This window comes from Pseudomonas nabeulensis, from assembly GCF_004682045.1.
Lineage (GTDB): Bacteria > Pseudomonadota > Gammaproteobacteria > Pseudomonadales > Pseudomonadaceae > Aquipseudomonas > Aquipseudomonas nabeulensis.
The window spans coordinates 1-54,865 of sequence record NZ_QUZT01000017.1 but is presented as its reverse complement, the minus strand read 5'-3'; the positions used below and the strand labels follow the sequence as shown (position 1 = coordinate 54,865).

Sequence of the window (54,865 nt, the reverse complement as noted above, 5' to 3'; positions counted from 1 at the left end):
TCGAACAAGATAAACGTCTCCAGCAGGATCTCCCGCTGCGCCGCCCTGAGCGCTTCGAACACCCTGGGAAAGTACGCCTCGCCGTTCTCCAGCAACTCGACCTGGTTGCCGCGCTGCCAGCCGTAGTCCAGGTCGCGGACCTTGGCGTCGTCCGGCGGCTGGTCGGTGGCGATATGTTCTACGGCCATGTTCATAGCTCGATCTCCACCGACAGCGGCACGTGGTCCGACAGGTGAGACCAGGGCCGGGTGGTCAGTACGCGGGGGTTGTGCACTTTCACATTGCGCACGTAGATGCGGTCCAGCGGCAGCAACGGCAAGCGCGCCGGGAAGGTACGCGGCGGCTTGCCGTAGGTTTCGATAAACACTTCCCGCAGGCCGCTCTGGCTGAGGTCGGCCTGCTTGCGCCAATCGTTGAAATCACCCGCGACCACCAACGGTGCATCGGCTGGAATCTCGCTGATGCGTTGTTCAAGCAAGCGCAATTGTTGCTGGCGATGCACCTCGCGCAGGCCCAGGTGAATGCAGATTGCATGCACTTCCTGGCCGGTGCCCGGCAAGCGCAGCACGCAATGCAGCAGGCCACGGTTTTCATGGCCGCTCTGGGAGATGTCGAGGTTGTCGTAACGCACGATCTGGAATTTCGACAGCAACGCATTGCCGTGGTCGCCGTGGGGGTACACCGCGTTACGCCCGTAGGCGAACTGCGGCCAGATGCTGTCGGCGAGGAACTCGTACTGCGGCATGTTCGGCCACTCGCTGTAACGCTGCGGGTGGCGCTCGTGGGTGCCGTGGATCTCCTGCAAAAACACCATGTCGGCGCCCACACTGCGCACCGCTTCACGCAGCTCGGGCAGGATGAAGCGCCGATTCAGGGCGGTGAAGCCCTTGTGGATATTGACCGTCAGCACCGTGAAGCGAGTGATGGCGACGCTGGGGGTGATGGGCACCCAGTCGGGAATCGCAGCCATGGTTGCTCCTGAAAAAGAGTGGGGCGAGGCCCCGTTTATGGCTGACTGTGCTGTTTGACAGAAAGTTTCCAGCGTCCTACAGACGGCACAAAGATGCCGAAACAGGGGAACGTTCGAGTTTCAAACCCGTCAGTTCCTTACAGACCCTTCTGAAGGAGCTCGGTGTTTTGCTGAATTTTAAAACTGCATTGCTGCTTGGCCTGCTGCTGGTGTGCGGCAATGGTGCCCTGCAAGCCGCGACGGCACCTGAGCCCGCGGCAAAACCCGAGCTGCTGGTAGAAGGCGGCTTGCTCGGCGCCATCAGTTCCAGCATTGACGACGTGCAGGAAAAACTCGATCTCAACCAAAATCTGATCGATGCCTGGCGTCTGCGGGCCGACCGTGCGGCGGATGAAGTCGGGCGGCTGGTGGACCAGACTTCCGAGCGTTCGCCGTGGAGCGTGGCCGGGGACTTTCTGTTGTTGTCCGGGGTGTGGATCGGCGCGTTTACCGTGCTCACCGTGCTGGGACGTTTTTTCGTGCAGCGCTTGAGCCGTCGCACATTCGTCGAGCAGCGCGAGCGCCTGCAAGGGGTACTCGGCTATGTGGTGCCGTATACGATTCCCGCGCTGATCTGCCTGCCGTTGACCCTGTATGTCAGTCACTTCCTGCCCACCTCCATTGGGCGCGCGCTGGCGCTGTGTTTCGCCTATGCCACCAGCAGTGGTATTTTTTCCACGTCGATGCTGTTGTGCGTCATCGTCATGTTTAACGTGGGCCACAAGCGAACGGCCGTGCGGATTATCCGCGATTACTGTCCCAAGCCGCTGTTCCTGATCGGCTTCCTTGCCGCCCTCAGCGATGCCCTGACCAGCCCGCAAATCGCCCGGCAGTTGGGCGGCAATATCACCAGCAGTGTCGCGGTGTTCACCGGGTTGTTCGCGGCGGTGATCTTCGGCGTGCTGGTGGTGCGCCTGCGCCGGCCAGTGGCGCACCTGATTCGCAACCGTCCACTGGCTCCGCGCCTGGCGCACCCTGCGCTGCAACAGTCACTGCGGGTGTTTTCCGGGTTGTGGTACTGGCCAATCCTGTTGATGGTGCTGGTCTCGGCGATCAACCTGATCGGCGCCGGCGATGACAATCAGAAGGCCCTGCGCTGTGCGTTGTTCACCACGATTCTGCTGATCGGCACGGTATTTCTCAGCACCGTGCTGCAACACCTGTTCAAGTCTCGCAGCCAGGTCGCCATCCAGCGCAGCAGTGCCTACAAGGAGCGCTTTCTCAGCCTGTTGCACGCGGTGTTGCGCATTGCGATGGCGATTGGGTTTATTGAGATCCTCGGGCGAATCTGGGGGGTGTCGCTGTTTGAATTTGCCCAGCGCAACTCGGTGGGCCGGGCGATCAGCGATTCCCTCAGCAGCATCGGTTTGATCCTGCTGATGACCTGGCTGTTCTGGGTCGTGCTCGACACGGCGATCCAGGAAGCGCTGAAACCACCGGTGAATAAACGCTCCAACCGCCAGCCCAGCACGCGGGTGAAAACCATCCTGCCGCTGGTGCGTAACGCGGTGAAGATCATCCTGGTGGTGATCTGCGCGATCACCACCATGGCCAACCTGGGCATCAACGTCGCGCCGTTGCTGGCCGGTGCCGGTGTGGTCGGCCTAGCCATCGGTTTCGGCTCGCAGCAGCTGGTGCAGGATGTGATCACCGGCCTGTTCATCATCATCGAAGACACCTTGTCCATCGGCGACTGGGTGGTGCTCGACTCCGGTCACGCCGGCACGGTCGAAGGCCTGACCATCCGCACCTTGCGCCTGCGGGACGGCAAAGGGTTTGTGCACTCGGTGCCGTTCGGGCAGATCAAGGCGGTCACCAACCAGTCGCGGCAGTTTGCCTATGCGTTCTTCTCAGTGCAGTTCACCTACGACACCGATGTGGACAAGGCCGTGGAGTTGATTCGCGAGGCGGGGCAGTCGATTCGCGACGACGTGTTCCTCAAGTACAACCTGCAAGGGCCGCTGGAGGTGTTTGGTGTCGACAAGATGGACCTCAACGGCGTGGTGCTCACGGCGCAGTTCCGTACCGTGTCCGGTGGGCAGTACGCGGTGAGCCGGGCATTTAACCAGCGCTTGAAAAAGCTTGTGGATAACTGTGACGAGGTGCAGTTCGCGCAGACTTACCCACAGCAGGTTTTATTGCCCAGGCGTGGGGCGCAGGTGGATGAAGAAGGGGTGAACAGTCCTGTGCTTAAGCAGTGACTGTACTGGCCTCATCGGGGGCAAGCCCCCTCCCACATCTGATAGGCGCCGTGGTCAAAATGTGGGAGGGGGCTTGCCCCCGATGGGGCCCTCAATGCCTGATCAACTTCTCCAGCACCGCCTGCTGATCAATCTTCCGCCCAATCCAACACGTTTCAATCGCGTAGTTTGTCCGTGACGGTTGCGCTACAAACCCGCAAAATGCAACGATTCTGACAAATACCTAAACAGCCATCGTTCCACACTGACCGGGCCTGCTCAATCTATGCGAATGCGCCTTATGTTACTGGGCGGCGGGAATGCCCTCGGGCAGGCGCTGATTCGCCTCGGTGCAGAGGAAGACATCGGCTTCCTCGCCCCCAAACCGCCCCAAGACGGCTGGGATGCCGCGAGCCTTACCCAATTGCTCGACGACACCCGTCCCGATGCGTTGATCAACCTCGCCTACTACTTCGACTGGTTCCAGGCCGAAGCCGTCAGCGAAACCCGCCTGGCTGCCCAGGAGTTCGCCATCGAACGCCTGGCCGAACTGTGCCAGCACCACACCATCACCTTGCTGCAACCGTCCAGCTACCGTGTGTTCGATGGCTCCCGCGCCACCGCCTACAGCGAAAAAGACGAGCCGGTGCCCCTGGGCCTGCGCGGCCAGGCGTTGTGGCGTATTGAGCAGAGCGTGCGCGCGGCCTGCCCGCAGCATGTGCTGCTGCGCTTTGGCTGGCTGTTGGATGACAGTGTCGAAGGGGCCCTCGGGCGCTTCCTGGCCCGGGCTGAAAAACCGGATGAATTGCTGATGGCGGACGACCGTCGCGGCAACCCGACACCGGTGGACGATGCGGCACGGGTGATCATCTCGGTGCTGAAACAGCTCGATTGCGCGGCGCCGCTGTGGGGCACTTACCACTACGCCGGGCAAGAGGCGACCACACCGTTGGCGCTGGGCCAGGCGATCCTCACCGAAGCACGCAACTACCATCCACTGGCTATCGAGTCCCCCACTGCCCAGGCCCACGCAGCCCGGCCGGATGCCAGCGATGAACCGCAACATGCGGTGCTGGCGTGCAAGAAGATCCTGCACACCTTCGGCATCAAGCCACGGGCATGGCGGGCGGGGTTACCGGCGTTGCTGGACAGGTTCTACCGGCATACCTGAAGAAACAGAGATCCAAATGTGGGAGAGCTTTATGTGGGAGGGGGCTTGCCCCCGATAGCAGTGGGTCAGTCACTGATTTATGACTGATACACCGCTATCGGGGGCAAGCCCCCTCCCACACAAGCCCCTCCCACAGGGTTATGCCGTTTTGCTTAGAACTTGTAGCCAATCCCCACCATGTAAACCATCGGGTCCACGTCCACATTGACCTTGGCGCGAGTGCCCTGGCCCAGTGCGTTGTTGTCCACAGTGGCCTTGGTGCTGATGTCGATGTAGCGCGCCTGGGCGTTGATCATCCACTTGTCGTTGATCATGTAGTCCGCGCCGATCTGCGCGGCCCAGCCCCAGGAGTTCTCTGCCTTGAAGTTGCTGAACCCTTCGCCCTGGGCACGGCTGCCGACGTGTTCGTCGTAGATCCAGGTGTAGTTGATACCGGCGCCCACGTACGGTTGGAACGCGGACTTGTTGTCCAGCGGGTAGTACACGACGCTCAGGGTCGGCGGCAGGTGTTTCAGGGTGCCGAGCTTACCGTTGGCAGCGCCGAGGGCAGTGCCCTTGATCTTCACGTCATGCTCGAACGGTGTGGCCGCCAGCAACTCGATACCGACGTGGTTGGTCAGCATGTAGGCGAAGTTCAAGCCCAGTTGGGTGTCGCTGCTCATGGTCGCCTTGCCGCCCAGGTTGGTGCCCGCCAGCGGGCCCTGGTCAACCTTTACGTGACCGCTGTCGGCCTTCGGGTTAACGGTGATCGCGCCCGCGCGAACCAGGATGTCGCCCGCTTCGTGGGCGTGTGCGACAGGGGCGACGAGGGCCAGCGCGAAGAGGGACGCGCCGAGCAGAGACTTGTTCATGGGAGCTCCAGAGGACGTTTAAAAGTTGTAGGTCCAATGGTAAAGATCGTTCCGTTCGGTCTTTTGACTCAGCTCAATGAAAGGGTGATCAGCGTTATTCCGGCAGTTCGTACATATAAATCTTGTCGGCATCCATCTGGTAACTGGCGTCGGCCAGTTCGCTGCTGGACGGCTTGACCTGCATCGCGCCTTCGATCCAGTACGGCTGGTACAGCTCATCGAGTTTCACCCCGACTTCGCTTTTGACATGCACGATTTGGTTCGACGGCGGCGGTGGCACATGGATGCACGCGCCGAAGTACGGCACCAGCAGAAACTCTGTGGTGCGACCGGCTTCGCTCACTTCCAGCGGCACGATGTACCCCGGCAGGCGGATATGCTGGCCATCGAGGGCCTTGACCGCCGGCGCGTGGGGCATCTCCTGCTTGGCTGCTGGCGCCGACTCCAGTGCGTCGGCCATGCCGGACAGGTTGTGCAGCGGCGTCATATTGGGCACGACCGGCATCGCATCCGGTGGAATCAGGTCCGACCATGTCAGCTCTTTGGGCTCGGCGGCCCAGACGGGCAGGGCCACCAGCAACAACAGTGCAGCGAGTGCGCGACGCATCAAAGCCTTCCTCATAAACGTATGGACAGGCCGTCGGCCAGGGATTGTCGATAGGCGCGCCACGCGGGCACGCTGCCCATCAACAGCGCGGCGGCGAGGATACCGGCGAGCAGCGTCCATTCATATTCGCTGGGCCACGACATTGGCAAGTCCAGGCCATAGTTGGCCTGCAAATACCCACGGGACGCGGCGATGCACACGTAGAGCAAGCCCACGCCCGCCACCACGCCAGACAGCGCCAGGGCGAAGGCTTCGAAGATCAGCAGCGTCGCGATATGCCACGGGCGCGCGCCCACCGAACGCAAAATCGCCATCTCACGGCGGCGCTCGTTGAGGCTGGTGAGGATCGCCGTGAGCATGCCGATCAAACCGGTCAGCACCACGAACAGTGAGATCACGAACAGCGCTTTTTCGGCGGTGCCCATCATGCTCCACAGTTCTTGCAGGGCCACGCCGGGCAGGATCGCCAGCATCGGCTCGCCGCGGAATTCGTTGATCTCCCGTTGCAGGGCGAAGGTGGAAATCTTGTTGTTCAGGCCGAGCATAAACGCGGTGATGGCCTGCGGGGTGAGGTCCATATTGCGCGCTTGATCGGCGCTGATACGGCCTTTGCCCTGGGCGGGCACACCGTTGTGCCAGTCGATATGGATCGCTTCCATGCCGCCAAGGCTGATGTGCAGCGTGCGGTCCACCGGCGTACCGGTGCGCTTGAGGATGCCGACCACGGTGAACGGCTTGTCATCGTGCTTGACCAGGCTGACCACCGCCACGCCATGGGCCAGCACCAATTTGTCGCCGAGCTTGTAGTGCAGTGCGTCGGCGACTTCGGCGCCAAGCACCACTTCGAACGGGTCGGTGGCGAAGGCGCGGCCGCTGGCCAGTTCGAGGTTTTGCTTGCGGCCGTATTGGTAGTGCTCGAAGTAGGATTCGTTGGTGCCCATCACGCGGTAGCCGCGATGGGAGTCGCCGAGGGAAATCGGGATCGCCCATTTCACCTGAGGGTTGGCGGCAAAGTGCTCGTAGCTGTCCCAGCGGATATTGTTGGTGGCGTTGCCGATGCGGAACACCGAGTACAGCAGCAGGTTCACCGAGCCCGAGCGGGCGCCGACGATCAGGTCGGTGCCGCTGATGGTGCTGGCAAAACTGTTGCGCGCTTCGACGCGCACCCGTTCAACCGCCAACAACAGGCAGACCGAGAGGGCGATGGCGAACGCGGTAAGGATCGCCGTAAAGCGGCGGTTAGCCAGGCTGGCCATGGCTAGACGGAACAGATACATCTCAAACCTCTGCGGGCGTGGCGGCGCGATTGAGTTCGGCCAGCGACAGGTTGCGATCGAACAACGGTGCCAGGCTCTGGTCATGGCTGACGAACAACAGGCTGGCGCCCGCTTCGCGGCATTCGGCGAACAGCAACTGAATAAAGGCTTCGCGCGCGTCGTAGTCCAGGGCCGAGGTGGGTTCGTCGGCGATCACCAGTTCCGGTTGGCCGATCAGTGCGCGGGCGGCGGCCACCCGTTGTTGCTGGCCGATCGATAGCGAATCGGCGCGGCGCTCCAGCAGGGTCTTGTCTTTCAATCCCAGGTGCGCGAGCAAGGTCGCGGCGGCCTGATCGACACTGCCGTGGCGCTGTTTGGCCCGTTGCGCACGCAGCTTGGAAAAGTGGCAGGGCAATTCGACGTTTTCGCGCACCGACAAAAACGGCAGCAGGTTGAACTGCTGAAAGATATAGCCGGTGTGGTCCACGCGAAACCGGTCACGGGCACCGGCCGAGAGTTCGGTCAGTTCCTGGCCGAGCAGGCGGATGCTGCCCTGGCTGGGCTTCTGCACGCCGCCCAGCAACCCCAGCAACGTGGTTTTGCCACTGCCGCTCGGGCCCTTGAGGAACAGGGTTTCCCCCGCGTCCAGGCGGAACGCGGGGATGTCCAGCAACTGCGGGTGACCGGGCCAGTTGAAGGCCAGGTCAGACAGTTCGATCAGTGCTTGGGTCATGGGAACTCAGAATTTCAGGGTGGCGGCGGTGGCCGTCGCGTCAACGCCTTGCTGGCCGCTCGGGCCGATCAGTTGTACCTGAATTTTCTGGGTGGCGGGGAAGGTCTTGAACACTTGGGTCAGGTCGAGGTTGCTCAACGCAGCGGGTGTGGCGCAGGTGAACTGGTAGTGGGCGTGGATTTCGCTGTGGTCGTGGTGATGTTCGCCTTTGGCGTCGTGATCGTGGTCATCATCGTCGTCGTGATCGGCTTCGGGCTTGTCACCGAACAGCGGGCTCTTGAGTTCCTGACTGCTGACCACGCAACCGGCGGCCTTGGGCAGGTTGAACAGCGCGGTCGGGTTTTCCAACAGCTTGCGCGCGGCAGCGACTTTGGCTTTATCCGCGTCGGTAGTGGCTGTGTGCTCGAAACCCACCAGGTTCATCGCCGGGCTGTCCAGCTCAAGCTCCAGGGTCTGGCCGTCGAGGACTGCATTTAGGCGGCCGACGCCATGTTCGTGGGCGCCGAGGCTGCCGTGTTCATGGTCGTGATCGTCATGGGCATGGGCAACCGCCAGTGGCAGCAGGGCAAACGGCAAAGCAAGCAACAGACGGCGCATGGGACGGCTCCAGAAAATGAAAGTTTTGTTATGTGATCTTATAACAATAGTGCGCGGAGTTTGACCGCCCGCTTGGCGTTGCGCAAGCCGCATGGGAGCATGCCCGTCAGAAAAACTGCTGGAGGAAGGACGATGTTGCGAATTCGTGGAACCGTCGGTGACCTGCCGGTGGACTTGACCCTGGAGCTGGACGACGGTGATTGGGCACGGCTGGGCGCGCAATTGCAGGCGACCCCGGCGGCTGTCGCACCCGCTGCGGCGCCGGTCAAGCCGGATGAAAACCTGTGGCAGAGCGCCCAGGACCTGTTGCGCCAAGCCGGTCAGCTCAGCGGTCTGGAGTTACTCGATCAGTTGGAAGGCCTGGCCGGCGATGCGTCGGCGGGCAAGCGCCTGTTGGTGCGCCTGCGCCACAGCGCCAAGGTGAAAGTGGCCAGCGGCGGGGATACGCCGATCTACACCTGGGTTGGCACCGTGTAGGAGCGGGCTTGCTGTGGCGAGGGAGCTTGCTCCCGCTGGACTGCGCAGCAGTCCCAATGATTTGGGGGCGCTTCGCACCCCAGCGCAAGCAAGCTTGCTCGCCACAGTGAAAAGCGTCAGTACAGCGCAGCAAACAACTTGCGGCGGTACACAGTGACCAGCGGGTGGTCATTGCCCAGCAGTTCGAACACTTGCAGCAACGTCTTGTGGGGCAAGCCTTCACTGTAGCTGCGGTTGCGGATAAACAATTTGAGCAAGCCTTCCAGCGCCGCGTCGTACTGCTGGCGCGCCAGTTGCTGGATGCTCAGTTGGTAGGCGGCTTCATCATCCTGCGGATTTTGCGCCAGGCGGCTTTTCAGGTCGGCGACGTCCGGCAGGTCGGCAGCCTGGCGCAAAAAGGTGATCTGCGCCTTGGCGCCGGCGAGGGCGGCCTTGTGGTCGTCGCTTTTCACGGCGTCCAGCACCGCCTGGGCTTCGCCCAATTCACCGCGTTCAGCCAGGCAGCGGGCATACAGGATCAGCGCCGCAGCGTTGGTGTTGTCCTCGCCCAGCAAGGCCACCAGCACCGCTTCGGCATCGCTGATGCGGCCGTCGGCAAACAATGCCTGAGCCTGCTCCAGCGGATCGGCCGCCGCCGGCGGTGGCATCTGTACATGCGGCTCCAGCATCGCCCGCACCGCCGACTCCGGCTGCGCCCCGGCAAACCCGTCCACCGGCTGGCCGTCCTTGAACAGCACCACCGTCGGCAGGCTGCGAATGCCAAAGCGCGCGACAATATCCTGCTCCGCTTCGCAATCGACCTTGGCCAACAGCAACTCGCCCTGATAACTCTCGGCAATCTGCGCCAGTAACGGCATCAACGCCTTGCACGGCGCACACCACTCGGCCCAGAAATCCACCAGCACGGGCTTGTGGAAGGAGTTCTCGATCACGGCCTGGTCGAACGTGGCGGTGGTGGCATCGAAGATGTACGGCGTGGGCTCACTCATGGGGCGTCTCGAAGAAAGCGGGAATGGGGGGAACTATAAGGGCTGGCGCTGACGACCGAAAGCAGCATGGAAATTGTAGTGAGCGGGCTTGCCCCGCGCTGGGAGGCGAAGCCGCCCCAAATCCATACAGCTCGGTCTAACTGCAACACCGCGGTGCCTGCGTTTAGGGCGGCTTCGCCACCCAGCGCGGGGCAAGCCCGCTCACTACAAAGCGGGGAATGATCTTCGCGAATGGTACAGACTCACCTTGCGAAACTCCCAAGGCTCCGCAAGATCCGGCAACGTCAACGCATCCAGGATCTCCAGCCGCTGATAATCCGCATGCTGAAAATCCCGCACCCGCGAATCGGCCACCAACGCTTCATGGCCACGGGTGAGGAATTGGTCCAATAACGGCAAGTTGGCGCGGTCGTAGAGCACGTCGGCCACGAGGATCAGGTCGAAACGGTCGGCTTCGGCAAAGAAATCTGCCGAATAACCCAGCTGCACGCCGTTAAGCGCGGCATTCGCCCGGCACGATGCCAGCGCCAGTGGGTCGAGATCACACGCCACCACTTCCAGTGCCCCGGCCTTGACGGCGGCAATCCCGGCCACGCCGGAGCCGGCGCCGAAATCCAGTACGCGTTTGCCCGCGACCCATTCAGGGTTCGCCGCCAGATAGCGCGCCAACGCCAGGCCGCTGGCCCAGCAAAAGCTCCAGTAGGGCGGTTCATGCAGGATGCGCCGGGTTTCTTCGGGGCTGAATTCGCGGTCCATGTTGTCCGCATCCAGTAGCCACAACGACAACTCGGTGCCCGGCAATTGGCAGGGCAGCAGTTGGGCATCACCAATCAGCTCACTCAACGCCGCTTGCAGGGCCAGCGGTGGCGTCATGGCGCCTTGACGAATTGCAGGGGGCCGGTGGATTGGGTGATTGCCTGGGTGATCGTCACGGCCGGCAGGTGCAGGATCAACTGGCCGGACTGGCTGGCGCGGCCACGCAACTCAACCCGCGCACCGGCCGGGAAGGCCTCGGGGTTGAAGCGCAGGCGGAAGGCCAACGGCTTGCCGTTACCGGTCAGTACGCTGCTGGCAAGCAGCTGTTGCGGGCGTGAACGGTCGTCGATCACCAGCAGCGCCAGCTCGACTTCGGCCGCCGCAGGCACGCCGTTGAGGGTGCCGCTGATTTCACGTTGATACGCCGGCAAGGGGCCGAGGTCTTCGATCCCAGGGACTTTTTTCTCCTGGGCGGGTGTCGGTTGAGGCGCGGCAGGCTTGGGGGCTTCGCTGCTGCAGGCGACCAGAGCACTGAACAGGGCAAGCAAAACAAGTGGTCGTAACTGCATGTACGGCTCCAGAAAGGGCACAATCCGTGACTTTAAAACAAAGAAACATAATAGCTCGCCTATATACCGTAAAGGCTATGGCTTGTCTTGCCACGGGGATGCGCTACCATGGCCCTCCCTTTTTTTGTTGCCTGCCACCATGCACTGTCCCTTCTGCGGTGCCAACGACACCAAGGTCATTGACTCGCGTCTGGTCGCCGAGGGCGATCAAGTGCGTCGCCGGCGCGAATGCCTGGCCTGCGGTGAACGTTTCACCACCTTCGAAACCGCCGAACTGGTGTTGCCACGGCTGATCAAGTCCGACGGCAGCCGCCAACCCTTCGACGAAGAAAAACTGCGCGCCGGTATGCAGCGTGCCCTGGAAAAACGCCCGGTCAGCGTCGAGCGCCTGGAAGCGGCGCTGGTGCATATCAAGCACAAGCTGCGGGCGACCGGTGAACGCGAGGTCAAGAGCCTGGTGGTTGGCGAACTGGTGATGGGCGAGCTGCAAAAGCTCGACGAAGTTGCCTACATCCGTTTCGCCTCGGTGTATCGACGCTTCCAGGACCTCAATGAGTTCCGCGAAGAAATCGACCGCCTGGCCCGAGAGCCTGCCAAGCCATGACCCAACTGTCTGCCGAACAAACGGTCCTCGACGCCCATTACATGGCCCGCGCCCTGGAACTGGCGCGCAAAGGCCTGTACACCACCCACCCCAACCCACGGGTTGGCTGCGTGATCGTGCGGGATGGGCAGATTGTCGGCGAAGGCTGGCATGAGCGTACCGGCGAACCCCACGCCGAGCCGAATGCCCTGCGCGCTGCTGGCGACAAGGCCCGTGGCGCCACGGTGTACGTAACCCTCGAACCGTGCAGCCACCATGGGCGCACGCCGCCCTGCGCCGATGCGCTGGTGAGTGCCGGTGTGGCCCGCGTGGTGGCCGGCATGCAGGACCCGAACCCGGAAGTGGCGGGGCGCGGCATGCAGCGGTTGGCCCAGGCTGGCATCGAAATCCGCAGCGGCGTGCTGGAAAGCGAGGCGCGTGCGTTGAACCCGGGTTTCCTCAAGCGCATGGAACACGGCCTGCCGTTTGTGCGGGTCAAAATGGCGATGAGCCTGGACGGCCGCACCGCCATGGCCAGTGGCGAAAGCCAATGGATCACCGGTCCGGACGCCCGTGCCGCCGTGCAGCGCCTGCGCGCCGAGGCCAGCGTGGTGCTGACCGGCGCCGACACGGTGTTGGCCGATGGCGCCCGCCTGACCGTACGTGCCGCCGAGCTGGGCCTGGATGAGGCCACCACCGCGCTGGCGATGTCGCGTCCGCCGCTGCGGGTGTTGATCGACGGCCGCCTGCGGGTGCCGCTCAATGCGCCGTTCTTCAAAGCCGGCCCTGCGTTGGTCATCACCTGCGTCACCCCGGAAAACCAGTTCCCCCGTGGCCCTGAGTGCCTGGTGGTGCCGGGCGTCGACGGCCAGGTCGATTTGCGATCGGCGCTGGTGGCGCTGGCCGCCCGTGGCGTCAACGAAGTGTTGGTCGAGGCCGGCCCCAGTTTGGCCGGTGCGTTTGCCCAGCAGGGCTTGGTGGACGAGTACGTGATTTTCATCGCCGGCAAGTTCCTCGGCTCTGCCGCGCGGCCTTTGCTGGACTGGCCGCTTGAGAAACTCGCCGACGCCCCCCAACTCAAGATCACGCAAATGCGCGCTGTGGGCGACGACTGGCGAGTCACTGCCATCCCTGTGCCAGCAGCGAGCGTATAATTCTGACCGGGCGCTCAACAGCCCCGTACCGATTTCCAGGAGTAGGCCATGTTCACCGGCATCATCGAATCCATCGGCAGCATCCGTGCAATGACCCCAAAAGGCGGCGATGTTCGCCTGTCGGTTGAAACCGGCAAGCTCGACCTCGGCGACGTCAAGCTGGGCGACAGCATCGCCATCAACGGCGTGTGCCTGACGGTCATCGAATTGCCAGGCAATGGCTTCGCCGCCGACGTCAGCCGGGAAACCCTGGACTGCACGGCGATGAACGACCTCAAGGCCGGCAGCCCGGTCAACCTGGAAAAAGCCCTGACCCCGACCACCCGCCTGGGCGGTCACCTGGTCAGCGGCCACGTCGACGGCGTCGGCGAAGTGGTGTCCCGCAGCGAAAACGCACGTGCCGTGGAATTCCGTATCCGCGCCCCCAAAGAGCTGGCCAAGTACATCGCCCACAAAGGCTCGATCACCGTCGACGGCACCAGCCTGACCGTGAACGCCGTGAATGGCGCCGAATTCGAACTCACAATCATTCCCCACACCCTCAGCGAAACCATCATGGCTGCCTACCAGCCGGGTCGCCGGGTGAACCTGGAAGTCGACTTGCTTGCCCGTTACCTGGAGCGCCTGTTGCTGGGCGAAAAGGCCGCAGAGCCTACTGCCGGGAACATCACCGAAAGTTTTCTGGCCGCTAACGGCTACCTGAAATCCTGACCAAGGGGGTGCCGCGTGGCGCTCAATAGCATCGAAGAACTGGTTGAAGACATCCGCCAAGGCAAGATGGTCATCCTGATGGATGACGAAGACCGCGAGAACGAAGGCGACATCATCATGGCCGCCGAGGCGTGCCAGGCTGAGCACATCAACTTCATGGCCAAGCATGCCCGTGGCTTGATCTGCATGCCCATGAGTCGCGAGCGTTGCGAACTGCTCAAGCTGCCGTTGATGGCGCCGCGCAATGGCTCGGGCTTTGGCACCAAGTTCACGGTTTCTATCGAAGCGACCACCGGCGTCACCACCGGCATTTCCGCCGCTGACCGTGCACGCACCGTGCAGGCTGCCTCCGCCAAGGACGCCAAGGCCGAAGACATCGTGAGCCCCGGCCACATCTTCCCGCTGATGGCCCAACCGGGTGGCACCCTGGCTCGTGCCGGCCACACCGAAGCGGCTTGCGACCTGGCGCGCATGGCCGGTTTCGAGCCGAGCGGGGTGATCTGCGAAGTGATGAACGACGATGGCACCATGGCCCGTCGCCCAGAGCTGGAAGCCTTTGCCGCCGAACACAACATCAAGATCGGCACCATTGCCGACCTGATTCACTACCGCATGATCCACGAACGTACCGTTCAGCGGATTGCCGAGCAGCCACTGGACAGCGAACTGGGCCAATTCAATTTGGTGACCTACCGTGATTCAGTGGAAGGCGACGTGCACATGGCCCTGACCCTGGGCACCATTTGCGCCGAAGAACCGACCCTGGTGCGCGTGCATAACATGGACCCGCTGCGTGACCTGTTGATGGTCAAGCAACCGGGCCGTTGGAGCCTGCGGGCCGCCATGGCTGCGGTTTCCGAGGCCGGCAGCGGCGTGGTGTTGTTGCTCGGTCACCCGCTGGATGGCGACGTGTTGCTGGCGCATATCCGCGAAACCGCCGACCACGCGCCCGTGAAAAAACCGACCACCTACAGCATCGTCGGTGCCGGTTCGCAGATTTTGCGTGACCTCGGTGTGCGCAAAATGCGCCTGATGAGCGCACCGATGAAATTTAATGCGATATCCGGTTTCGATCTGGAAGTTGTAGAATACGTGCCCTCCGAATAAAGGCCGGCGATTTTTGCCCCTTGTTCGCGGTTAAATCATCACTAAGGGACGCACTTTTCGCGTCCCCGCTCTTTAAGAGATTTGTCGAATGACCCTGAAGACCATCGAAGGTACCTTCATCGCCCCCAAAGGCCGCTATGCCCTGGTGGTTGGCCGCTTCAACAGCTTCGTGGTTGAAAGCCTGGTAAGCGGTGCCGTGGACGCCCTGGTTCGCCACGGTGTGAGCGAAAGCGACATCACCATCATCCGTGCCCCTGGCGCCTTCGAAATTCCACTGGTTGCGCAAAAAGTTGCTCAACAGGGTGAATACGCGGCGATCATCGCCCTGGGCGCAGTGATTCGTGGCGGTACCCCGCACTTCGAATACGTGGCCGGCGAATGCACCAAGGGCCTGGCCCAGGTGTCCATGGAGTTTGGCGTGCCAGTCGCTTTCGGCGTACTGACTGTTGATTCCATCGAGCAAGCCATCGAGCGTTCCGGCACCAAGGCCGGCAACAAAGGCGCTGAAGCTGCCCTGTCCGCGCTGGAAATGGTCAGCCTGCTGTCGCAGTTGGAGGCCAAGTGATTTCCGACGAGAGCGACAACTTCAACCCGCGCGAGCCACGTCCAGCCGATGCTGGCAAGCCATCGAAGAACGAGAAGCGTCGCGCTGCTCGTCAGTTGGCGACCCAGGCGCTGTACCAGCGTCACCTGGCCGGTGCGTCGTTGAACGAAATCGAAGCACAGTTTCGCGTCGACAACGATTTCACCTTTGCCGACCTGCCGTATTTCCACGACATCCTGCACGGTGTGCATGCGCACCTGACCGAGATCGACACGGCCCTGGCCCCATGCCTGGACCTGACCATCGAAGAGCTGGACCCGGTTGAACTGTGCGTGATGCGCCTGTCGGCCTGGGAACTGCTGTATCGCGTCGACGTGCCGTACCGCGTGGTGATCAACGAAGGTATCGAACTGGCGAAAGTCTACGGTTCGACCGACGGCCACAAGTTCGTCAACGGCGTGCTCGACAAGCTGGCCCCGCGCCTGCGTGAAGCCGAAGTGAAGGCGTACAAGCGCTAAATCGCGCTTGAAACCTGAATGGGCGAGTTCGAGCTGATCCGCAACTACTTCGCCGCCGCGCCGTGTGCGCAGGGCGGCGAAGGCATTGCCTTGGGGATCGGCGACGACTGCGCCTTGCTGGCGCTCCCCGCCGGGGAGCAGTTGGCAATCTCCACTGATACATTGGTGGCCGGGGTGCATTTTGCCGACCCCTGCGACCCGTTCCTGCTCGGCCAACGCTCATTGGCCGTGGCCGTGAGCGACTTGGCCGCCATGGGCGCCCATCCCCTCGCATTTACCCTTGCTCTCACTACGCCGACGGTCGACGCCGATTGGCTGCAACGCTATGCGCAGGGTTTAAACAGCATGGCGCAAAGCTGCGGTGTAGGCCTGGTGGGCGGCGACACCACGCGGGGCCCGCTCAGCCTGACCCTGACCGTGTTCGGTCGTGTGCCCGCCGGGCAGGCGTTGACGCGCAGCGGGGCGCAGCCGGGTGACCTGCTGTGCGTGGGCGGTGAGCTGGGTAATGCCGCCGGTGCCTTGCCGCTGGTATTGGGCCAGCGCACGGCCGACGCCGCCATCGCCGAGCCGCTGTTGGCGCACTACTGGTCGCCGCAACCACAGTTGGCCCTGGGGCTGGCGTTGCGCGGCAAGGCCACGTCTGCCATGGATATTTCCGACGGGCTCCTGGCCGATTGCGGGCATATCGCCAAGGCGTCGGCTGTCAGCCTGTTGATAGAGCGTCAACGGTTGCCATTGTCCAAGGCCTTGCTGGCCTTCGTTGGCGACGCCGACGCCCGTGTGGCGGCCTTGAGCGGCGGCGACGATTATGTGCTGGCATTCACGTTGCCGACCGCTGAGTTGGCGCCGTTGCTGGCCGCTGGTTGCCCGGTCCACGTCATCGGGCGGGTCGAGGCAGGGCAGGGCGTGACGCTGCTCGACGCCACTGGCCAGGACATCACCCCAGCCGTGCGTGGCTATCAGCATTTTCGCGAAACGCCGTAAGCCGCGCAGCTGCGCTACCCTCTATACGTTGATCGCCGAGTAGGAGGTTGTCCCATGGATGTGCGCCGCTGGCTGTTGGTGCTGCTGTGCGCCTTCACATCCTGCGTATCTGCCGATGAGGTGCCCGTGGTGCCCGGCAAGATCATGTTGGCCAGTGAAGCCTGGGATGACTACACCAACCCGGATGGCAGTGGGCTGGGCTGGGACGTGCTGCGCCGGGTATTCGAGCCCGCGAGCATCCAGTTGCAAACCCGCACCGTGCCCTATACCCGCTCGATTGGCCTGGCCCAGCGCGGCGAAGTGGACGGTTGGGTCGGTTCCTACCGCGATGAAGCAAAGGGCGTGCTGTATCCCCATTGGAACTTCGATTCCGACCATATCTACGCCCTGGGGCTGATCAACACAGCAGCGCCGACGGCTGCAACGCTGGGCAATTACCGGCTGGCCTGGGTGCGTGGCTACAAATACGAGGACTACCTGCCCAATGTGCGCCGCTTCAACCAGATCGAACGCCGCGACGGCATTCTCCCAATGTTGCTGCATGCCCGGGCTGACTTCTACATCGACGCCCTGACCGAAGCCACCGAAGTCCTTAAACAAGCCGACGACCCGTCCCAATTCCGGCTGACCCATATCGCCGAATTGCCCCTCTATGTGGGCTTTGCCGATAACGAGCGGGGCCGGGGCCTGATGGCTGTTTTCGACCAGCGCATGGCGGCCCTGGTGAAAAGCGGCGAGCTAAAGCCGATTTTCGAGCACTGGAAACAGCCCTATCCGTTCTGAACTGCATAGAACCGGGATGAAGGCCAATCGAACCGATTGATCTTTATCAGCGATAATTCAGCTTAAGCGTCTGTAGGAACCTGCTGTTACAATGGCCGCCTTTGTAAAAACTGAAATCAGGAGCACACGGTGCCCGTCGTTTTCGTCGCCGCTTCCAAGCTGCCTACCCCTTTTGCCACGTTCACCATGAACGGCTTTCTCGAAGAAGCCACCGGCCGCGAGCATGTGGTGCTCAGCCTCGGCGATATCGCTGACGGCGCGCCCGTGCTGGGCCGTGTGCACTCCGAGTGCCTGACCGGTGACGCACTGTTCAGCCAGCGTTGCGACTGCGGTTCGCAACTGGAAGCCGCCATGCGCGCCATCGCCCGTGAAGGTCGTGGCGTGTTGCTGTACTTGCGTCAGGAAGGCCGTGGCATTGGCCTGATGAACAAGATCCGCGCCTACGAGCTGCAAGACGGCGGCGCTGACACGGTCGAAGCCAACGAGCGCCTGGGCTTCGCCGCCGACCAGCGCGACTACGCGATCTGCCTGCCGATGCTCGAACACCTGGGCGTCAAATCCCTGCGCCTGATGACCAACAACCCGCGCAAGGTCAAGGCCTTGACCGAGATGGGCATCACCGTGGCCGAGCGCGTACCGCTGCACACCGGGCACAACCCGCACAACAAACTCTACCTGGCGACCAAGGCCAGCAAGCTCGACCATATGATGGGCAACGAGCATCAGGGCGAGGTCGACCGCGCGTGACCCGTGGCCAGGTGAAACGGCGACTGTCCTTCAACTGGTGGCAGTACCTGGCCCTGGCGTTGCTCCCCCTGTTTGTGATCAACCTGGTGTTTGGCCAAGCACAATCCCTGCTGCCGGTGCTGGCCATGCCGTTCTTTATTGCCGGCGTGGCCTCGATGTTCCTGAGCCTGCGCTACTTCAACGGCTATAAACACGCGTTGATCGCCACCTCCAAAGCCCTCGACACCCCCGAAGAACCGGCGGCCTGGATCACCCTGGCGGCGCGGCGGCGCATGGCCTTGATGATTGCCGCACTGCCCGCCTGGATCGGCGCACTCGCTGTGTTTGTTGGCCTGGAAGCGGTGCCGCTGTTTCTGCTGGCGCTGTCGACCCTGGTGCTGTTTTACCTCTATCGCATCCCTCGTCAACTGGGATGATGCGCCACTGGCTAACTGTTCTGCTGCTGGCGCTGAGTGCCCAGGCCTGGGCGGTGGAGCGCGTGGTCAGCCTTGCGCCGTCGCTTTCCGAAATCGTAGTTGAACTGGGCGCAGCCGACCTGTTGGTGGGTGTGCTGGAGGGTGGCGAGCGGCCGCCGGAACTGACCAAGGTGACATCGGTCGGGCACTACGGCCAACTGGACATGGAGCGCCTGCTCAGCCTCAAGCCCGACCTGATCCTGCTCTGGCCCGGCAGCGTCGGCCCGTCGCAGCGCGAGCAGTTGCAGCGCTTGAACATCCCGGTTTACGTCGCCGAACCCCATAGCCTTGAACAGCTCACCACCCAGGTGCAGGCCATCGCCGAGCAATTGGGCCGCGCCGAGGCCGGTCGGCAGTTGGCCGTGCAGTTGCGCCAGCGCCTGGCTGAACTGCGCCAGCGCTATCGGCGGGCGCAGCCATTGCGGGTGTTTTACCAGGTGTGGAACCAGCCGCTGTATACCGTGGGCGGCGGGCAGATCATCAGTGATGCGCTGTCCGTGTGCGGCGCGCGCAATGTGTTCGATGACCTTAAATTACCGGCGCCGCAGGTGAGCATCGAGTCGGTGTTGCAGCGTGATCCCGAGGTGATTCTGGTCGGTGATCAGGCGCAGATGGATGCATGGCGTGCCTGGCCAATGCTGGCGCCGCGCGTGCGGCAGGTGCCGGATAAGGGGCTGGAGCGGCCCAGTGGGCAGATGGTGGAGGCGGTTGCCCGGTTGTGTCAGGTGATATCGCCTGACCTGTGAGACCGCTATCGGGGGCAAGCCCCCTCCCACCTTTACTGTGTTCACAAGTCAAAATATGTGAATGCAATCAGTGTGGGAGGGGGCTTGCCCCCGATGAGGCCAGTACAGCCACCGATCAAATCTCAGGTGTCCAAGTCACACCCAGCATCCACACCCGTCCCTCTTCCCGATACCGCTGATTCACCTCAAACCCCGGGTCCTGATAGCTATACATCGCCCGCGCATACGCCTTGTCCAGCAGGTTATCCACCTTTACCGAAAGCGCCACTTCCCGGTTCAACGCCCAACTGCCGCGCAACCCCAATAAGCCATACCCCGCCAGGCGATGAGCGTTTTCTTCGTCGTCATAACTCGTGCTGACCGCTTGCCAGCTGGCGCCCAGCCCCAGCCGGTCGAACTGCCGATCCAGATCCAGGCTCAACGTACGTCGCGCCCGCCGCGCCAGGGTGTGGCCGCTGTCACGGTCGCGCGGGTCGATGAAGGACACGCCCAGGTTGCCCTGCCAGCCAAACAGCTCCTGCTTGAGCGCGGCCTCAAACCCATTGATGCGCGCGGACGCCACGTTGTGCGGGATGTAGAAGTCCACCGGCTGCGCGACGATGGCATCGCGTAAATCCGTGCGATACAGCGAGGTTTCCAGGCGTGTGGAGTCGCTCAACTGGCTGCGCCATTGCAGTTCGTAGCTTTTGGAGTGTTCGGGCTTGAGGTCGGGGTTGCTGCTGCCGGGGTAGTACAAATCGTTGAAGCTGGGTGCGCGGAAGCCTTCGCTGTAGGACAGCAGCACGTCATTGTCCGGGTTGAGCGGCACCGTCAGCGTGCCGCTCCAGGTGTTCTGGCTGCCGAACTGCTGGTTGGTGTCGTGGCGCAGGCCCAGTTCGGTGGAAAACGCGTCCGCCTCAAAGCGATGTTGGATAAACACCGCACGGTTCCAACGGCTGTCCTGATCGAAATCGGTGCTGGCGCGCACGCGGTCTTCGTACCAGTCGGCGCCGAGGATCAGGCTGTTGCGCTCATCCAGCGTCAGGTCGTTCTGCCAGTTGACCGAGTCGCGGTAGGTATTGAAGGCGCTGTAACTGTTGCTGAGGTTGTCGCGCTTGGTGTCGCGGTTCTCGCTGTGGCCCAGTTCCACGCGGGTTTGCCAGCGCTCGTTGAGCGTGGCGTCGACATAACCGCTGGCGCTGCTCACGCTGTAATCCGTGTAGGGCTTTTGGCCGACCGGCCCGAACGGGTTGTCATACTCGGACTTGCCCCGGCCATCCAGCAGGTTGAAACCGACTTCAACGTCATCGCTCAACGAGTGGCTGAGGTTCAAGCTCAAGGACTGGTTGCGATACGCATCGTGGTCGCCATCACTGGCAAAGGACTCATGGGTCCAATTGATGCCCTGGGTTTCATCCAGGCTGGCACCGAAGTTGAAGCGGGTGCGCTCATCACCGCCCGACAGGCCCAGGCTGCGCTCCCAGGTGTGGTTGCTGCCAAAGCCCAGGTGCAGGCGCGGGTGGAGGCCGGCCTGTGCGTTGCGCCGGGTGAAAATCTGGATCACCCCGCCGATGGCGTCGCTGCCATAGATCACCGAGCGCGAGCCGCGCAGCACTTCCACCCGCTCAATCTGGTCGACACTCAAGAACTGCAGGCCGCTGTCGCCCGAGGTGGCATTGGCGATGCGTTGGCCGTCCACCAGCACCAGGCTTTGGGCGGCCTTGGTGCCACGAATAAAGATCCCCGGCAAGCTGCCACGCCCACCGGTTTGCGCCACCTGCACGCCGGGCACGCGGTTGAGCAGGTCGGTGACACTTGAGGGTTGCAAGCGGTCGATATCATCGCGGGTGAAGACGCTGTTGGCGGCGCTGCTGTCGTTGCGCGCCTGGACCTGGCGATTGGCGCTGATAACCACATCGGGCAGGTTCAGGGCCTGGTCGAGCGTACCGGCGAGCAGTTCGGAGGAGGGCAGGAGCAGCAGGGCGAGGTGCAGGCGTTTCATGGTCTGTCCATTGACTTGAAGAGTACACAAAACAAATGTGGGAGGGGGCTTGCCCCCGATTGCGGTGTGTCAGTCTCAGTATCCATCACTGAACCACCGCTATCGGGGGCAAGCCCCCTCCCACAGGTTAAAGCCGGTTTACAGGCCCAGTTGTGCCGTGCGTTTGAGGACCGCAGCTTCGATACCGGCCTCATCCAGCCCGCACTCCGCCAACATCTGCGCCGGCTTCGCATGTTCGACATACACATCCGGCAAGCCCAGGTGCAGCACCGACTTGAGGATATTCTCCCGCGCCAGGAACTCACTGACCGCCGCACCGGCGCCGCCCATGATGGCGTTCTCTTCGACCGTCACCAGCAGCTCATGGCTGGCTGCGATCTCACGCACCAGCGCTTCATCCAAGGGTTTGACGAAACGCATGTCGACCACGGTGGCGTCGATCTTCTCTGCGACCTTCAAGGCTTCGGCCAACTGCACGCCAAACACCAGAAACGCGGTCTTGCTGCCCTGGCGACGCACGATGCCCTTGCCGATCTCGATAGGCTCCAGGTCCTTCTCGATCACTGCATTCGGGCCATTGCCACGCGGGTAACGCACGGCGGCCGGGCCGTTGTACAGGTGGCCGGTGCTGAGCATCTTGCGCAGTTCGTTCTCGTCGCTCGGCGTCATCACCAGCATGCCGGGGATGCAACGCAGGTAGGAGAGGTCGAAGCTGCCGGCGTGGGTCGGGCCGTCTTCGCCCACCAGGCCTGCACGGTCAATGGCGAACAGCACGTCGAGGTTCTGCACCGCGACGTCATGCACCAACTGGTCATAACCGCGCTGCAGGAACGTCGAGTAGATCGCGACGACGGGCTTGGCGCCTTCACAGGCCATGCCGGCGGCGAACGTCACCGCGTGTTGCTCGGCAATCGCCACATCGAAGTAGCGCAGCGGGAAACGCTCGCTGAACGCCACCAGGTCGGAGCCTTCCTTCATCGCAGGGGTAATGCCCACCAGGCGCGGGTCGGCGGCGGCCATGTCGCACAGCCATTCGCCGAACACCCCGGAGTACTTCGGCCCACTGGCCTTTTTCGGCGCGGCGGCGGGGGCGTCCACGGGTTCCAGCTTGGTGATGGCGTGGTAGCCAATCGGGTCGACTTCCGCCGGGGCGAAGCCTTTGCCCTTTTTGGTGACGATATGCAGGAACTGCGGGCCCTTGAGGTCACGCATGTTGCGCAGCGTGGCGATCAGGGTCGGCAGGTCGTGGCCGTCGATAGGGCCGATATAGTTCCAGCCCAGCTCTTCGAACAGGGTGCCGGGCACCAGCATACCCTTGGCATATTCTTCGGTACGGCGGGCAATTTCCCACGCGCCGGGCAGACGCGAGAGCACCTTCTTGCTGCCTTCACGCATGCTGGCATAGGTGCGGCTCGAGAGGATCTTGGCCAGGTAGTTGGACAGCCCCCCGACATTGCGCGAGATCGACATGTCGTTGTCGTTGAGGATCACCAACATATTGGCGTCCACTTCCGGCGCATGGTTCAGCGCTTCGAAGGCCATGCCGGCGGTCAGCGCGCCATCACCGATCACCGCAATCGCCTTGCGATCGCTGCCTTGCAGACGGGCGGCAATCGCCATGCCCAGCGCGGCGCTGATGGAGGTGCTGGAGTGGCCGACGCCAAAGGTGTCGTACTCGCTTTCGGAGCGGCGCGGGAAGGCGGCAATGCCGTCCTTCTGGCGCAGGGTGCCCATTTGCTCGCGGCGACCGGTGAGGATCTTGTGCGGATACGCCTGATGGCCCACGTCCCATACCAGCCGGTCATCCGGGGTGTCGAACACGTAATGCAGGGCGATAGTCAGCTCGATGACGCCCAGGCCAGCACCGAAATGCCCACCGGTCTGGCCGACCGTGTAGAGCAATTCCAGGCGCAACTCATCGGCCAGGGTTTCCAGCTCGGCTTCACCCAGACGGCGCAGGCCGGCCGGCGTGACAGCACGGTCGAGCAGGGGCGTGGACGGGCGCTTGCGGGGAATCTCTTGAAACGTCGTGGGCATCAGGCGAATCGTTATAGGTATAGAAGAGGCGGCAGTTTACCTCAAGCATCGCAAACTGCCCACGCAGAGCGCCGAACTTGGCCGATATGCGGCGGCAAAGGCCGCTGCAATCAGTGCCGGCGTTCGACGATGTACCGTGCCAAGTCCCGCAACGGCTCGGCCGCCGCGTCGAAAGGTCGCAGGGCGTCCAGGGCCTGGTCGCGCAGTTCAAGGGCGTAGGCCTTGGCGGATTCAAGCCCCAGCAGTGCAGGATAAGTCGGTTTGTCCCGTGCGATATCGGCACCTTGGCGTTTGCCCAGGGTGGCCGTGTCGCTTTCCACGTCGAGAATGTCGTCCTGTACTTGGAAGGCCAGGCCGATGGCGCGGGAATAGGTCTTCAGCGCCGCCAATTGTGTAGCTTCGGCACGGCCACTGGCCAGGGCGCCCAGTTGCACGGCGGCTTCGATCAGCGCGCCGGTCTTGTGGCGGTGCATGTATTCCAGCGCCTGTTGATCCAGCTTCTGGCCGACCGAACCCAGGTCGATGGCCTGACCGCCAACCATCCCGGCCGGGCCTGCCGCCACGGCCAGGGCAGTGACCATGCGCAAGCGGATCTCGGCGTTGACGCTGCTCAAGGTCGGGTCCAGCAGTGCGCTGAACGCCAGGCTTTGCAGGCCATCCCCGGCCAAAATCGCGCAGGCTTCATCAAAGGCTTTATGGGTGGTGGGCTGGCCGCGACGCAGATCGTCATCGTCCATTGCTGGCAAATCGTCATGCACCAGGGAGTAGGCGTGGATCAACTCCACGGCACAGGCTGCACCGTTGGCCTGATCCGCTGGCGCGCCCAGGGCTTCGCAGGCGGCATAGGCCAACAAGGGGCGCACGCGCTTGCCGCCATTCATCACGCTGTAGCGCATGGCTTCGTAAAGACGCTTGAGTTCGGGGCTTGGCGCAACAAACAAGGGTTCCAAGGCCGCATTGACCCGGGCTTGGCTACTGGCCTGATACGCGTCGATCATTCCGGCTGTTCCGCATCAAAAGGCTCTTCGGCCAACTCGCCATCACGTTCCAGCAACACCTGCACCTTCTGCTCCGCCTGCGCCAAGGCGCTCTGGCAGTCGCGAGTCAGGCCGATGCCTTGCTCAAACGCCGTCAACGAGTCTTCCAGCGACAACTCGCCGTTCTCCAGACGCTCGACCAGGGTTTGCAGGTCGGCGAGGGATTGTTCGAAATCGAGTGCAACTTTTTTGCGGGCCATGGCGGCTATTCCGGTAGACGGTAAACCGGCGGGACACTAGCAGACATGGGGATTCTGGGCAAATAAGCGGGCAAATGAGCGGGGGCTGCTCAATCGCCCGTGCTATTGATTTGATAGCGCGTACTGCGGCCTCCGCCGGGCAATCGCACCAGGCAGTTTTTTTCCAGCAGGTCGGCGAGGTGACGAGTGGCGGTGGCCTTCGACACCTTGGCCACAGCCTGATACTGCGCGGCGCTGATGCCGTGTTCGAAGCCCTTTTCACCGCCGTCCAACAGACGGTTGAGGACTTTGACCTGTTCGGCAGACAGCGCCAGGTGCTGGTGTTGCTGCCAGAACCGGCTCTTGCCCAGCACCCGGTCAATCCGTGCCATCGCCTGTTGCACGCTGCGCAGCAGGGTCTTGAGGAACCATTCCAGCCAGTCAGTGATATCCAGCGTGGCTTTTTGGCTCGATTCCAACGCCTGATAGTATCCGGCGCGATCCTCAAGGATGCTGGCCGACATGGCATAGAACCGGATGGCCTGATGTTCGCCCTGGGCCAACGCCAAGTCAGTGATGGCGCGGGTCAGGCGACCATTGCCATCATCGAATGGATGCAGCGTGACAAACCAGAAGTGCGCCACACCGGCGCGGACCAACGGGTCCAGTTCCGGTTGATCACGGCTGGTTTCAAACCATTCAAGGAAGTCATCCACCGCGTGCTCCAGGCCTTTGCGCGGCGGTGCTTCGAAATGCACCGTGGGTCGGTCAAGCCGCCCCGACACCACCTGCATCGGCTCATCGCCGCGTAATGCCCCGATATTCAGCGCTCGCGCAGCAAAGCCGGCTTCGGGAGTCGGGAACAGTAAATGATGCCAATTCAAAAGGCGGGCAAGGGTAAAGGGCTTCGCGAATTGTTGCGTGGCATCCATCATCAGATCGGCCAGGCCTTCGCTGCGACGGCTGACACTGGCGTCTTTCAGCGGCTCCAACCCCAAGCGCCGCGCCAAGGATGAGCGTACCGAGCCGACATTCAACTGCTCCCCTTCGATGGCCGAGGAGGTCAGGATGTTTTGCTGCAACGCATCCAATTCATTCTGTGCGTTGACCGCCTGGCTCACGGTGCCGAGCATGCCCAGCAGCTTGCCTTGAGCTTGCCCACACGCTCGCAACAGGACCGCCAGGCGTCCCGGTTGCCAGTGGAAGTGCGGCCAGTCGGCGTGTTGCCAGATCCAGAATGGATGGTCCATGGAGGCGTACCTGAAAGGGTGAGCCGAATAAGGGAGGCTATTCGGCTCATATAGTGAGCCGATTGTGCAATTTATTCGGCTCATCGTCCACCCAGGTGCTCTTTAGGCGACGCAATAGCGGTTATCACGATGATGGCCTAGTGCTATTCTCCAGCGCTACCTGCCGCCCCGAACGGGCAGTGCAGGCAACGAAGCGCGTTGAGGAGATAGGGATATGTCGTTGTTGGCGTTCTTGCAGGCCAAAAAATACTCAGGCTCGGGGCGAGTCCACGTGGCGCCCAACATTCCAAAGAAGCAGCTAAGCAACGCCTTGGCCGCTTATAAATTGACGCTGGACCCCAGCGACGTGCTGGTGCTGATCGATGACACCATGTTCGGCAGCGGCAAGGACGGCTGTCTTATTGCCGGCGACTGCCTGGCCATCCGCGAAGCCTTCAGCGATGCCGTTACTTATTCCTACGACGAAGTGCAGTCCCTGGAGCTCGAGGGCAGCAAACTTTTCGTCAACAAGCGTAAGACGATGTCCTTCAACATGCCGGACAAGGCGGAACTGAGTCAGTGTTTCGCGCTGGTTTTGGAGTGGCTGCGCAGCCAACCCCTGGAAAACGAAAGCTCAGCGCCCGCGGTCGAGACACCCGAGGCGTTCGAGGCCGAGGTCATCACGGCCCTGGCCGTTATTGAAGACAGCGGCGTGATCACCCCTGCCGAGCAACAAAACAAAGCCAGCGCCAAAGACAAGCTGCTGGGCTACGTTGCCGTGGCGATCGAGCAAAACAAGTCGCGGATCTTGCCCTTCATCAAGGAAAAAACCGGCGAAGCGTCTTTGGCCGCCCTGCGGGACGACACGAACATCGAAAAACTTGGCGGGATCATCTACGCCTTCCTGCCCGGCGTGGTTCGCCTGGCGCTCAAGGAAGAAGCCTTTGTGCGCTTCGTGCTGGATAACCGCAACAAACTCCTCGACAAACTGCTGACCGGCGAAGCGGAACCCGTCGCGGCCCTGGCGGGGGCCAAGCCAGTCGCTTCTTATCATGCCGAACTGGACGACCTGCTGATGGACGACGAGCCCGCCGTGCAACCGGGGCAGAAACCCATACAGACCCTGCAAGCAATTCTGCAAGAATTGCAGCAAGACCAGCGCGAAGACCCCGACGCCGCGTTCATCTGGCAACTGCCCATCGGCTTCCTTGAAGCGTTGATCGCCAAGGCGGAAAAACTGATCGGCTTCCCCGACAAAAAAGTCGAAGACCAGGCGTTCTTTGCGCTGGCCCTGATGTATGGCTTCTCCATCCACAAAGTGCCCGAAGCCGTGCGCAGCCAAGACACGGTTTTTGAAACCTTTCTCAATGGTTTCGGCGTGATCTGCAGCAGCTACGAAGAACGTAACCCCGCCAGTCGGTTCAACGCCGAAGACGATGTGTTGCCCATGCTGTTGGTCATGACAAAAGTGGCGAGCAAGCAGCAGCTCAATGACATGGTGCGCACGATGTTGGACGAACACACCCAGGCCACCGAACCGGGCGACCTGGCCATGGACGACATCATGTTTTTGTTGCGTGAAGCCAATAACGGCGCGGTGGCGTGGGTTGACGCACTGACCCGCATCAGCGTCGAACGGGAACGTGAAGTGCAAAATAAATGGGGCGATGTGTTCAGCTAAACCCGTGGCGGCAGGCCAGTTTCAACCAGGCGTTCAAACTGGCATTGCCCGTGTGCTTCTTCCAGGCTGGCCTCAAAGGCCAGCAGCCCGGCAAGCACCCGTTGCTGGGCTTCAATCTGCGTCACCAGCTCATGTTTTTTCTGCGCAATCGCCTGTGCCGCTCGTTGCTGTGCCGCCGCGCCTGCCGGGTCGCCGTGGAGAATGTTCTGCAATTCCTTGAGCTTGAAGCCCAATTGCTGCGCGCACTTGATAAACATCAGCAACTCGACGCTTTGCGCCGAATAAATCCGGTACTGACCCTGGCGCTGCGGTGCGGGCAACAAGCCAATCGCCTCATAGTGCCGAATCGCCTTGATGGTCGTGCCTGACAACTGCGCGGCTTTGCCGATGTACATGAAAACTCCCTTTTTGCGCGAGTGTGCCAGCCTGTTCCAGCCACTTGGCCCGTTGCGCCGCAGTAGAGCCCAATACCGGCCCGAACAGCAACGTCTTGAGCGGTTTGATGCCACAAAACGCCAGCGTGCTCTGGCGCATCTGATGCACGCCCGGCATGCGGTAGACCCAGCGGTAATACCAGGGCGGCGTGTCCAGGGTCACCAATAAATGTGCGGTTCGGCCGTGCAGCAACTTATCGGGGAAGGCCTTGCCTGAACGGTATTTAAAGGCAAAGCCAGGCAGGAAAATGCGGTCGATAAACCCCTTCATCAAGGCAGGCATACCACCCCACCAGATGGGAAAGACAAACGTCAGATGCGTGGCCCAGAGGATGTCGGATTGCGCGCTGAGCAGGTCGGGTTCCAATGCCTGGATGTGGGTGTAGCCATGCTGCAAGACAGGATTGAACCTGAGGTCGCCCAGGCGTAGGACACGTACCTCGTGGCCGGCGGTTTTGGAGGCCTGGATGTAGGTTTCGGCGAGGGCTGAGCAAAAGCTGGTGGCGGATGGGTGGCCGAGGATAATCAGGGTGCGCGGGGTCATGGGGTAGGGCCTGAGCTGGGTGGTTCAGGGTAGAGGTTGCCGCATAGGGGAGAGTCAAGACTGCGGCTTGCAATGCGTCGAGTGCAACGTTGGCGGTAAATCGAGAGTTGGTGCTGCTTTACTGGCAGATCGGCCACGACATATTGATTCGCCAGGCTGAGCAAGGCTGGGGGAGTAAAGTGATTGACCGCCTCGCCCAGGACTTGCGTGCGGCCTTTCCAAAGATGAAGGGGTTTTCGCCGCGTAATCTCAAGTACATGCGTGCTTTTTCCGAGGCATGGCCGAATTCCGAGTTTGTGCAACAGGCTGCTGCACAATTGCCCTGGGGTCACAATGTGGTCCTGCTGGACAAACTCCCCGGCCCCGAAACCCGACGTTGGTACATTGCCCAAGCAATAGCGCACAACTGGTCGCGCAACACCTTGGTCATGCAGATCGAAAATCGGTTGCTGGAGCGCAGTGGTAAGGCCGTGAGCAATTTCGAGAATCATCTGCCTAAACCGCAATCCGATTTAGCGCATGAGTCGCTGAAAGACCCTTATCGGTTTGATTTCCTGAGCTTGGGCTTGGATGCGCAGGAACGTGATATAGAAAACGCTTTGATCAGGCATGTCACCGATTTTTTACTGGAACTGGGTGCTGGTTTCGCCTTCGTAGGCCAACAAGTGCTACTGGACGTTGGAGGAGATGAATTCTTCGTCGACCTGTTGTTCTATCATTTGAAGTTGCGCTGTTACGTCGTAATCGAACTCAAGGCCGGCAAGTTCAAGCCTGAGCATCTGGGCCAATTGAGCTTTTATCTCGCCGCCGTGGATGCCCAACTCAAACATCCCCAGGATGGTCCCACCATTGGCCTTTTGCTATGCAAGAGCAAAAACGAAGTAGTCGCTGAATACGCATTGCGCGACAACAATCGGCCGATCGGCGTGGCGGAATATCAACTGGTTGAGTCGCTGCCTGCCGAGCTACAAACCAGTCTGCCCAGTATCGAACAGATCGAGCGAGAGTTGGCGGACTAACTCGTGATATGGCCGCGTCTCAGAGACCTGGCGGAATATACCCCGGCACAAACGGCACATTCACACACTTGCCATGAATGATGCGGCCGTCCTCAATCCTGAACAGCACGATCTTCTTGGCTTTATCCACCGTGGCTTCCAGCTTGCAATCGGAGCTGTGCCCGACTTGTTGGTAATACTCCGTGTAAACCATCCCGTTACCAGTGTGGTTCATTGAAGTGCCCGCCGCTTCGGTGGTGGTCCAGGACGCAGACTTGTACCAAGTCATCACCACCTGGGTTTCACCATTGGCTGCGGTCTGTTTTTTCATGGCATTGGGTTTGCCGAATAAATCCAGCGCCTCTTGCACATCCCGGCCTTCCCAGCGCGACTGGGCAATCAAGTGGCACCCGCTAATAAAAAGCATGGCAGGTAACAAAACCCCTGCCAGCAACTGCCTTGTCCATGTAGGCATAGTGAATCCTGTGGGTTGGTGAGCGTTGTTCAACGCTTATTGCCGAGCATGTCGTCGAGGTCGTCGATCATCTGGCTCTTCTCTTGAGTCGGGCCCAACTGCTCCATCATCAGTTTGGCGGTCTGGATCATTTGCAGATGGGTCATCTTGCCCATGGCAACCGTGTCCTTGCTCTTGCCCGGCTCGCAGACAAATGCCCGCGTGCGATCCAGCCAGAAATCCTTTGGCGTCTGCCACGCGTTCGAGACTTTCAGGTGCGTGAGGGTGTAGGAATAGGGCGCAACCGACTGTCCGTTAAGAAAGCGCACCTTGCGCGTGGAACACTGCACCTCGAGGTTGTACGCATCGATCATCGGCTTGCCCGGTTCCTCATACACCAAGGTCACCGCCACCAGTTGGGCGCCCTTGTTATGGTTCGACGGCACCACGGATGTGCGGTCGGCCACATACATGACGTTTTTATGCGCCCGGCCATTGCCGTAGATGATCGACCAATCGCCAACCGGTGCTTGCTCATCGGCCAATGCCGCAGTGGTCATGGTCAACACTGCCAGGCAGTGAGCAACCTTGGTTAATGTCTTCAACAGCGTCCTTCCTTGAGGCTTGAACCAAGCGAAGGACTTTAGTGTTGCGCCTGCACCGGAACAATTAGGGCGGGTGTGCTAATGGCGCATTGCTAGATCAAAAAAAAAGCCTGCGTTTTAAGGCAGGCTTAGTGTTTGAAACGGTTTGATTAGTCCTTACGAGCCGTCAACGCCGCATACCCATTCATCAAGTTGCGATAGTTGGGAATCCGCTGGGACAGCAAGTTGCCCAACCCTTCAATGTCGTTGCGCCAGTCGCGGTGCAACTCACACGCCACCGAGAACCAGTTCATCATCTGCGCACCGGCCTGGGTCATACGGTTCCATGCTGCCTGCTGCACCGTGGTATTGAAGGTGCCCGACGCATCGGTCACCACAAACACATCAAACCCTTCCGCCAGCGCCGACAGTGTCGGGAACGCTACGCACACGTCCGTTACCACACCGGCAATGATGATTTGCTTACGACCGGTGGCCTTGATGGCTTTGACAAAGTCTTCGTTGTCCCACGCATTGATCTGACCTGGGCGCGCGATGTACGGCGCGTCCGGGAACATCTCTTTCAACTCTGGCACCAGCGGACCGTTGGGGCCTTGTTCGAAGCTGGTGGTGAGGATGGTCGGCAGTTCGAAGAACTTGGCCAGGTCAGCCAGGGCGAGCACGTTGTTCTTGAACTCGTTGGGGGAGAAGTCTTGCACCAGGGAGATCAGGCCGGTCTGGTGGTCGACCAGCAGGACTACGGCGTCGTCTTTGTTCAAGCGGTTGTAGGTTGGAGTGCTCATGGTTGAATCCTTTTTTGTTTAAGTGGGTTAGGGCGTTGCGTTCAACATGGGCATAGATTAATGGGGTGTTGGGGAGTGATAAATCGGGTGGGATGTGTCTTACCGTCAATCTGTGGGAGACATTCCTTTCGCGACTAGCCATAGCGACGTTCATTGCTAAACTGGTTTAATATTTTCTGTATGGATCACCTAAAAGGTGAGTGTTTTTGATGAAAATAAACCAATTGCTGGCCCGATGGCCGACGGGATCTGTCGCCACGCAAGCGTTCTTGCATGAGCAGGGCGTGGGACCGGGCCTTGTCCGAAAATACCAACGAAGTGGTTGGGTCGAGCGCGTAGGGTATGGCGCGTGGAAGCGTTGTGGCGACGAGCTCGATTGGCAGGGCGGGGTATTTGCCTTGCAGCAAGGCGCTTCGGTTGATATCTGGCCGGGTGGAGCTACCGCGCTGAGCTTGGCGGGCTACAGCCATTACCTGGCCTTTGGCATGCAGGCTGTTGACTTGTTCGGAACGCCAGGTGCTTCGCTCCCCGGGTGGTTTCGCAAATACCCTTGGCCCGTTGCTGTTAACTTTCATCCCGGCGGGCTCTTCGCCGCCGACATGGAAGATGTGGCGTTACAAGTTTTTCAGGTTCCTTACGGGCGATTTGAGTTAAAAATCTCTACCCCGGAACGGGCCGTACTTGAGCTGATTCACCAAAGTGCCAACCAGATGTTATTCAGCAGCGTGGCTGACGTGCTAAGTGGCTTGGGCACCCTAAGCCCCAGGCGTTTGCAGCGGCTGCTTGAAGCGTGCAACTCCATACGCGTCAAACGTGTTTTTCTGCTAATGGCGCGAAACGCAGGTCACGCATGGTATGGGCGAATAGATCTGTCCAGGATTGATCTCGGTAACGGCAAGCGCCAAATCATCCGGGGTGGTCGACTCGATAAAGAGTTCCAAATCACCGTGCCGGAGAGTTTTGCCAGTGCTTCTTGATGCTCGTTATGCTGCTCAGGTCCGTTTGTTGGTACAGGTCATCCCTTACGTAGCGGCAGAGCGATGTTTTGCGCTTAAAGGGGGGACCGCCATCAATCTGTTTGTACGTGACCTGCCTCGTCTGTCGGTGGATATAGACTTGGCCTATCTGCCCAATTCTGATCGCCAGCAGGCGTTAAGCGATGTTCGTCTCGCGCTTCAACGGATCGCAGATGCGGTTGTACGCGGGTTACCTCAGGTGGTTGCGAATGTTCAGGCAAATCGCGACGACGAACTGCGAGTGCTGGTTCGCAATCCACTCGCTCAGATCAAAATCGAAGTGTCGCCTGTGATACGGGGCACGGTTCATGTCCCACAAGAGCGTGATGTCGTGGGGCTGGTTGAAGATGAGTTTGGGTTTGCCTCAATTCCAGTCGTTTCGTTGCCCGATCTATACGGCGGCAAAATTTGCGCTGCGTTGGACCGACAGCACCCTCGAGATCTTTTTGACGTGATGCTCATGCTTCGTGAGGGCGGGCTGACACGCGAGATCTTCGAGGGCTTTTTGGTGTACTTGATAAGTCATCGAAGGCCGATGGTTGAACTGCTGGCTCCGCGATGGAAGCCGCTTGCAGACATATTCCACGCCGAGTTTGCCGGTATGACCCGTGAGCCGGTCACACTTGAGCAACTGGAGTCCACAAGGCAGTCGTTGCTTGCCGCGATACGTCAGCAGTTCATTGAACAAGACGCGGCGTTTTTACTTTCGCTCAAGAGTGGAAAGCCCGATTGGACGTTACTGGCGCTCCCAGGGGTGGACCGATTACCGGCCGTACAATGGAAGCTGCGAAACATTACGGGAATGTCTGTAGACAAACGCGACGAGGCTTTAGCAAAACTGGATCGCGTTTTAAGCCAGCTACTGATGGAAGTTCCCGTTTAGTGGAGCCCAAAAAAGCCTGCTTTTCAGGGCAGGCTTTGTGTGTACATCGATTTAATTAGTCCTTGCGTGCCGTCAGCGCCGCATAGCCATTCATCAAGTTGCGATAGTTGGGAATCCGCTGGGACAGCAAGTTGCCCAACCCTTCAATGTCGTTGCGCCAGTCGCGGTGCAACTCACACGCCACCGAGAACCAGTTCATCATCTGCGCACCGGCCTGGGTCATACGGTTCCACGCTGCCTGCTGCACCGTGGTATTGAAGGTGCCCGACGCATCGGTCACCACAAACACATCAAACCCTTCCGCCAGCGCCGACAGTGTCGGGAACGCTACGCACACATCCGTCACCACACCGGCAATGATGATTTGCTTACGACCGGTGGCCTTGATTGCCTTGACGAAGTCTTCGTTGTCCCACGCGTTGATCTGACCAGGGCGCGCGATGTACGGCGCGTCCGGGAACATCTCTTTCAGCTCTGGCACCAGCGGACCGTTGGGGCCTTGTTCGAAGCTGGTGGTGAGGATGGTCGGCAGTTCGAAGAACTTGGCCAGGTCAGCCAGGGCGAGCACGTTGTTCTTGAATTCGTTGGGGGAGAAGTCCTGGACCAGGGAGATCAGGCCGGTCTGGTGGTCGACCATCAGAACTACGGCGTCGTCTTTGTTCAAGCGGTTGTAGGTTGGAGTGCTCATGGTTGAATCCTTTTTTGTTTAAGTGGGTTAGGGCGTTGCGTTCAACATGGGCATAGATTAATGGGGTGTTGGGGAGTGATAAATCGGGTGGGATGTGTAATACCGTCAACTTGAAAGAGACAGTGGATTGAAGCGCTTTGAGGATGCCTGGATGCATTTAATGGAGATGGCGAAGAGGGTGGCGGATCGAGCCGCGGGGTGTTTACGGGCATTAAAAAGCCGGCTTGTGGCCGGCTTCTCGGGGACTGCCTCAGCTTGTTTTTGACAAACCTCACCAGCCTTCAAATCGCTCAGCCCACGTTGCGTCGGGCTGAATAGTAGGGGCATCCGCGGGAACTCCTCCGCTTCGCCAGCAGGGGAAATCGCTCATCGCGACCCCTGCCAAATGTGCGGCGCATGATACCCACATTCACTTCAAATGCCCACCTCCGGATCCGATTTAGAGCCTTCCCAGCCCAATAAATGCTCGTCCAGCGGCACCGGCCTGCGGTTGTTCAATGTCGACCACCAGAACACCCAGCCGAGGATCTGGAAGTTTTGTTCGAAGCGTTCTTCGTGGTTCAAGTATTCGTCCGGGTGTTCGGTTGCGTTGTGGCTGCGCATGCGCAGGCCGCCGCCGGGGCGGTTGTAGAGGTATTTGATGCGCAGCATGCCGTCGTGTTCGACGGCGTAGATTTCGCCGTCGGTGATTTGGGTGCGGCCTCGGTCGATGGCGAGGGTGGCGCCTTGTTGGATGATTTCGATCATGCTGTTGTCGACCATGTAGGCGCCCAGTGCACGGTCGGGGTGGACGTTGAGGGTTTCGAGGGTGTGCAGCGAGATGCGGATGCGCTCGGTCGAGGTGAAGGAAGGGTGGAGGGGGATCTCCACGTCGGTTTTTTCTGGAGGACAGGCGGGGCCTGTGAGGTATTTACCGCTCTCTTCGCGGGCGATCAGTGCAGTCCTTGCAGTGGGACCTTCCAATAGGTAATTGGCCGGTGGGTGTTTGGGGCCTTCGCCGGTGCGGAGCCAACGGCTGGAAATGCACAGGAGGTCTGCGATTTCGTTGAGTCGGCCCATGGGCACGCCGCGTTTGAACCAATTGTTCACGTGTTGAGGCGTGACACCACGGTTCTTGGCGAAGTCGGAGGCGGAAAGATGAACTTCCCGTAGTAGCGCTTTTAAACGATCACCTGATGTATTCATAAACGCAGAGTTTACTGGCCAAGAAAACAAATCAAATAAACCATGCGTTGAATTGCGCGTGTAGGTTTTTACTTAGTTGTGGCCCGGTTTTTCAATTTTATTGCATTGTTAAACGTTAGTTGTTGTTGGTTGAACTGAGTGTTTAATTTTTACCACAAAAAAGCCCCGAATAATCGGGGCTTTCTTTTATTGCCGAAGCAATGAGTAGCGGGTATCAGCCTTTGTAGGCTGCAACCGACTTGAGGATCTCGGCGCGGGCGGCGTCTGCGTTGCCCCAACCGTCGATCTTCACCCATTTGCCTTTTTCGAGATCTTTGTAGTTCTCGAAGAAGTGCTTGATCTGTTCCAGCAGCAGTGGCGGCAGGTCGGTGTATTCCTTCACGTCCACGTACAGCTGGGACAGCTTGTCGTGTGGTACTGCGATGACTTTGGCATCGCCGCCGCCGTCGTCGGTCATGTTCAGGATGCCGACTGGACGGGCACGGATTACCGAACCTGGAGTCACTGGGTAAGGGGTTACTACCAGCACGTCGAGGGGGTCACCGTCGTCAGCCAGGGTGTTGGGGATGAAACCGTAGTTGGCCGGGTAGAACATCGGGGTGGCCATGAAACGGTCAACGAACAGGCAGTCGCTGTCTTTGTCGATTTCGTATTTGATCGGCGCGTGGTTGGCCGGAATCTCGATGGCGACGTAGATGTCGTTCGGCAGGTCTTTGCCAGCCGGAATCTTGCTGTAGCTCATTGGGCGTTGCCCCCGTTAATTGGCCAAGAAACTTGGCCGGATTGGCCTAAAAGTGGCGGCGATTATAGGCACATTCTGACGCCGATGCCATGCGCCAGACGTCGCAAGGTCATTCGCCTTGCGGCTGATAGCGCGGGTCGCTGGCTTGCAGTTGGTGCAGGCGGGCCAGGGGATCCTGGCGATAAAAGCGGCTGAGTTGGGCGTACACCTGTGGGTAACTGTTGACCAGTAAATCCGGGGCGCTGAAAAAATATTCGCTGGTGACGGCAAAGAATTCCGCCGGGTTTTCGGCGGCGTAGGGGTCTATCTCGGTCTCGGCGTCCGGGTTGGCGTCGAGTTGGCGATTGAGGTCGTCGTAGGCGCTCTGCATCACGCTGGCCCACTCCTGCACGCGCATGTCGCTGTGCAGCGGCGGCAGGCCGTTGGCGTCGCCATTGAGCATGTCGAGCTTGTGGGCCAGTTCGTGGATGACCAGGTTGTAGCCTTCCCAGTTGCCGCTGGCCAGCACGCCGGGCCAGGCGAGGATCACCGGGCCCTGTTGCCAGGCTTCGCCGCTGTGCTCGCCGTCCCACTCGTGTTCGATGCCGCTGCTGTCGCGATGGCGCTGGGGGCTGAGGAAGTCGTCGGGGTACAGCACGATCTCGTGGAAGCCTTGGTACCAGTCGAGGTCGCCCAGGTTCATCAGCGGCAGTTGGGCCTGGGCGGCGAGCAGCAGGCGTTGTTCCTGGTGCAGTTCCACGCCCGGTAGGGCGGTGAGGTGTTTTTCGTCGAGGAACACCACGCAGGCTTCGCGCAGCCACTGGTCTTGCTCGGCGCTGATGCCGTCGAGGAAGGTCAGGTGGTGGCGCACCCGTTGCCAGGTGTCATCGGCAATCGGGTGCTTGGCCAGCAGGCGCCGGCGACGCCAGGCGCTGAGGGACCACATCGGCCGGTCAGTGCGGCTTGGCTTCGGATGAGGCACGACCGAAGCGGCTGCGGAACACGCCAATGATCATCGGCACCAGCGACAGCAGGATGATGAACACCACCAGCAGCGACAGGTTTTTCTTGATGAACGGTACGTTGCCGAAGAAGTAACCCAGGGTTACCAGGCCACCGACCCAGAGGATCGTGCCGAATACGCTGAAACCGAAGAAGCGCGGGTAGGGCATCTTGGCGATACCGGCGACGAACGGCGCGAAGGTGCGCAGGATCGGCAGGAAGCGCGCCAGGGTCACGGTTTTGCCGCCGTGCTTGTCGTAGAAGTCGTGGGTCTTTTGCAGGTAGTCGCGGCGGAAGATTTTCGAATTGGGGTTGTTGAACAAGCGTTCGCCCACCGTTCGCCCGATCACGTAGTTGGTGCTGTCACCCATGATGGCTGCCAACATCAGCAGACCGCCGAGCAACACTGGGTCCATACCTCCGCCTGCTGCAACGGCTCCGGCGATAAACAGTAACGAATCCCCTGGCAGGAAGGGCATGACCACCAGGCCGGTTTCGCAAAAAATCACCAGAAACAAGATGGCGTAGATCCACACGCCGTAGTTCCTCACCAGCGTATCGAGATACACGTCGAGATGCAGGATAAGGTCGAGCGGGTTGAAATCCATGGATGGCACCTGTGTGAATGGCTCGGCTCAGCAGGCCAGTGCGGAAACTCGGGTAATAAGGCTACAGAGGTATGTCGCGTTTCTTACAACCCTGAAAGGTCCGCATTATACGGACTGAGAGGTGAAAAGCGTGTTGGTTTTGTAGCGAGGGATGTCTTGGAACCCGGTCTCAAGAACAGCATGGGGGCCAAATGTGGGAGGGGGCTTGCCCCCGATGAGGCAGTGTCAGTTGTAAATTGGCTGGCTGACACACCGCTATCGGGGGCAAGTCGAATCGTCGCACCGCCCCTCCCACAGGGGATTTGAGTTGTTTGGGCTACCGTGATCAATCTTCGCTGATGGGCAAGGTGTAGTTCTTAAACTCGGTGTCCTCACGAAACCCAATCGACTCGTAGGTCTTCTGCGCCACTTCATTGTCGCTGCTGGTCGACACCCGCAGCCGCACGGCATGTGTTTCCTTGGCCATCTTTTTCGCCGTACGCATCAGGTTATCTGCCACCAACTGTCGGCGGGCATCTTCGGCCACGTAGATGTCGTTGAGAATCCACACACGCTTGAGCGACAACGAGGAAAAGCTCGGATACAGCTGGCAAAAACCAAGCACTTTCTTGTCGTCATCATCCGCCAGGGCCAGGTAGATCACCGACTCCTTGCGGCGCAGGCGTTTTTCCAGGAAGGCCCGCGACGAGTCCGGGAAGGGCAGCGCTCCATAGAACTCGCGGTATTTGACGAACAACGGGGTCAACAGGTCCAGGTGTTCCAGGGTCGCTTGAGTAATCCGCATGCCAGGCCTCAACTTCCAAAGGGGGGATGACCACACCAGCGGCCGTGACTCGATGCTGCCTAATGCTGCGAAAAAGCGCAATCATGCAGTTATCAGTCATTCGGTGGGCTGAGCAGGAAATTCCCTTTCATCAGGTCCGGATCATCGGACTCGAGGGTCTGGAGTTGCGCCTCATCCTTGAGATTGACCCCCGACAGCTGCCGCCGACACGCCTCTCGCATCAAGTACAGCAAACGATGGGCGGCCATGCCATAACTCAAGCCTTCCAGGCGCACATTGGAGATGCAATTGCGGTAGGCATCGGTGAGGCCCACCTTGGGGTTGTAGGTGAAATACAGCCCCAGGCTGTCCGGCGAACTGAGCCCCGGCCGCTCGCCGATCAGGATCACCACCATCTTGGCGCCGAGCAGTTGCCCGATCTCATCGGCCACGGCCACGCGGCCTTGTTCCACCAGGATCACCGGCGACAAGGACCAGCCTTCGGCGTGGGTCTGTTCTTCCATGCGTGTCAGAAACGGCAGCGTATGTTTATGCACCGCCAGCGCGGACAAGCCATCGGCGACCACCACTGCCAGGTCCACGCCGCCGGGGTTGGCGGTGGCATGCTCGCGCAAGGCCTGGGCCGATTCATCACTCAAGCGGCGGCCCAGATCCGGGCGTTGCAGGTAGCTATGCCGGTCTGCGGCAGCGCTGCGCACCAACAGGCTGTCACGACCGCGTTTGGCCAGTTGGCCGCTGAGGCCCGCGTGGTCGAACGGCAGATGCACCGCGTCCCGCGCCTGGGCGTGGGCAAATTGGAAGTCCAGTTGCGCCTGGGTGGGGATGCTGGTGCCAGTGCGGCCCAGCGCAATGCGCGCAGGCGTCAGGCGGCGCAATTCCAGCCACGGGTTGTCAGGAAGGTCTAATTGCACGGGCGGCTCCTTCATCCCAATTGCGCCAAGGCGTGGCGAAACGCCGGTGGCAGGCTGTTACCGAACTGCACCTTGCCGTCGGCTTGCGTGAAGATGCCCATTTTCGCCAACCACTGCTCGAATTCCGGCGCCGGCTTCAAGCCCAGTGTCTGGCGGGCGTACAGGGCGTCGTGGAACGAGGTGGTCTGGTAGTTGAGCATGATGTCGTCGGAGCCGGGGATGCCCATGATGAAGTTGATCCCGGCCACGCCCAGCAAGGTCAATAGGGTGTCCATGTCGTCCTGGTCGGCTTCGGCGTGGTTGGTGTAGCAGATGTCGCACCCCATCGGCACGCCCAGCAGCTTGCCGCAGAAGTGATCTTCGAGGCCGGCGCGGATGATTTGCTTGCCGTTGTACAGGTACTCCGGGCCGATAAAACCGACCACGGTGTTCACCAAGAATGGCTTGAAATGCCGGGCCACCGCATAGGCGCGGGTTTCGCAGGTTTGTTGGTCGACGCCAAAATGCGCGTTGGCTGACAAAGCGCTGCCTTGGCCGGTTTCGAAGTACATGAGATTCTGGCCCAACGTGCCGCGATTAAGGCTCAAGCCCGCATCGTAGCCTTCTTGCAGCACGTTCAGGTTGATACCAAAACTGGCGTTGGCCGCCTCGGTGCCGGCTATCGACTGGAACACCAGGTCCAGCGGCACGCCACGGTTGATCGCTTCGATAGAGGTGGTGACGTGGGTCAGCACGCAGGCTTGGGTCGGGATTTCGTAACGCTGGATGATCGCGTCGAGCATCTCCAGCATCGCGCAGATCGAGGCGATGCTGTCGGTGGCCGGGTTGATGCCGATCATGGCGTCGCCATTACCGTAGAGCAGGCCGTCGAGAATGCTCGCGGCGATACCGGCGGGCTCATCCGTAGGGTGATTGGGTTGCAGGCGTGTGGATAAACGCCCGCGCAGGCCCAGGGTGCCGCGAAATTGGGTGACCACGCGGATCTTCTGCGCCACCAGCACCAAATCCTGTACGCGCATGATCTTGGAGACGGCGGCGGCCATTTCCGGTGTCAGACCTGGCGCCAGTGCCCGTAGGCTATGTTCATCGGCCGCATCGCTGAGCAGCCAGTCGCGCAGGCCGCCCACGGTAAGGTGGCTGACCGGCGCAAACGCCTGCTTGTCGTGGGTGTCGATGATCAGCCGAGTGACTTCATCACTTTCATAAGGGATAAGCGCTTCCTCAAGGAAGTGCTTGAGCGGGATATTCGCCAGCGCCATCTGCGCCGCTACCCGTTCGCCGTCGTTCTGCGCGGCGACGCCGGCGAGAAAATCCCCGGAGCGTGCGGGGCTGGCCTTCGCCATCACGTCCTTGAGGCTGTCGAAGCGGTAGGTTTGTGTGCCCACCGCGTGGGAAAAGCTTGCCATACAGTGTCTCCTTGACGATGGGGGCGGCGGCCCCCATCGAGGTTTTCGGCCGTTAGTGCAAGGCGGCCTCTGCGGCCTGGATCGCCGCGAATTCCTCCTCGGGCGTGCCTGCTACCAAGTGATGCCGGCTGTAGAAAGCAAAGTAAGCAATTAATACTCCATAGATGATCGCAGCGCCAATCACTACCCGTGGATCCACCAGAAAGCCCGCCACTACGGCCACACAGGCCAGTACCAAGGCGATCCCCGAGGTGAAGATGCCGCCCGGTGTGCGGTACGGACGGTCCATTTTGGGGCGACGAATGCGCAGAGTGATGTGCGCGGCCATCATCAGCACGTAGGAAATGGTCGCGCCAAACACCGCCACCAGGATCAGCAAATCACCCTGGCCGGTCAGCGACAGGCCAAAACCTATGATGCCGGGGATCACCAACGCCAGCACGGGGGCCTTGCTTTTATTGGTCTGGGACAATTTGCGTGGCAGGTAACCCGCACGGGACAGTGCGAAGATCTGCCGCGAATAGGCATAGATGATCGAGAAAAAGCTCGCAATCAACCCAGCCAGGCCTACCAGGTTAACGAAGCCACCCATCCAGGTTGAACCGCCGTAGGACAACGCCAGCGCTTCCACCAGAGGGTTGCCGGACTTGACCAGCGCGTTGGTGCCGGCGCCGCCCGGTGCGATCACCAGGATCAGCAGGGCAAAACTGGTCAGCACCACAATGGCGCCGATCAGGCCGCGAGGCAGGTCGCGTTTCGGGTTCTTGGTTTCCTCAGCGGCCAGGGGCACGCCCTCTACCGCCAGGAAGAACCAGATGGCATAGGGAATCGCCGCCCACACACCCACGTAGCCAAAGGGCAGGAAGGTGCTGGCGCCCTTGGCCTCGGTCACCGGGATGTCCAGCAGGTTGGCGACATTGAAGTGCGGCACCATCGACACCAGGAACACCCCCAAGGCGATAGCGGCGATGGCGGTAATCACAAACATCAACTTCAGCGCCTCACCGACCCCAAAGATATGGATGCCGATAAAGATGATGTAGAACGCCAGGTAGATCATCCAGCCGCCAATGCCGAACAGCGACTCGCAATATGCGCCGATAAACACGGCGATGGCGGCGGGGGCGATGGCGTATTCGATCAGAATGGCCGTGCCCGTGAGGAATCCCCCCCAGGGTCCAAAGGCACTGCGGGCAAAGCCATAGCCACCGCCCGCAGTGGGAATCATCGAAGACAATTCGGCCAACGAAAAGCACATGCACAGGTACATGGTGGCCATCAGCAATGTGGCCAGGAACATCCCGCCCCAGCCGCCTTGGGCCAGGCCGAAGTTCCAGCCGGCGTAGTCGCCGGAAATAACATAGGCAACGCCAAGGCCCACTAACAGCACCCAGCCGGCGGCGCCTTTTTTAAGTTCGCGTTGTTGGAAGTATTGGGAGTCGACTTTTTCGAAGTCGACGGAAGATCCAGTCGGTTCGCTAGGCATGGGGAAGTACCTTTCGTTGTTATTGTTTTCAACTCGGCCTCTGTGGGCCGGATGCAAGTCGCAAGTACTTATAAAAATCCAAGTGTATGAAGATCAAAATGTGGGAGGGGGCTTGCCCCCGATGGCAGTGTGTCAGGCACATTGATTTCACTGAAGCATAGCTATCGGTGGCAAGCCACCTCCCACACTTAACTGCATTTCAAATGTGGGAGGAGAGTGTTAGTTAGAAGAACCCCAACGGATTAATGTCGTAACTCACCAGCAAGTTTTTAGTCTGCTGGTAATGGTCCAACATCATCTTGTGCGTCTCACGCCCCACACCGGACTTCTTGTAACCGCCAAACGCAGCATGCGCCGGGTACAGGTGGTAGCAGTTGGTCCACACACGGCCCGCCTTGATCGCCCGGCCCATGCGGTAGGCGCGGTTGATGTCGCGGCTCCACACGCCAGCACCCAGGCCGAACTCGGTGTCGTTGGCAATGGCCAGGGCTTCGGCTTCGTCCTTGAAGGTGGTGATGCTCACCACCGGGCCGAAGATTTCTTCCTGGAACACACGCATTTCGTTGGTGCCCTTGAGCAGGGTCGGCTGGATGTAATAACCGCCGGCCATGTCGCCCTGGAGCTTCTCGACCTTACCGCCGGTGAGCAGTTGCGCGCCTTCGCCTTTGGCGATTTCCAGGTAGGACAGGATCTTGTCGAATTGTTGCTCGGACGCCTGGGCGCCGACCATGGTGTCGGTGTCCAGTGGGTCGCCGCGTTTGATCGACTCGATCTTCTTCATCACCACTTTCATGAAGTCGTCGTAGATCGACTCTTGCACCAGTGCACGGGATGGGCAGGTGCACACTTCGCCCTGGTTGAAGAACGCCAGCACCAGGCCTTCGGCCGCCTTCTCAATAAAGGACGGTTCGGCCTTCATGATGTCTTCGAAGAAGATGTTCGGCGACTTGCCGCCCAGCTCAACGGTGGACGGAATGATGTTCTCGGCCGCCGCATGCATGATGTGCGAGCCCACCGGGGTGGAGCCGGTGAAGGCGATCTTGGCGATGCGCTTGCTGGTGGCCAGGGCTTCGCCGGCTTCTTTACCGAAACCGTGAACCACGTTCAGCACGCCCGGTGGCAGCAGGTCGCCGATCACTTCCAGCAAAACGTTGATGCCCAGCGGCGTTTGCTCGGCTGGCTTGAGCACCACGCAGTTGCCGGCGGCCAGGGCCGGTGCGAGTTTCCACGCGGCCATCAGCAGCGGGAAGTTCCACGGGATGATCTGGCCGACCACGCCCAGCGGCTCGTGGAAGTGATAGGAAGCGGTGTGTTCGTTGATTTCGGCGCTGGTGCCTTCCTGGGCGCGGATGCAACCGGCGAAGTAGCGGAAGTGGTCGGCGGCCAAGGGGATGTCGGCGTTGAGGGTTTCACGCACGGCCTTCCCGTTGTCCCAGGTTTCGGTGATGGCCAGCAGTTCGAGGTTCTGTTCGATGCGGTCGGCGATTTTCAGCAGGACCAGCGAGCGATCCTGGGCCGAGGTCTTGCCCCAGGCGTCGGCGGCGGCATGGGCCGCGTCCAGGGCCTTGTCGATGTCTTTGGCAGTGGATCGCGGGAATTCAGCGATCGCCTTGCCGTTGACCGGCGAGGTGTTGGTGAAATAGATGCCATCGACCGGCGCAACGAACTCGCCACCGATGTAGTTGCCGTACTTGGCCTTGAACGAAACGATGGCGCCTTCAGTACCGGGGTGTGCGTAACGCATGGTGGGTATCTCCTGGCTCTTATGTTTATTGGGAGTGCAGCGCGGCAAGCGCATATCAAGCGTAGAGCAAAGGTTGGGCCACTGCGTTGTGGACCAATGAAATCGGGGGGTTGAGCTTTGTTGCAGGGCGTTGCTGTGGCACGACTGATACAGGCGATGTGACAGTTTGTGCCATAAACGGGACAGGCTGTGACCGGTGGGTCTGGCCGGGATTGCATTGGTCGGGTGCCTGGGGGATGCTGGGCGTTCTCACGCAGGGAGAATAATAAGAAATGCACAACGATCATTTCAGTCGCCATGCCCAGCAAGTCCTGACGGTGGCCCATGGCCGCGATCCGTCCAGCGACCCGTCCATTGCCCGCTCCTGGTTGCGTTGCCTGGAGGATTACCACCTCGACCCTGCGCAAACCATCGCCCCCACTGTGCTTGAACATGGTCGCCTGCTGGAAAGTCGCGAGCGCCTGCAACAAGTGCTGCACATCGCTGGCAGCGAGATGAACAGCCTGCACCAGCAGCTATCGGGCGCCGGCCATGCGGTGCTGCTCACCGATGCCCGTGGGGTGATCCTCAACTGTGTCACTGCGCCGTCCGAGCGCAAAATCTTCGAACGCGCCGGGCTTTGGCTGGGCGCCGACTGGAGCGAGGCCTGCGAAGGCACCAATGGCATCGGCACCTGCCTGGTGGAGCGCCAGTCCCTGACCATTCACCGTGATGAGCACTTTCGTGGTCGCCACACGGGGCTGACGTGTTCGGCGAGCCCGGTATTCGACCCCCATGGCGACCTGCTGGCGGTGCTGGATGTGTCCTCGGCCCGCGAAGCGGTATCGCGCCAGAGCCAGTTCCACACCATGGCGCTGGTGAACCTGTCGGCGAAGATGATCGAGAGTTGTTACTTCCTGCGCCATTTTGAAAACCACTGGCTGCTGCGCTTTCACTTGCAGGCCGAGTCTGTGGGGTTATTCAGTGAAGGGTTGTTGGCGTTCGACGCAGAAGGGCGGATTTGTGCGGTGAACCAGAGTGCGCTGAACCTGCTCGGACAACTGCGCAGTAGCCTGCAAGGCCAGCCGGTGGAGGCGTTTTTCGACTGCTCCCTGGACCAATTGCTTGGTCGCGCCAGCGCCAATGCCACGGCCAGTTGGCCGCTGCGCACCCGTGATGGCCGACAGTTGTTCGCAGCCTTGCGTGGTCAGGTGCGCAGCGCCGCCGTGCCGGTCATCAAGCCTGCTGCGGTTGAGCGGCCGCGCCTGCCTGGCATCTGCCTGGGCGATCCGGCGCTGCAACAGGATTTCAGCAAGGCGCTGCGGGTGTTCGAGCGCGATGTGCCGTTGTTGATCAATGGCGAAACCGGCTCCGGCAAAGAAGCCTTCGCCAAGGCCGTGCATCAGGCCAGCCAGCGTGCCGACAAGGCATTCGTCGCCCTTAACTGCGCCGCCATCCCGGAAAGTCTGATTGAGAGTGAACTGTTCGGCTATCGCGGCGGCAGCTTTACCGGCGCGCGCAAGGAGGGCATGCAAGGCAAGTTGCAGCAGGCCGATGGTGGCACCTTGTTCCTCGATGAAATCGGCGATATGCCGCTGGCGCTGCAAACCCGTCTATTAAGAGTGCTGGAAGACCGACTGGTGGTGCCCATTGGCGGTGAGCCCCAGGCGGTCAATGTGCGAATTATCAGCGCCACCCACCGCAATTTGCTGGCGCATGTGCAGGACGGCAGTTTTCGTGAGGATTTGTACTACCGGCTCAATGGTTTGGAAGTCGCGTTGCCGCCTTTGCGCGAACGCAGCGATAAATCCCAGTTGCTCGACTTCTTGCTGGCGCAGGAGGCTGGCGGCGAACGCGTAGCCCTCGATCCGGCGGCGCGTTTGGCGCTATTGACCTTCGCCTGGCCGGGAAACGTGCGCCAACTGCGCACGGTACTGCGCACGCTGGTGGCGTTATGTGATGAGGGGCGTGTGGCGCTGGAGGATTTGCCCGCGCTGATTCGCCAGGTCCAGCCGGTAGCCGGTGGCGATGCCAAATTGGCGGAGTCACCGCTGGAGGATGCCGAGCGCCTGGCGTTGCTGGCCGTGCTGGAGCAACAGCGCTGGCACATGACCCACGCGGCGGACCAATTGGGTGTCAGCCGCAATACCCTGTATCGCAAGCTGCGTCGGCACGGCATCGCACGGCAGGCCCTCAGCTAAAGGGTGCGATTTTCGCCCCCCTGCGCTAACCTGCCGCGATGTTTTACGAGGTCGACTATGCACATTCATATTCTCGGTATCTGCGGTACGTTCATGGGGTCGATGGCAGTTTTGGCCAAAGAACTCGGCCATCACGTCACGGGCTCCGACGCCAATGTTTACCCGCCCATGAGCACGCAACTCGAGGCCCAGGGCATCGCGTTGACCCAAGGTTATGACCCGTCGCAGTTCGACCCGGTCCCGGACCTGGTGGTGATCGGCAATGCCATGTCCCGTGGCAACCCGGCCGTGGAGTACGTCCTCAATAAAGGTTTGCCCTATGTATCCGGGCCGCAATGGCTGGCGGACCATGTGCTGCAGGGCCGCTGGGTACTGGCCGTTGCGGGCACCCACGGCAAGACCACCACCAGCAGCATGCTGGCCTGGGTGCTGGAACATGCCGGCATGAGCCCGGGTTTCCTGATTGGCGGCGTGCCGCAGAACTTCTCGGTGTCGGCGCGCCTGGGCGACACGCCGTTCTTCGTGATCGAGGCGGATGAATACGACAGCGCCTTCTTCGACAAGCGCTCCAAATTCGTTCACTACCGCCCGCGTACGGCGATCCTGAACAACCTTGAGTTCGATCACGCCGATATCTTCCCCGATCTGCCAGCCATCGAGCGGCAGTTCCACCATTTGGTGCGCACTATTCCGAGTGAAGGCCTGGTCATTCACCCAACCACCGAGCCCGCCTTGCAGCGCGTGATCGAGATGGGGTGCTGGACCCCGGTACAAACCACCGGTGCCGGTGGGCAGTGGCAGGTCAAGTTGCTCAGCGAAGACGGTTCCAAATTTGAAGTGCTGTTCGACGGTGAAACCCAAGGCGTTGTCGATTGGGGCATGACCGGGCAGCACAACGTAGCCAATGCCTTGGTTACCCTGGCCGCTGCACGTCATGTCGGCGTGGTGCCTTCCATGGGCATTGCCGCATTGAGCGCGTTCAAGAGCGTGAAGCGGCGTATGGAAAAAGTCGCCGACGTGAACGGGATTACCATCTACGACGACTTTGCCCACCACCCGACGGCCATTGCCACTACGTTGGATGGCCTGCGCAAGCGGGTCGGTGATGCGCCGATCATTGCGATTGTCGAGCCGCGTTCCAACTCCATGAAGTTGGGTGCACACCGCGATGGCCTGCCGGAAAGCGTCAACGATGCCGACCAGGTGGTTTGGTATGCACCGGCCAATCTGGGCTGGGACCTGCCAGCGATTGCAGCGCTGTGCACGGTGCCGTCCAAGGTCTGCGATTCCATCGAAGGTATCGTCGAACACGTCAAGCAACAGGCCAAGCCCGGCACCCACGTGGTGGTGATGAGTAACGGCGGCTTTGGCGGCCTGCACGGCAAATTGGCCGAGGCACTGAAATGAGTGGCCCGGAACGCGTCACCCTGGCGATGACCGGCGCATCCGGTGCGCCGTATGGCTTGCGCCTGCTGGATTGCCTGGTGCGCGAAGACCGTGAGGTGCACTTCCTGATCTCCAAGGCCGCGCAGTTGGTGATGGCCACGGAAACGGATGTGGCGCTGCCGCCCAAGGTGCAAATGATGCAGGCGTTCCTCACCGAGTACACCGGTGCGGCGGCGGGGCAGATCAAGGTGTACGGCAAAGAGGATTGGATGTCGCCGGTGGCCTCCGGCTCCGGGGCGCCGGCGGCGATGGTCGTGGTGCCGTGTTCCACTGGCACCTTGTCGGCGATTGCCACCGGGGCCTGCAACAACCTGATCGAACGTGCCGCAGATGTAACGTTGAAGGAGCGTCGCCAACTGATCCTGGTGCCGCGTGAGGCACCGTATTCGAGCATTCATCTGGAGCACATGCTCAAGTTGTCGAATATGGGCGTGACCATCCTGCCGGCATCGCCGGGTTTTTATCACCAGCCGCAGACCATCGATGACCTGGTGGATTTTGTGGTGGCGCGCATTCTCAACCTGCTGAATATTCCCCAGGACATGCTGCCGCGTTGGGGCGAGCACCATTTGAGCAGCGATGAATAAAGCGCTGCTGATTCTGCTGGCGCTGCACCTGACCGGCTGCGCCACCGCCCGTACGCTGGACGCCGCGCAGCCCGGCGCGCCGGTGGTGTATGCCGGCACGCGGTTGGATTTGTATGCGATCAACGGTGGGTGCTGCGCCAAGGACCGTTTTGGTGCCGAGGCGCCGAGTTATCCCCATGTGGACCTGCCGGCCAGTGCGTTGCTCGACACGCTGTTGTTGCCGTTGTCGGTGTTGACGGTGCTTGGGGTGGGCTTTAACGCCACAGGTGGACTTTAGAGGAAGGGTGGCTTTGCTGGCCTCATCGCGGGCAAGCCCGGCTCCCACAGGGGAATGCATTTCAAATGTGGGAGCTGGCTTGCCTGCGATGACGCCCTTCTGTTCACCACAAAACTACTTGCCTAGCTTGCGCAACTCATCCGACTCCACCACCCGCACTCCATCCTGCTCTTCCAGCGCCAGGCGCCACATGGCGCGGGCCAGTTCGCACACTTCAATACCACGGTATTTGCCGGGAATCAGCTTCGACAACGGCCCGGCCAGTTGCTCGGCCAGGCGCGGTTCCAGTCGTTCCCCCAGCAGCAGCGAAGGCCGCACGATGGTCAGTTGCGGCCAGCCCTGGGTCTTGAGCGCCTCTTCCATTTCGCCTTTGACGCGGTTGTAGAAGATCGAGGATTTCGGGTCGGCGCCAATGGCGCTGATCACCACCAGGTGCCGCGCGCCCATTTCCCGTGCGCGCTTGGCGAAGGCCACCACCATGTCCAGGTCGACGGCGCGGAATGCCGCTTCCGAACCGGCCTGTTTGATGGTGGTGCCCAGGCAGCAGAAGGCCAGGTCGACCTGGCCACTCAGTTGCCGCAGGAATACCGCAGGGTCCCCGACTGGGTTTTCCAAATGCGGGTGTTCGGCCAATGGCTTGCGGCTGGGCGCCAGTACACGGGTGACCGTGGGCTCATTGAGCAGGCGATCCAGCAGGTGTTCGCCGGTCAGGCCGGAGGCGCCGGCGAGCAGGATATGCTGAGGTGTCAGGTACATGGTGTTTCCCCCTTGTTACACGTTACAGCTTAGTTGCCTTTGGCTTCCTTGCTATTCATTGAGACGCTTTCGAGCGCCTTTCGTGCCTGCTGCTTGCGTAATAATTGCCAATGGGCGATCACGCCTTTGGGGGCCCAGATCTGCGGCTCGGAGGCTTCGAAGTTGTCCGCCTGCTCGCGTTCGGCTACGTGCAACTGCGCCAACTTGAAGGCTTGTTGCAGGTCGTCGGTCTGGTTGAAGGCTTGGGCGAAGAGGGCATCGCCGAAGTAGGTGAAGTCGGCTTCCTCGGAGCAACCGAAGGACACACGGTCGGCTCTGGAGGCGGTCATGATCAGGGTGCGCTCGTCTTTGAGTGCCGGGATAAACCCGCCGGAATAGCAGGCGGAAATCACGATGATCTTGTCGCGGTTTTTCAGCGGTGCGAGCACGTTGGCCAGTTCGTCGGCGGGCAAGTCGGCCAGCTCCATGCGCGGTTGGTCCAGCACCAGCTCATGCTCGTGGGTGCCGTGGCTGGTCATGTAAATGAACACCAGGTCTTCCGGCCCGGTGCGCTCGGCCAGTGTTTGCACGGAGCGGCGCAGGCTTTCGCGGGTGGCCAGGGGGCGGTCGGCGATATGGTCGCGGTGGTTGACCAGGCGAATCTGCCCACGGGCACCGAAGCGCGTGGCGAGCATGTTGCTGACGTAATCGGCTTCGCGCAGGAACACGCTTTGTTTGCCGTCGCCGGCCAGCACCAGGGTGTACAGCTCGACACCAGGCGTGGAGGCGGGGACGGCGGCGAGCGCGGCATCGAGCAGGCGGCCCTGGGCCAGTACGCCGATTTCCAGCGGGTCGGGCAGCAACTTGCCGTCGGCATCACGCACGCGCATCCCGTTGACCCACGTACCGGCCTGTACGGTGCCGTCGGTGAGCACCAGCGTGCCGCGTCCCTGGTAGCTGTCGCTGTCGAAACCGCCGATGTAGAAGCTGCCGTCGGTCAGGTTCAGACGGCCCTGGCCGGTAAAGCGCCAATCGCTGAACTGGCCGACGTAGTGGCTGCCGTCCACGCCAATCAATTCGCCTTTGCCGCTGAGGGCGCCTTCCTTGAACTGGCCGATCCACACGTCGCCATCGGCGTTTTCGTAGCGGCCCTTGCCATTGAGCTGGTTCTGCTTGAATTGGCCGACATAGATGTCGCCATCGGCGCTGTTGAACGTGCCGTTGCCTTCCAGTTGCCCATCGACAAAATGGCCGCTGAACTGGTTGCCGCTGTCGTCGTTGCGCTGGCCTTCGCCATTCGGTTTACCGTGGGCGAACTGCCCCTGGTATTGGCTGCCGTCGGCCAGTTCCAGGCGCCCAAGGCCGGAATACTGGTCGTTCTTGAATTCGCCGCGGTAGGTCATCTGCCCCTCTTTGAGGGTGCCTTCGCCGTTGCGTCGACCGTTCTTGAAGCCGCCCACATAGTGGCTGCCTGCCGTGGTCAGGCTGCCCTGGCCGTCGAACAGCCCGAGTTGAAACCGGCCTTTGTAGACCTCGCCGTTGCTGCCATGCCATTCGCCCTGGCCGTGCCACTGGCCTTTGTCGAACTGGCCGGCGTACCAACTGCCGTTGGGGTAGTCCACCCGGCCCTGGCCTTGCAGCAAACCATTGACCACATCACCCCGGTAACGGCCGCCATCGGGCAGGCGCGCATCGGGCGGCAACAGCGATTCGCCGTCTCCGCAAGCGGTGAGCAGCAGGGCAAGGGCAAGGGGAGCGAGTGGGCGCATAGCGGGATCCGGATAATTGAGCGCCGAGTATGCCGCAGCCGGGGAACCTATACCTAGTGGTCTATAGGCTAAAGATGAGCGGTAGGACTGAGCTTACTGTGGCGAGGGAGCTTGCTCCCGCTGGACTGCGTAGCAGGCCCATTTTTTGGGGGGCGCTGCGCACCCCAGCGGGAGCAAGCTCCCTCGCCACGTTTGCTTCTACAAGAAGGTGGGGCTTATACGAAGCAGAGTGACAACGACTCGGCAATGTAAGCCGGTTTTTCCTGACCGTCGATTTCCAGGGTGCACACGGCTTTAAGCAACCATTGGCCGGGTTTCTTCTCGGTGACGTCGGTGAGGTTGACGTGCAGGCGCACCCGCGAGTTGACCTTGACCGGCTGGATGAAGCGCACGCTGTCCAGGCCGTAGTTGACCGCCATCTTCAAGCCTTCCGGCATGATCAGGATGTCTTCGATCAGCTTGGGAATCAGTGACAGCGACAGGAAACCGTGGGCAATGGTGCTGCCAAACGGCGTTTGTGCGGCCTTGACCGGGTCGACGTGGATGAACTGATGGTCGCCAGTGGCCTCTGCGAACAGGTTTATACGCGCCTGGTCGATGGTGAGCCAATCGGAACGTCCCAGTTCCTTGCCGACATAATCTTTGAGCTGCGCTACAGGTACATAGGGCATTGCGTCTCTCCTTGGTTCATCGGTTTTTATATAGGTGCGAGATCCAATGTAGATCATCACGGGCAACCGGCTCGGTCAACCCACCATGCTTTTGGCGAATGCCGATGCATAGCGCAGGCGTGCTTATAATGCCGGCACGCTTAAAGGGGGGAGAGAACGGATGCTGTTACGCGGGCTGACATGGCTGGTGCTGTTCCAATTGATCGGTACGGCGATCAACCATTTGCTGTTGCCGATCCTGCCGGGGCCGATTATCGGGTTGCTGCTGTTGCTCGGTTTTCTGATTTGGAATGGCGAAGTGGGCGAGCCCTTGAGCCTCGCGGCCGGCAGCCTGCTGCGCTATTTGCCTTTGCTGCTGGTGCCGCCGGCCGTGGGGGTGATGGTGTACGCCAAGGACATCGCCGCGGATTTCTGGGCGATTGTCGGCGCGCTGGTGTTGTCGCTGGTGATCGCCATGGCCTTTGTCGGTGTGTTGATGCAGCAGATGGTCAAGCGCAAGGAGAAGGGCCAATGATGTTCGACTGGCATGGCGCGTGGACAGCGGTGATTCATCACCCGTTGTTCGGCATTGGCATCACCCTTGGCGCTTATCAACTGGTACTCGCCGGTTTCGAGAAAACCCGCTGGATTTTCCTGCAACCGGTGCTGGTCTCCATGTTGCTGGTGATCGGCGTATTGATCACCTGCGGCCTGAGTTACGCCGAATACCGCAAAAGCACCGAGATCATGGGTGTTTTGCTGGGACCTGCCACCGTGGCCCTGGCGGTGCCGCTTTATTTGAACCTGCGGCGTATTCGCCAATTGTTCTGGCCGATTTTTACTACGCTGGTGATAGGTGGCGTGTTGGCCACCGGCTTGTGCGTGCTGTTGGGTTGGTGGTTCGGCGCCGAACACATGATGTTGATGACCATGGCGCCCAAGTCGGTGACCTCGCCGATTGCCATGTTGGTGGCCGAGCAGATCGGCGGCGTGGCCGCATTGGCGGCGGTGTTTGTGCTGATCACCGGTGTGGTCGGAGCCATGATCGGCCCGGCGTTTCTGTCACGCTTGGGTGTGCACAGCCCCGAAGCGCGCGGCATGGCGCTGGGCATGACCGCCCATGCCGTCGGCACGTCGGTGGCCTTGCAAGAGAGCGAAGAGTGCGGCGCCTTTGCGGCGCTGGCCATGAGTCTGATGGGCGTGGCTACGGCGGTGTTCCTGCCGCTGGCTGTGTCGGTGATCGTTTAAACCAGGTTTAAGGAAACCTTTATGAGTCTGGCGCTGTTCCCGCTCAATACCGTGCTGTTCCCGGGGTGCACCCTCGATTTGCAGATTTTCGAGGCGCGCTATCTGGACATGATCAGCCGCTGCATGAAAAAGGGCGAAAGCTTTGGCGTGGTGTGCATCCTCGACGGCAGCGAAGTGGGCGTGGCACCGGACGGCTACGCGCTGATCGGCTGTGAAGCGCTGATCCGCGACTTCAAGCAGCAGGACAACGGCCTGCTGGGGATTCGCGTCGAGGGCGGTCGGCGGTTTCGCGTGCGCGATGCCGGCGTGCAGAAAGACCAGTTGCTGGTAGCCGAAGTGCAATGGCTGGAAGAACTGCCGGACCAGGCCCTGGAAGAAGATGCCGACCTGTTGGCCTTGCTCCAGGCCCTGGCCGAGCACCCGATGGTCGCGTCGCTGGACATGGACGCCCATGCCGACGGCCAGCAGGCCTTGGGTAATCAGCTTGCGTACTTGTTGCCCTTCACGGAGGCCGACAAGATCGACCTGCTGCAACTCGACGACCCGCAGCAACGCCTGGATGCGATCCAGATGTTGCTCGATGAGCTGCAGGGCGAGTTGTTCACTTAATAGGCATATCGCAACAAGGCATGGGCGCTGCCGGTGAAGGCGATAAAGCCCAGCACCGCGACCACCGCCGGCAGCACCAGCCACCAGGCTTTTTGCGACATCGGCGGCAACGGGCTGCGATGTTGGATGACCGTCAGGCTGAAAGCACACACCGTCATCGCCAGCAACGTGCCAGCCAGGATGTCCGTGGGCCAGTGGGCGCCGAGGTACACCCGCGACAGCGCGATAAACGCGGCGGGGATGCAACCCAACAGCAGCCAGGTCATGCGCAGCCGTGTGGGTTGGCCGCAACCGGCCAGTACGGCCAATGCCAGGAAAAACGCGAAAGCGCCGGACGCGTGGCCGCTGGGCATGCTGAAACTGGTCAGTGGGTCGGTCAGGATTTCCGGGCGACCACGGGCGAAAAACAGCTTGGTGCCGGTGTTGATCACGGCGGCCCCGGCCAGTGTGGCGCCGACGAACAACGCATGGCGCCATTGCCGCGCCAACAGCAGCAAGCCAGTGAACACGGCGCTGGCGACGAACATTTTCTTGAATTCGCCCAGCTGGGTGACCATCACCATGGTGCGGTCCAGCCACGCGCTGCGGTGTTCCTGCACCAGAGCGCTCAGGCCCTGGTCGAAGTCATTGAGGTGCGGGTAGCCGATAAACAGGGCGATCAACAGGGTCAGGCTGGCGCAGCCGATCCACAGCGTTGCGCGGCGATGGCCGCGAAGGCCGCTGTTCAATGCCAGCCCCAACAGCACGGCGAGGCTGGCCGCGACAATCCCTGCTTCCGGCCAGAACCCTTCCGGCAGCGGCAGGCGAAACGCGGCACCCGTCGCCCAGCCCGGCAGCAGGTACGCTACCGACCAGCCCGCAGCGGCGACGATGCTCACGGCGGCAAAGCGCGGGAAGGGCATGTCGCACATGCCGGCGACCATCGGCAGCATGGGACGCAGTGGCCCAATGAAACGTCCTACCAGCAGACTGGCGATGCCGTACTTGTGGAAGTAGGTTTCGGCGCCGTTCATCCACTCCGGGTGATGGCGAAGGCCGGGCAGGCGCCGGATGTTCTGGTGGAAATGTCGGCCCAGGTAGTAGGAAACCCCGTCACCCAGCAGGCCGCCGAGAAAACCCAGCAGCAGGGTTTCACTGAGAGACAGCGCACCGCTGCCGGCCAACGCGGCAATGGCAAACAGCAACACCGTGCCCGGCACGATCAGCCCGGCGATGGCCAGGCATTCCACGCAGGCGACGATAAATACCGCGACTGCCAGCCATTGTGGGTTGAGGGTCAGCCAGCCGGTTATGCTTTCGAGCCATTGGCTCATACAGTCCACTCCATCTTTGCGAATACAGAAATCGGAAACATTGAAGATCAAACTGTGGGAGGGGGCTTGCCCCCGATTAGGGTGTATCAGTGAATGAATATTTGGCTGACACACCGCCCTCGGGGGCAA

The 54,865-nt window shown here is 60.9% G+C and carries 58 protein-coding genes and 1 pseudogene (1 of these 59 cut by a window edge); 25 read left to right on the top strand and 34 right to left on the bottom strand.

From position 1 onward, the window contains the following. Nucleotides 1-194: the 5' portion of a cardiolipin synthase ClsB gene (clsB, locus tag DYL61_RS11550; protein WP_135308427.1), read on the bottom strand. It extends 1,066 nt beyond the left edge of the window; only the first 194 of its 1,260 coding nucleotides appear in the window; the start codon lies at nt 192-194; the stop codon falls past the left edge of the window. After that, complete coding sequence (locus DYL61_RS11545; protein WP_105698439.1) at nt 191-970, bottom strand: endonuclease/exonuclease/phosphatase family protein; 780 nt, start codon at nt 968-970, stop codon at nt 191-193. Before DYL61_RS11545 ends, clsB begins: the two co-directional genes overlap by 4 nt. Before the next feature lie 167 nt (nt 971-1,137). On the opposite strand from DYL61_RS11545, the gene DYL61_RS11540 reads away from it, so the two are divergent. Both DYL61_RS11540 and DYL61_RS11535 read left to right on the top strand, forming a co-directional pair. Beyond that, nucleotides 1,138-3,210 (top strand): mechanosensitive ion channel family protein, encoded by a 2,073-nt coding sequence (locus DYL61_RS11540; RefSeq protein WP_135308426.1) that lies wholly within the window; start codon nt 1,138-1,140, stop codon nt 3,208-3,210. Between the two features lie 265 nt (nt 3,211-3,475). Further along, the gene (locus DYL61_RS11535) at nt 3,476-4,360 is read left to right on the top strand and encodes a sugar nucleotide-binding protein (protein WP_135308425.1); all 885 of its coding nucleotides are present in this window, start codon (nt 3,476-3,478) and stop codon (nt 4,358-4,360) included. A gap of 152 nt (nt 4,361-4,512) precedes the next feature. Here the strand turns inward: DYL61_RS11535 and DYL61_RS11530 are convergent, their stop codons facing one another. The 5 genes from DYL61_RS11530 to DYL61_RS11510 form a co-directional block, all read right to left on the bottom strand. Next, entirely contained in the window at nt 4,513-5,211 is a 699-nt protein-coding gene (locus DYL61_RS11530; RefSeq protein ID WP_135308424.1) for an OmpW/AlkL family protein, read from the bottom strand. A gap of 94 nt (nt 5,212-5,305) precedes the next feature. Next, nucleotides 5,306-5,818: a DUF3299 domain-containing protein gene (locus DYL61_RS11525; RefSeq protein WP_135308423.1), complete on the bottom strand. Its 513-nt coding sequence runs from the start codon at nt 5,816-5,818 to the stop codon at nt 5,306-5,308. Between the two features lie 11 nt (nt 5,819-5,829). Further along, nucleotides 5,830-7,095: an ABC transporter permease gene (locus DYL61_RS11520; protein ID WP_105698444.1), complete on the bottom strand. Its 1,266-nt coding sequence runs from the start codon at nt 7,093-7,095 to the stop codon at nt 5,830-5,832. A 1-nt stretch (nt 7,096) separates the two neighbouring features. Continuing rightward, on the bottom strand, nt 7,097-7,807 hold the full coding sequence (locus DYL61_RS11515) for an ABC transporter ATP-binding protein (protein WP_105698445.1): 711 nt from the start codon (nt 7,805-7,807) through the stop codon (nt 7,097-7,099). A 6-nt stretch (nt 7,808-7,813) separates the two neighbouring features. After that, nucleotides 7,814-8,404, bottom strand: a complete 591-nt coding sequence (locus tag DYL61_RS11510) for a DUF2796 domain-containing protein (protein ID WP_135308422.1) — start codon at nt 8,402-8,404, stop codon at nt 7,814-7,816. A gap of 132 nt (nt 8,405-8,536) precedes the next feature. Between DYL61_RS11510 and DYL61_RS11505 the strand changes: the two genes are divergently transcribed. Beyond that, nucleotides 8,537-8,881, top strand: coding sequence for a hypothetical protein (locus DYL61_RS11505; protein ID WP_135308421.1), 345 nt, complete (start codon nt 8,537-8,539; stop codon nt 8,879-8,881). A gap of 116 nt (nt 8,882-8,997) precedes the next feature. Here DYL61_RS11505 and trxA read toward each other — a convergent pair whose 3' ends face one another. The 3 genes from trxA to DYL61_RS11490 form a co-directional block, all read right to left on the bottom strand. Then, nucleotides 8,998-9,870: a thioredoxin gene (gene trxA / locus DYL61_RS11500; RefSeq protein ID WP_135308420.1), complete on the bottom strand. Its 873-nt coding sequence runs from the start codon at nt 9,868-9,870 to the stop codon at nt 8,998-9,000. A 204-nt stretch (nt 9,871-10,074) separates the two neighbouring features. Further along, on the bottom strand, nt 10,075-10,743 hold the full coding sequence (locus DYL61_RS11495) for a class I SAM-dependent methyltransferase (protein WP_135308419.1): 669 nt from the start codon (nt 10,741-10,743) through the stop codon (nt 10,075-10,077). Then, complete coding sequence (locus tag DYL61_RS11490) at nt 10,740-11,195, bottom strand: YbaY family lipoprotein (RefSeq protein ID WP_135308418.1); 456 nt, start codon at nt 11,193-11,195, stop codon at nt 10,740-10,742. Before DYL61_RS11490 ends, DYL61_RS11495 begins: the two co-directional genes overlap by 4 nt. A 139-nt stretch (nt 11,196-11,334) precedes the next feature. Between DYL61_RS11490 and nrdR the strand changes: the two genes are divergently transcribed. The 11 genes from nrdR (at nt 11,335) to DYL61_RS11435 (ending at nt 19,527) form a co-directional block, all read left to right on the top strand. Further along, the gene (gene nrdR / locus DYL61_RS11485; RefSeq protein ID WP_167497956.1) at nt 11,335-11,799 is read left to right on the top strand and encodes a transcriptional regulator NrdR; all 465 of its coding nucleotides are present in this window, start codon (nt 11,335-11,337) and stop codon (nt 11,797-11,799) included. Further along, entirely contained in the window at nt 11,796-12,932 is a 1,137-nt protein-coding gene (ribD, locus tag DYL61_RS11480; RefSeq protein ID WP_135308417.1) for a bifunctional diaminohydroxyphosphoribosylaminopyrimidine deaminase/5-amino-6-(5-phosphoribosylamino)uracil reductase RibD, read from the top strand. The genes nrdR and ribD overlap by 4 nt, the downstream gene beginning before the upstream one ends. A 48-nt stretch (nt 12,933-12,980) precedes the next feature. Next, nucleotides 12,981-13,643 carry a riboflavin synthase gene (locus DYL61_RS11475; protein WP_105698453.1) on the top strand — a complete coding sequence of 221 codons (663 nt, stop codon included), beginning with the start codon at nt 12,981-12,983 and terminating at the stop codon, nt 13,641-13,643. 15 nt (nt 13,644-13,658) lie between these two features. After that, nucleotides 13,659-14,750 (top strand): bifunctional 3,4-dihydroxy-2-butanone-4-phosphate synthase/GTP cyclohydrolase II, encoded by a 1,092-nt coding sequence (ribBA, locus tag DYL61_RS11470; protein ID WP_135308416.1) that lies wholly within the window; start codon nt 13,659-13,661, stop codon nt 14,748-14,750. 88 nt (nt 14,751-14,838) lie between these two features. After that, nucleotides 14,839-15,315: a 6,7-dimethyl-8-ribityllumazine synthase gene (gene ribH, locus DYL61_RS11465; protein WP_003176356.1), complete on the top strand. Its 477-nt coding sequence runs from the start codon at nt 14,839-14,841 to the stop codon at nt 15,313-15,315. After that, entirely contained in the window at nt 15,312-15,812 is a 501-nt protein-coding gene (nusB, locus tag DYL61_RS11460) for a transcription antitermination factor NusB (protein ID WP_010206836.1), read from the top strand. Before ribH ends, nusB begins: the two co-directional genes overlap by 4 nt. An 18-nt stretch (nt 15,813-15,830) precedes the next feature. Then, entirely contained in the window at nt 15,831-16,796 is a 966-nt protein-coding gene (thiL, locus tag DYL61_RS11455) for a thiamine-phosphate kinase (protein ID WP_135308415.1), read from the top strand. Between the two features lie 54 nt (nt 16,797-16,850). Continuing rightward, nucleotides 16,851-17,579, top strand: coding sequence for a substrate-binding periplasmic protein (locus DYL61_RS11450; protein WP_135308414.1), 729 nt, complete (start codon nt 16,851-16,853; stop codon nt 17,577-17,579). Nucleotides 17,580-17,708: 129 nt separating this feature from the next. After that, nucleotides 17,709-18,326, top strand: a complete 618-nt coding sequence (gene ribA, locus DYL61_RS11445) for a GTP cyclohydrolase II (protein WP_016978544.1) — start codon at nt 17,709-17,711, stop codon at nt 18,324-18,326. Next, on the top strand, nt 18,323-18,742 hold the full coding sequence (locus DYL61_RS11440) for a nuclear FMR1 interacting 1 family protein (RefSeq protein WP_135308413.1): 420 nt from the start codon (nt 18,323-18,325) through the stop codon (nt 18,740-18,742). The genes ribA and DYL61_RS11440 overlap by 4 nt, the downstream gene beginning before the upstream one ends. Next, nucleotides 18,739-19,527: a cobalamin-binding protein gene (locus DYL61_RS11435; protein WP_135308412.1), complete on the top strand. Its 789-nt coding sequence runs from the start codon at nt 18,739-18,741 to the stop codon at nt 19,525-19,527. The genes DYL61_RS11440 and DYL61_RS11435 overlap by 4 nt, the downstream gene beginning before the upstream one ends. Before the next feature lie 115 nt (nt 19,528-19,642). Here DYL61_RS11435 and DYL61_RS11430 read toward each other — a convergent pair whose 3' ends face one another. The 5 genes from DYL61_RS11430 to DYL61_RS11410 form a co-directional block, all read right to left on the bottom strand. Continuing rightward, on the bottom strand, nt 19,643-21,508 hold the full coding sequence (locus tag DYL61_RS11430) for a TonB-dependent receptor domain-containing protein (RefSeq protein ID WP_135308411.1): 1,866 nt from the start codon (nt 21,506-21,508) through the stop codon (nt 19,643-19,645). A gap of 138 nt (nt 21,509-21,646) precedes the next feature. Next, a complete protein-coding gene (dxs, locus tag DYL61_RS11425; protein WP_135308410.1) occupies nt 21,647-23,545 on the bottom strand; it encodes a 1-deoxy-D-xylulose-5-phosphate synthase in 1,899 nt (632 codons plus the stop codon). 110 nt (nt 23,546-23,655) lie between these two features. Beyond that, on the bottom strand, nt 23,656-24,543 hold the full coding sequence (ispA, locus tag DYL61_RS11420; RefSeq protein WP_135308409.1) for a (2E,6E)-farnesyl diphosphate synthase: 888 nt from the start codon (nt 24,541-24,543) through the stop codon (nt 23,656-23,658). Next, nucleotides 24,540-24,782 (bottom strand): exodeoxyribonuclease VII small subunit, encoded by a 243-nt coding sequence (locus tag DYL61_RS11415; protein ID WP_003176346.1) that lies wholly within the window; start codon nt 24,780-24,782, stop codon nt 24,540-24,542. The genes ispA and DYL61_RS11415 overlap by 4 nt, the downstream gene beginning before the upstream one ends. A gap of 89 nt (nt 24,783-24,871) precedes the next feature. Further along, nucleotides 24,872-26,011: a Fic family protein gene (locus DYL61_RS11410; RefSeq protein WP_135308408.1), complete on the bottom strand. Its 1,140-nt coding sequence runs from the start codon at nt 26,009-26,011 to the stop codon at nt 24,872-24,874. Nucleotides 26,012-26,225: 214 nt separating this feature from the next. Here DYL61_RS11410 and DYL61_RS11405 point away from each other — a divergent pair, with 214 nt between their 5' ends. Continuing rightward, the gene (locus DYL61_RS11405) at nt 26,226-27,671 is read left to right on the top strand and encodes a hypothetical protein (RefSeq protein WP_135308407.1); all 1,446 of its coding nucleotides are present in this window, start codon (nt 26,226-26,228) and stop codon (nt 27,669-27,671) included. Here DYL61_RS11405 and DYL61_RS11400 read toward each other — a convergent pair. After that, nucleotides 27,668-28,066: a MerR family transcriptional regulator gene (locus tag DYL61_RS11400; RefSeq protein WP_135308406.1), complete on the bottom strand. Its 399-nt coding sequence runs from the start codon at nt 28,064-28,066 to the stop codon at nt 27,668-27,670. The genes DYL61_RS11405 and DYL61_RS11400 overlap by 4 nt on opposite strands. Next, nucleotides 28,005-28,649, bottom strand: coding sequence for an NAD(P)H-dependent oxidoreductase (locus DYL61_RS11395; protein WP_135308405.1), 645 nt, complete (start codon nt 28,647-28,649; stop codon nt 28,005-28,007). The genes DYL61_RS11400 and DYL61_RS11395 overlap by 62 nt, the downstream gene beginning before the upstream one ends. 83 nt (nt 28,650-28,732) lie before the next feature. Between DYL61_RS11395 and DYL61_RS11390 the strand changes: the two are divergent. Further along, nucleotides 28,733-29,668: pseudogene (locus DYL61_RS11390) on the top strand (PDDEXK nuclease domain-containing protein); the annotation flags it as partial. A gap of 19 nt (nt 29,669-29,687) precedes the next feature. On the opposite strand, the gene DYL61_RS11385 reads toward DYL61_RS11390, so the two are convergent. The 3 genes from DYL61_RS11385 to ycaC (DYL61_RS11375) all read right to left on the bottom strand — a co-directional run bounded on the left by DYL61_RS11385 (nt 29,688) and on the right by ycaC (DYL61_RS11375) (nt 31,488). Next, the gene (locus tag DYL61_RS11385; protein WP_135308404.1) at nt 29,688-30,122 is read right to left on the bottom strand and encodes a hypothetical protein; all 435 of its coding nucleotides are present in this window, start codon (nt 30,120-30,122) and stop codon (nt 29,688-29,690) included. A 29-nt stretch (nt 30,123-30,151) separates the two neighbouring features. Beyond that, nucleotides 30,152-30,706, bottom strand: coding sequence for a hypothetical protein (locus tag DYL61_RS11380; protein WP_135308403.1), 555 nt, complete (start codon nt 30,704-30,706; stop codon nt 30,152-30,154). A 149-nt stretch (nt 30,707-30,855) separates the two neighbouring features. Then, nucleotides 30,856-31,488 carry an isochorismate family cysteine hydrolase YcaC gene (ycaC, locus tag DYL61_RS11375; protein ID WP_105523455.1) on the bottom strand — a complete coding sequence of 211 codons (633 nt, stop codon included), beginning with the start codon at nt 31,486-31,488 and terminating at the stop codon, nt 30,856-30,858. 209 nt (nt 31,489-31,697) lie between these two features. Between ycaC (DYL61_RS11375) and DYL61_RS11370 the strand changes: the two genes are divergently transcribed. Together DYL61_RS11370 and DYL61_RS11365 are read left to right on the top strand one after the other, a co-directional pair. Further along, on the top strand, nt 31,698-32,465 hold the full coding sequence (locus tag DYL61_RS11370; protein ID WP_135308402.1) for a type IV toxin-antitoxin system AbiEi family antitoxin: 768 nt from the start codon (nt 31,698-31,700) through the stop codon (nt 32,463-32,465). Next, nucleotides 32,455-33,387, top strand: a complete 933-nt coding sequence (locus tag DYL61_RS11365; RefSeq protein WP_135308401.1) for a nucleotidyl transferase AbiEii/AbiGii toxin family protein — start codon at nt 32,455-32,457, stop codon at nt 33,385-33,387. The genes DYL61_RS11370 and DYL61_RS11365 overlap by 11 nt, the downstream gene beginning before the upstream one ends. A 55-nt stretch (nt 33,388-33,442) precedes the next feature. Here the strand turns inward: DYL61_RS11365 and ycaC (DYL61_RS11360) are convergent, their stop codons facing one another. The 10 genes from ycaC (DYL61_RS11360) to exaC form a co-directional block, all read right to left on the bottom strand. After that, a complete protein-coding gene (ycaC, locus tag DYL61_RS11360; RefSeq protein WP_135308400.1) occupies nt 33,443-34,075 on the bottom strand; it encodes an isochorismate family cysteine hydrolase YcaC in 633 nt (210 codons plus the stop codon). 414 nt (nt 34,076-34,489) lie between these two features. Continuing rightward, nucleotides 34,490-35,260, bottom strand: coding sequence for a LexA family transcriptional regulator (locus tag DYL61_RS11350; protein WP_135308399.1), 771 nt, complete (start codon nt 35,258-35,260; stop codon nt 34,490-34,492). Between the two features lie 214 nt (nt 35,261-35,474). Beyond that, entirely contained in the window at nt 35,475-36,002 is a 528-nt protein-coding gene (gene ppa, locus DYL61_RS11345; RefSeq protein WP_003219382.1) for an inorganic diphosphatase, read from the bottom strand. Nucleotides 36,003-36,111: 109 nt separating this feature from the next. Further along, complete coding sequence (locus tag DYL61_RS11340) at nt 36,112-36,927, bottom strand: M90 family metallopeptidase (RefSeq protein WP_135308398.1); 816 nt, start codon at nt 36,925-36,927, stop codon at nt 36,112-36,114. A gap of 7 nt (nt 36,928-36,934) precedes the next feature. Continuing rightward, the gene (locus tag DYL61_RS11335) at nt 36,935-37,591 is read right to left on the bottom strand and encodes a DedA family protein (RefSeq protein ID WP_135308397.1); all 657 of its coding nucleotides are present in this window, start codon (nt 37,589-37,591) and stop codon (nt 36,935-36,937) included. Nucleotides 37,592-37,916: 325 nt separating this feature from the next. Continuing rightward, complete coding sequence (locus DYL61_RS11330) at nt 37,917-38,375, bottom strand: GNAT family N-acetyltransferase (RefSeq protein WP_003176320.1); 459 nt, start codon at nt 38,373-38,375, stop codon at nt 37,917-37,919. A gap of 92 nt (nt 38,376-38,467) precedes the next feature. Beyond that, nucleotides 38,468-39,301: an ethanolamine ammonia-lyase subunit EutC gene (gene eutC, locus DYL61_RS11325; protein ID WP_135308396.1), complete on the bottom strand. Its 834-nt coding sequence runs from the start codon at nt 39,299-39,301 to the stop codon at nt 38,468-38,470. Then, a complete protein-coding gene (locus tag DYL61_RS11320; protein ID WP_135308395.1) occupies nt 39,298-40,692 on the bottom strand; it encodes an ethanolamine ammonia-lyase subunit EutB in 1,395 nt (464 codons plus the stop codon). The genes eutC and DYL61_RS11320 overlap by 4 nt, the downstream gene beginning before the upstream one ends. A 52-nt stretch (nt 40,693-40,744) precedes the next feature. After that, the gene (eat, locus tag DYL61_RS11315) at nt 40,745-42,178 is read right to left on the bottom strand and encodes an ethanolamine permease (RefSeq protein WP_105698757.1); all 1,434 of its coding nucleotides are present in this window, start codon (nt 42,176-42,178) and stop codon (nt 40,745-40,747) included. Between the two features lie 223 nt (nt 42,179-42,401). Beyond that, complete coding sequence (exaC, locus tag DYL61_RS11310) at nt 42,402-43,922, bottom strand: acetaldehyde dehydrogenase ExaC (RefSeq protein ID WP_135308394.1); 1,521 nt, start codon at nt 43,920-43,922, stop codon at nt 42,402-42,404. A 272-nt stretch (nt 43,923-44,194) separates the two neighbouring features. Between exaC and DYL61_RS11305 the strand changes: the two genes are divergently transcribed. The 4 genes from DYL61_RS11305 to DYL61_RS11290 are packed head-to-tail and all read left to right on the top strand — an operon-like array spanning nt 44,195 to nt 48,412. Beyond that, complete coding sequence (locus DYL61_RS11305) at nt 44,195-46,102, top strand: sigma-54-dependent Fis family transcriptional regulator (protein WP_135308393.1); 1,908 nt, start codon at nt 44,195-44,197, stop codon at nt 46,100-46,102. 57 nt (nt 46,103-46,159) lie between these two features. Continuing rightward, nucleotides 46,160-47,509: a UDP-N-acetylmuramate:L-alanyl-gamma-D-glutamyl-meso-diaminopimelate ligase gene (gene mpl, locus DYL61_RS11300; RefSeq protein WP_135308392.1), complete on the top strand. Its 1,350-nt coding sequence runs from the start codon at nt 46,160-46,162 to the stop codon at nt 47,507-47,509. Beyond that, on the top strand, nt 47,506-48,135 hold the full coding sequence (ubiX, locus tag DYL61_RS11295; protein WP_017735613.1) for a flavin prenyltransferase UbiX: 630 nt from the start codon (nt 47,506-47,508) through the stop codon (nt 48,133-48,135). Before mpl ends, ubiX begins: the two co-directional genes overlap by 4 nt. Continuing rightward, nucleotides 48,128-48,412 carry a YceK/YidQ family lipoprotein gene (locus DYL61_RS11290; protein ID WP_135308391.1) on the top strand — a complete coding sequence of 95 codons (285 nt, stop codon included), beginning with the start codon at nt 48,128-48,130 and terminating at the stop codon, nt 48,410-48,412. Before ubiX ends, DYL61_RS11290 begins: the two co-directional genes overlap by 8 nt. Before the next feature lie 114 nt (nt 48,413-48,526). Here DYL61_RS11290 and DYL61_RS11285 read toward each other — a convergent pair whose 3' ends face one another. From DYL61_RS11285 to DYL61_RS11275, 3 genes are all read right to left on the bottom strand, one after another. After that, on the bottom strand, nt 48,527-49,168 hold the full coding sequence (locus DYL61_RS11285) for an oxidoreductase (protein ID WP_135308390.1): 642 nt from the start codon (nt 49,166-49,168) through the stop codon (nt 48,527-48,529). Between the two features lie 29 nt (nt 49,169-49,197). After that, complete coding sequence (locus DYL61_RS11280; RefSeq protein WP_135308389.1) at nt 49,198-50,916, bottom strand: C13 family peptidase; 1,719 nt, start codon at nt 50,914-50,916, stop codon at nt 49,198-49,200. A 215-nt stretch (nt 50,917-51,131) separates the two neighbouring features. Then, entirely contained in the window at nt 51,132-51,587 is a 456-nt protein-coding gene (locus DYL61_RS11275) for a MaoC family dehydratase (RefSeq protein WP_135308388.1), read from the bottom strand. 160 nt (nt 51,588-51,747) lie between these two features. On the opposite strand from DYL61_RS11275, the gene DYL61_RS11270 reads away from it, so the two are divergent. From DYL61_RS11270 to DYL61_RS11260, 3 genes are read left to right on the top strand one after another with little or no spacing between them, the layout of a single operon-like run. After that, a complete protein-coding gene (locus DYL61_RS11270) occupies nt 51,748-52,101 on the top strand; it encodes a CidA/LrgA family protein (RefSeq protein WP_135308387.1) in 354 nt (117 codons plus the stop codon). Beyond that, nucleotides 52,098-52,814 (top strand): LrgB family protein, encoded by a 717-nt coding sequence (locus tag DYL61_RS11265; protein ID WP_135308386.1) that lies wholly within the window; start codon nt 52,098-52,100, stop codon nt 52,812-52,814. The genes DYL61_RS11270 and DYL61_RS11265 overlap by 4 nt, the downstream gene beginning before the upstream one ends. Nucleotides 52,815-52,835: 21 nt before the next feature. Continuing rightward, nucleotides 52,836-53,423, top strand: coding sequence for an LON peptidase substrate-binding domain-containing protein (locus DYL61_RS11260; RefSeq protein ID WP_135308385.1), 588 nt, complete (start codon nt 52,836-52,838; stop codon nt 53,421-53,423). Here the strand turns inward: DYL61_RS11260 and DYL61_RS11255 are convergent. Then, on the bottom strand, nt 53,420-54,736 hold the full coding sequence (locus DYL61_RS11255) for a bifunctional DedA family/phosphatase PAP2 family protein (RefSeq protein WP_135308384.1): 1,317 nt from the start codon (nt 54,734-54,736) through the stop codon (nt 53,420-53,422). The genes DYL61_RS11260 and DYL61_RS11255 overlap by 4 nt on opposite strands. Nucleotides 54,737-54,865 lie beyond the last annotated feature (129 nt).

What these genes read in the sequence shown, in the direction of transcription:
- DYL61_RS11545 (WP_105698439.1), bottom strand. Translation starts at nt 970, where the DNA reads ATGGCTGCGATTCCCGACTGGGTGCCCATCACCCCCAGCGTCGCCATC.
- DYL61_RS11535 (WP_135308425.1), top strand. Translation starts at nt 3,476, where the DNA reads ATGCGAATGCGCCTTATGTTACTGGGCGGCGGGAATGCCCTCGGGCAG.
- DYL61_RS11530 (WP_135308424.1), bottom strand. Translation starts at nt 5,211, where the DNA reads ATGAACAAGTCTCTGCTCGGCGCGTCCCTCTTCGCGCTGGCCCTCGTC.
- DYL61_RS11525 (WP_135308423.1), bottom strand. Translation starts at nt 5,818, where the DNA reads ATGCGTCGCGCACTCGCTGCACTGTTGTTGCTGGTGGCCCTGCCCGTC.
- DYL61_RS11520 (WP_105698444.1), bottom strand. Translation starts at nt 7,095, where the DNA reads ATGTATCTGTTCCGTCTAGCCATGGCCAGCCTGGCTAACCGCCGCTTT.
- DYL61_RS11515 (WP_105698445.1), bottom strand. Translation starts at nt 7,807, where the DNA reads ATGACCCAAGCACTGATCGAACTGTCTGACCTGGCCTTCAACTGGCCC.
- DYL61_RS11510 (WP_135308422.1), bottom strand. Translation starts at nt 8,404, where the DNA reads ATGCGCCGTCTGTTGCTTGCTTTGCCGTTTGCCCTGCTGCCACTGGCG.
- DYL61_RS11505 (WP_135308421.1), top strand. Translation starts at nt 8,537, where the DNA reads ATGTTGCGAATTCGTGGAACCGTCGGTGACCTGCCGGTGGACTTGACC.
- trxA (WP_135308420.1), bottom strand. Translation starts at nt 9,870, where the DNA reads ATGAGTGAGCCCACGCCGTACATCTTCGATGCCACCACCGCCACGTTC.
- DYL61_RS11495 (WP_135308419.1), bottom strand. Translation starts at nt 10,743, where the DNA reads ATGACGCCACCGCTGGCCCTGCAAGCGGCGTTGAGTGAGCTGATTGGT.
- DYL61_RS11490 (WP_135308418.1), bottom strand. Translation starts at nt 11,195, where the DNA reads ATGCAGTTACGACCACTTGTTTTGCTTGCCCTGTTCAGTGCTCTGGTC.
- nrdR (WP_167497956.1), top strand. Translation starts at nt 11,335, where the DNA reads ATGCACTGTCCCTTCTGCGGTGCCAACGACACCAAGGTCATTGACTCG.
- ribD (WP_135308417.1), top strand. Translation starts at nt 11,796, where the DNA reads ATGACCCAACTGTCTGCCGAACAAACGGTCCTCGACGCCCATTACATG.
- DYL61_RS11475 (WP_105698453.1), top strand. Translation starts at nt 12,981, where the DNA reads ATGTTCACCGGCATCATCGAATCCATCGGCAGCATCCGTGCAATGACC.
- ribH (WP_003176356.1), top strand. Translation starts at nt 14,839, where the DNA reads ATGACCCTGAAGACCATCGAAGGTACCTTCATCGCCCCCAAAGGCCGC.
- thiL (WP_135308415.1), top strand. Translation starts at nt 15,831, where the DNA reads ATGGGCGAGTTCGAGCTGATCCGCAACTACTTCGCCGCCGCGCCGTGT.
- DYL61_RS11450 (WP_135308414.1), top strand. Translation starts at nt 16,851, where the DNA reads ATGGATGTGCGCCGCTGGCTGTTGGTGCTGCTGTGCGCCTTCACATCC.
- DYL61_RS11435 (WP_135308412.1), top strand. Translation starts at nt 18,739, where the DNA reads ATGATGCGCCACTGGCTAACTGTTCTGCTGCTGGCGCTGAGTGCCCAG.
- DYL61_RS11430 (WP_135308411.1), bottom strand. Translation starts at nt 21,508, where the DNA reads ATGAAACGCCTGCACCTCGCCCTGCTGCTCCTGCCCTCCTCCGAACTG.
- dxs (WP_135308410.1), bottom strand. Translation starts at nt 23,545, where the DNA reads ATGCCCACGACGTTTCAAGAGATTCCCCGCAAGCGCCCGTCCACGCCC.
- ispA (WP_135308409.1), bottom strand. Translation starts at nt 24,543, where the DNA reads ATGATCGACGCGTATCAGGCCAGTAGCCAAGCCCGGGTCAATGCGGCC.
- DYL61_RS11415 (WP_003176346.1), bottom strand. Translation starts at nt 24,782, where the DNA reads ATGGCCCGCAAAAAAGTTGCACTCGATTTCGAACAATCCCTCGCCGAC.
- DYL61_RS11410 (WP_135308408.1), bottom strand. Translation starts at nt 26,011, where the DNA reads ATGGACCATCCATTCTGGATCTGGCAACACGCCGACTGGCCGCACTTC.
- DYL61_RS11405 (WP_135308407.1), top strand. Translation starts at nt 26,226, where the DNA reads ATGTCGTTGTTGGCGTTCTTGCAGGCCAAAAAATACTCAGGCTCGGGG.
- DYL61_RS11400 (WP_135308406.1), bottom strand. Translation starts at nt 28,066, where the DNA reads ATGTACATCGGCAAAGCCGCGCAGTTGTCAGGCACGACCATCAAGGCG.
- DYL61_RS11395 (WP_135308405.1), bottom strand. Translation starts at nt 28,649, where the DNA reads ATGACCCCGCGCACCCTGATTATCCTCGGCCACCCATCCGCCACCAGC.
- DYL61_RS11385 (WP_135308404.1), bottom strand. Translation starts at nt 30,122, where the DNA reads ATGCCTACATGGACAAGGCAGTTGCTGGCAGGGGTTTTGTTACCTGCC.
- ycaC (WP_105523455.1), bottom strand. Translation starts at nt 31,488, where the DNA reads ATGAGCACTCCAACCTACAACCGCTTGAACAAAGACGACGCCGTAGTC.
- DYL61_RS11370 (WP_135308402.1), top strand. Translation starts at nt 31,698, where the DNA reads ATGAAAATAAACCAATTGCTGGCCCGATGGCCGACGGGATCTGTCGCC.
- ycaC (WP_135308400.1), bottom strand. Translation starts at nt 34,075, where the DNA reads ATGAGCACTCCAACCTACAACCGCTTGAACAAAGACGACGCCGTAGTT.
- DYL61_RS11350 (WP_135308399.1), bottom strand. Translation starts at nt 35,260, where the DNA reads ATGAATACATCAGGTGATCGTTTAAAAGCGCTACTACGGGAAGTTCAT.
- ppa (WP_003219382.1), bottom strand. Translation starts at nt 36,002, where the DNA reads ATGAGCTACAGCAAGATTCCGGCTGGCAAAGACCTGCCGAACGACATC.
- DYL61_RS11340 (WP_135308398.1), bottom strand. Translation starts at nt 36,927, where the DNA reads ATGTGGTCCCTCAGCGCCTGGCGTCGCCGGCGCCTGCTGGCCAAGCAC.
- DYL61_RS11335 (WP_135308397.1), bottom strand. Translation starts at nt 37,591, where the DNA reads ATGGATTTCAACCCGCTCGACCTTATCCTGCATCTCGACGTGTATCTC.
- DYL61_RS11330 (WP_003176320.1), bottom strand. Translation starts at nt 38,375, where the DNA reads ATGCGGATTACTCAAGCGACCCTGGAACACCTGGACCTGTTGACCCCG.
- eutC (WP_135308396.1), bottom strand. Translation starts at nt 39,301, where the DNA reads ATGAAGGAGCCGCCCGTGCAATTAGACCTTCCTGACAACCCGTGGCTG.
- DYL61_RS11320 (WP_135308395.1), bottom strand. Translation starts at nt 40,692, where the DNA reads ATGGCAAGCTTTTCCCACGCGGTGGGCACACAAACCTACCGCTTCGAC.
- eat (WP_105698757.1), bottom strand. Translation starts at nt 42,178, where the DNA reads ATGCCTAGCGAACCGACTGGATCTTCCGTCGACTTCGAAAAAGTCGAC.
- exaC (WP_135308394.1), bottom strand. Translation starts at nt 43,922, where the DNA reads ATGCGTTACGCACACCCCGGTACTGAAGGCGCCATCGTTTCGTTCAAG.
- DYL61_RS11305 (WP_135308393.1), top strand. Translation starts at nt 44,195, where the DNA reads ATGCACAACGATCATTTCAGTCGCCATGCCCAGCAAGTCCTGACGGTG.
- mpl (WP_135308392.1), top strand. Translation starts at nt 46,160, where the DNA reads ATGCACATTCATATTCTCGGTATCTGCGGTACGTTCATGGGGTCGATG.
- ubiX (WP_017735613.1), top strand. Translation starts at nt 47,506, where the DNA reads ATGAGTGGCCCGGAACGCGTCACCCTGGCGATGACCGGCGCATCCGGT.
- DYL61_RS11290 (WP_135308391.1), top strand. Translation starts at nt 48,128, where the DNA reads ATGAATAAAGCGCTGCTGATTCTGCTGGCGCTGCACCTGACCGGCTGC.
- DYL61_RS11285 (WP_135308390.1), bottom strand. Translation starts at nt 49,168, where the DNA reads ATGTACCTGACACCTCAGCATATCCTGCTCGCCGGCGCCTCCGGCCTG.
- DYL61_RS11280 (WP_135308389.1), bottom strand. Translation starts at nt 50,916, where the DNA reads ATGCGCCCACTCGCTCCCCTTGCCCTTGCCCTGCTGCTCACCGCTTGC.
- DYL61_RS11275 (WP_135308388.1), bottom strand. Translation starts at nt 51,587, where the DNA reads ATGCCCTATGTACCTGTAGCGCAGCTCAAAGATTATGTCGGCAAGGAA.
- DYL61_RS11270 (WP_135308387.1), top strand. Translation starts at nt 51,748, where the DNA reads ATGCTGTTACGCGGGCTGACATGGCTGGTGCTGTTCCAATTGATCGGT.
- DYL61_RS11265 (WP_135308386.1), top strand. Translation starts at nt 52,098, where the DNA reads ATGATGTTCGACTGGCATGGCGCGTGGACAGCGGTGATTCATCACCCG.
- DYL61_RS11260 (WP_135308385.1), top strand. Translation starts at nt 52,836, where the DNA reads ATGAGTCTGGCGCTGTTCCCGCTCAATACCGTGCTGTTCCCGGGGTGC.
- DYL61_RS11255 (WP_135308384.1), bottom strand. Translation starts at nt 54,736, where the DNA reads ATGAGCCAATGGCTCGAAAGCATAACCGGCTGGCTGACCCTCAACCCA.